General features: G+C 65.2%; 55 protein-coding genes and 4 tRNA genes (2 of these 59 cut by a window edge). 33 read left to right on the top strand and 26 right to left on the bottom strand.

Features of this window, described 5'->3' with window-relative positions:
* Nucleotides 1-326 carry the 5' portion of a YeiH family protein gene (locus ACVOMH_RS09710; RefSeq protein WP_481524302.1) on the bottom strand. It extends 709 nt beyond the left edge of the window, so 326 of the gene's 1,035 nt are visible here — the first part of the coding sequence; its start codon is at nt 324-326; its stop codon lies off the left edge, out of view.
* Nucleotides 327-423: 97 nt separating this feature from the next.
* On the opposite strand from ACVOMH_RS09710, the gene ACVOMH_RS09705 reads away from it, so the two are divergent.
* The 3 genes from ACVOMH_RS09705 (at nt 424) to ACVOMH_RS09695 (ending at nt 3,854) form a co-directional block, all read left to right on the top strand.
* The gene (locus ACVOMH_RS09705) at nt 424-1,329 is read left to right on the top strand and encodes a LysR family transcriptional regulator (RefSeq protein WP_481551806.1); all 906 of its coding nucleotides are present in this window, start codon (nt 424-426) and stop codon (nt 1,327-1,329) included.
* A 37-nt stretch (nt 1,330-1,366) separates the two neighbouring features.
* The gene (locus tag ACVOMH_RS09700) at nt 1,367-3,262 is read left to right on the top strand and encodes an ATP-binding cassette domain-containing protein (protein WP_481551805.1); all 1,896 of its coding nucleotides are present in this window, start codon (nt 1,367-1,369) and stop codon (nt 3,260-3,262) included.
* Between the two features lie 64 nt (nt 3,263-3,326).
* The gene (locus ACVOMH_RS09695; protein ID WP_481551804.1) at nt 3,327-3,854 is read left to right on the top strand and encodes an SRPBCC family protein; all 528 of its coding nucleotides are present in this window, start codon (nt 3,327-3,329) and stop codon (nt 3,852-3,854) included.
* A gap of 6 nt (nt 3,855-3,860) precedes the next feature.
* Here ACVOMH_RS09695 and ACVOMH_RS09690 read toward each other — a convergent pair whose 3' ends face one another.
* Both ACVOMH_RS09690 and ACVOMH_RS09685 read right to left on the bottom strand, forming a co-directional pair.
* A complete protein-coding gene (locus ACVOMH_RS09690; protein WP_481551803.1) occupies nt 3,861-4,307 on the bottom strand; it encodes a barstar family protein in 447 nt (148 codons plus the stop codon).
* Nucleotides 4,304-4,768: a guanyl-specific ribonuclease gene (locus tag ACVOMH_RS09685; RefSeq protein WP_481551802.1), complete on the bottom strand. Its 465-nt coding sequence runs from the start codon at nt 4,766-4,768 to the stop codon at nt 4,304-4,306. Before ACVOMH_RS09685 ends, ACVOMH_RS09690 begins: the two co-directional genes overlap by 4 nt.
* Before the next feature lie 269 nt (nt 4,769-5,037).
* On the opposite strand from ACVOMH_RS09685, the gene ACVOMH_RS09680 reads away from it, so the two are divergent.
* Complete coding sequence (locus tag ACVOMH_RS09680) at nt 5,038-5,649, top strand: superoxide dismutase (protein WP_054659749.1); 612 nt, start codon at nt 5,038-5,040, stop codon at nt 5,647-5,649.
* A gap of 74 nt (nt 5,650-5,723) precedes the next feature.
* On the opposite strand, the gene ACVOMH_RS09675 is transcribed toward ACVOMH_RS09680, so the two are convergent.
* Nucleotides 5,724-6,536 carry an endonuclease/exonuclease/phosphatase family protein gene (locus tag ACVOMH_RS09675; protein WP_481551801.1) on the bottom strand — a complete coding sequence of 271 codons (813 nt, stop codon included), beginning with the start codon at nt 6,534-6,536 and terminating at the stop codon, nt 5,724-5,726.
* 64 nt (nt 6,537-6,600) lie between these two features.
* Nucleotides 6,601-8,370, bottom strand: coding sequence for a M14 family metallopeptidase (locus ACVOMH_RS09670; protein WP_481551800.1), 1,770 nt, complete (start codon nt 8,368-8,370; stop codon nt 6,601-6,603).
* Nucleotides 8,371-8,529: 159 nt separating this feature from the next.
* Here ACVOMH_RS09670 and ACVOMH_RS09665 point away from each other — a divergent pair, with 159 nt between their 5' ends.
* Nucleotides 8,530-10,098 (top strand): POT-type proton-dependent oligopeptide transporter, encoded by a 1,569-nt coding sequence (locus ACVOMH_RS09665; RefSeq protein ID WP_481551799.1) that lies wholly within the window; start codon nt 8,530-8,532, stop codon nt 10,096-10,098.
* 2 nt (nt 10,099-10,100) lie between these two features.
* The gene (locus ACVOMH_RS09660) at nt 10,101-10,718 is read left to right on the top strand and encodes a rhomboid family intramembrane serine protease (protein ID WP_481551835.1); all 618 of its coding nucleotides are present in this window, start codon (nt 10,101-10,103) and stop codon (nt 10,716-10,718) included.
* A 143-nt stretch (nt 10,719-10,861) separates the two neighbouring features.
* Here ACVOMH_RS09660 and ACVOMH_RS09655 read toward each other — a convergent pair whose 3' ends face one another.
* Nucleotides 10,862-11,020 (bottom strand): hypothetical protein, encoded by a 159-nt coding sequence (locus ACVOMH_RS09655; protein WP_172675043.1) that lies wholly within the window; start codon nt 11,018-11,020, stop codon nt 10,862-10,864.
* Between the two features lie 206 nt (nt 11,021-11,226).
* On the opposite strand from ACVOMH_RS09655, the gene ACVOMH_RS09650 reads away from it, so the two are divergent.
* The 3 genes from ACVOMH_RS09650 to cfa are packed head-to-tail and all read left to right on the top strand — an operon-like array spanning nt 11,227 to nt 13,544.
* Complete coding sequence (locus ACVOMH_RS09650; protein WP_481551798.1) at nt 11,227-11,520, top strand: GNAT family N-acetyltransferase; 294 nt, start codon at nt 11,227-11,229, stop codon at nt 11,518-11,520.
* 56 nt (nt 11,521-11,576) lie between these two features.
* A complete protein-coding gene (locus ACVOMH_RS09645) occupies nt 11,577-12,410 on the top strand; it encodes a DUF3298 and DUF4163 domain-containing protein (RefSeq protein WP_481551797.1) in 834 nt (277 codons plus the stop codon).
* Nucleotides 12,411-12,428: 18 nt separating this feature from the next.
* Nucleotides 12,429-13,544 (top strand): cyclopropane fatty acyl phospholipid synthase, encoded by a 1,116-nt coding sequence (gene cfa, locus ACVOMH_RS09640; protein WP_054657920.1) that lies wholly within the window; start codon nt 12,429-12,431, stop codon nt 13,542-13,544.
* A gap of 71 nt (nt 13,545-13,615) precedes the next feature.
* Here the strand turns inward: cfa and ACVOMH_RS09635 are convergent, their stop codons facing one another.
* Nucleotides 13,616-15,787 (bottom strand): M3 family metallopeptidase, encoded by a 2,172-nt coding sequence (locus ACVOMH_RS09635; protein WP_481551796.1) that lies wholly within the window; start codon nt 15,785-15,787, stop codon nt 13,616-13,618.
* A gap of 150 nt (nt 15,788-15,937) precedes the next feature.
* Here ACVOMH_RS09635 and ACVOMH_RS09630 point away from each other — a divergent pair, with 150 nt between their 5' ends.
* The gene (locus ACVOMH_RS09630; protein ID WP_481551795.1) at nt 15,938-16,423 is read left to right on the top strand and encodes a glutathione peroxidase; all 486 of its coding nucleotides are present in this window, start codon (nt 15,938-15,940) and stop codon (nt 16,421-16,423) included.
* A 565-nt stretch (nt 16,424-16,988) separates the two neighbouring features.
* Here the strand turns inward: ACVOMH_RS09630 and ACVOMH_RS09625 are convergent.
* From ACVOMH_RS09625 to ACVOMH_RS09610, 4 genes are all read right to left on the bottom strand, one after another.
* Nucleotides 16,989-17,771 (bottom strand): ferredoxin--NADP reductase, encoded by a 783-nt coding sequence (locus ACVOMH_RS09625; RefSeq protein WP_057506008.1) that lies wholly within the window; start codon nt 17,769-17,771, stop codon nt 16,989-16,991.
* Nucleotides 17,772-17,855: 84 nt separating this feature from the next.
* On the bottom strand, nt 17,856-19,715 hold the full coding sequence (locus tag ACVOMH_RS09620) for an ABC transporter ATP-binding protein (RefSeq protein ID WP_481551794.1): 1,860 nt from the start codon (nt 19,713-19,715) through the stop codon (nt 17,856-17,858).
* Between the two features lie 81 nt (nt 19,716-19,796).
* Nucleotides 19,797-20,126 carry a BON domain-containing protein gene (locus ACVOMH_RS09615; RefSeq protein ID WP_054657926.1) on the bottom strand — a complete coding sequence of 110 codons (330 nt, stop codon included), beginning with the start codon at nt 20,124-20,126 and terminating at the stop codon, nt 19,797-19,799.
* A gap of 70 nt (nt 20,127-20,196) precedes the next feature.
* On the bottom strand, nt 20,197-20,841 hold the full coding sequence (locus ACVOMH_RS09610; RefSeq protein WP_481551793.1) for a trimeric intracellular cation channel family protein: 645 nt from the start codon (nt 20,839-20,841) through the stop codon (nt 20,197-20,199).
* A 239-nt stretch (nt 20,842-21,080) separates the two neighbouring features.
* On the opposite strand from ACVOMH_RS09610, the gene ACVOMH_RS09605 reads away from it, so the two are divergent.
* Entirely contained in the window at nt 21,081-22,598 is a 1,518-nt protein-coding gene (locus ACVOMH_RS09605) for a fumarate hydratase (RefSeq protein WP_481551792.1), read from the top strand.
* A 139-nt stretch (nt 22,599-22,737) separates the two neighbouring features.
* Nucleotides 22,738-23,373, top strand: coding sequence for a glutathione S-transferase family protein (locus ACVOMH_RS09600; protein ID WP_481551791.1), 636 nt, complete (start codon nt 22,738-22,740; stop codon nt 23,371-23,373).
* 23 nt (nt 23,374-23,396) lie between these two features.
* On the opposite strand, the gene ACVOMH_RS09595 is transcribed toward ACVOMH_RS09600, so the two are convergent.
* Complete coding sequence (locus ACVOMH_RS09595) at nt 23,397-24,506, bottom strand: sterol desaturase family protein (protein ID WP_481524285.1); 1,110 nt, start codon at nt 24,504-24,506, stop codon at nt 23,397-23,399.
* Between the two features lie 203 nt (nt 24,507-24,709).
* On the opposite strand from ACVOMH_RS09595, the gene ACVOMH_RS09590 reads away from it, so the two are divergent.
* On the top strand, nt 24,710-25,243 hold the full coding sequence (locus ACVOMH_RS09590) for a DsbA family protein (RefSeq protein ID WP_481524284.1): 534 nt from the start codon (nt 24,710-24,712) through the stop codon (nt 25,241-25,243).
* A gap of 43 nt (nt 25,244-25,286) precedes the next feature.
* Here ACVOMH_RS09590 and arsC read toward each other — a convergent pair whose 3' ends face one another.
* The 3 genes from arsC to ACVOMH_RS09575 form a co-directional block, all read right to left on the bottom strand.
* Nucleotides 25,287-25,634: an arsenate reductase (glutaredoxin) gene (gene arsC / locus ACVOMH_RS09585; RefSeq protein WP_481551790.1), complete on the bottom strand. Its 348-nt coding sequence runs from the start codon at nt 25,632-25,634 to the stop codon at nt 25,287-25,289.
* A gap of 4 nt (nt 25,635-25,638) precedes the next feature.
* Nucleotides 25,639-26,778: a phospholipase A gene (locus tag ACVOMH_RS09580; RefSeq protein WP_083468479.1), complete on the bottom strand. Its 1,140-nt coding sequence runs from the start codon at nt 26,776-26,778 to the stop codon at nt 25,639-25,641.
* A gap of 144 nt (nt 26,779-26,922) precedes the next feature.
* Nucleotides 26,923-27,408 (bottom strand): DUF456 domain-containing protein, encoded by a 486-nt coding sequence (locus ACVOMH_RS09575; RefSeq protein ID WP_054659173.1) that lies wholly within the window; start codon nt 27,406-27,408, stop codon nt 26,923-26,925.
* Nucleotides 27,409-27,640: 232 nt separating this feature from the next.
* Here ACVOMH_RS09575 and ACVOMH_RS09570 point away from each other — a divergent pair, with 232 nt between their 5' ends.
* Nucleotides 27,641-27,850, top strand: coding sequence for a cold-shock protein (locus ACVOMH_RS09570; RefSeq protein ID WP_054658958.1), 210 nt, complete (start codon nt 27,641-27,643; stop codon nt 27,848-27,850).
* Between the two features lie 69 nt (nt 27,851-27,919).
* Here the strand turns inward: ACVOMH_RS09570 and ACVOMH_RS09565 are convergent, their stop codons facing one another.
* Together ACVOMH_RS09565 and ACVOMH_RS09560 are read right to left on the bottom strand one after the other, a co-directional pair.
* On the bottom strand, nt 27,920-28,405 hold the full coding sequence (locus ACVOMH_RS09565) for a glycine zipper 2TM domain-containing protein (protein WP_481524282.1): 486 nt from the start codon (nt 28,403-28,405) through the stop codon (nt 27,920-27,922).
* 111 nt (nt 28,406-28,516) lie between these two features.
* Nucleotides 28,517-28,948 carry a cytochrome c gene (locus ACVOMH_RS09560; protein ID WP_054658960.1) on the bottom strand — a complete coding sequence of 144 codons (432 nt, stop codon included), beginning with the start codon at nt 28,946-28,948 and terminating at the stop codon, nt 28,517-28,519.
* Between the two features lie 73 nt (nt 28,949-29,021).
* On the opposite strand from ACVOMH_RS09560, the gene ACVOMH_RS09555 reads away from it, so the two are divergent.
* On the top strand, nt 29,022-29,855 hold the full coding sequence (locus ACVOMH_RS09555) for a tRNA threonylcarbamoyladenosine dehydratase (protein ID WP_481551789.1): 834 nt from the start codon (nt 29,022-29,024) through the stop codon (nt 29,853-29,855).
* A gap of 13 nt (nt 29,856-29,868) precedes the next feature.
* On the opposite strand, the gene ACVOMH_RS09550 is transcribed toward ACVOMH_RS09555, so the two are convergent.
* On the bottom strand, nt 29,869-30,639 hold the full coding sequence (locus tag ACVOMH_RS09550) for a TatD family hydrolase (protein ID WP_481551788.1): 771 nt from the start codon (nt 30,637-30,639) through the stop codon (nt 29,869-29,871).
* A 3-nt stretch (nt 30,640-30,642) separates the two neighbouring features.
* Nucleotides 30,643-30,867 carry a DUF6116 family protein gene (locus tag ACVOMH_RS09545; RefSeq protein ID WP_054658963.1) on the bottom strand — a complete coding sequence of 75 codons (225 nt, stop codon included), beginning with the start codon at nt 30,865-30,867 and terminating at the stop codon, nt 30,643-30,645.
* Between the two features lie 153 nt (nt 30,868-31,020).
* On the opposite strand from ACVOMH_RS09545, the gene ACVOMH_RS09540 reads away from it, so the two are divergent.
* From ACVOMH_RS09540 to ACVOMH_RS09520, 5 genes are all read left to right on the top strand, one after another.
* Nucleotides 31,021-31,848: a glycine zipper 2TM domain-containing protein gene (locus tag ACVOMH_RS09540; RefSeq protein WP_481551787.1), complete on the top strand. Its 828-nt coding sequence runs from the start codon at nt 31,021-31,023 to the stop codon at nt 31,846-31,848.
* Nucleotides 31,849-32,008: 160 nt separating this feature from the next.
* Nucleotides 32,009-32,668: a glutathione S-transferase family protein gene (locus ACVOMH_RS09535; protein WP_054658964.1), complete on the top strand. Its 660-nt coding sequence runs from the start codon at nt 32,009-32,011 to the stop codon at nt 32,666-32,668.
* Nucleotides 32,669-32,714: 46 nt separating this feature from the next.
* The gene (locus ACVOMH_RS09530; RefSeq protein ID WP_481551786.1) at nt 32,715-34,985 is read left to right on the top strand and encodes a thiamine pyrophosphate-dependent enzyme; all 2,271 of its coding nucleotides are present in this window, start codon (nt 32,715-32,717) and stop codon (nt 34,983-34,985) included.
* Between the two features lie 161 nt (nt 34,986-35,146).
* Nucleotides 35,147-35,704, top strand: a complete 558-nt coding sequence (locus tag ACVOMH_RS09525) for an NADPH-dependent FMN reductase (protein WP_054658701.1) — start codon at nt 35,147-35,149, stop codon at nt 35,702-35,704.
* 249 nt (nt 35,705-35,953) lie between these two features.
* Nucleotides 35,954-37,378: a replicative DNA helicase gene (locus ACVOMH_RS09520; RefSeq protein WP_481524275.1), complete on the top strand. Its 1,425-nt coding sequence runs from the start codon at nt 35,954-35,956 to the stop codon at nt 37,376-37,378.
* 9 nt (nt 37,379-37,387) lie between these two features.
* Here ACVOMH_RS09520 and ACVOMH_RS09515 read toward each other — a convergent pair whose 3' ends face one another.
* Nucleotides 37,388-38,251, bottom strand: coding sequence for a hypothetical protein (locus ACVOMH_RS09515; RefSeq protein ID WP_481551785.1), 864 nt, complete (start codon nt 38,249-38,251; stop codon nt 37,388-37,390).
* Between the two features lie 151 nt (nt 38,252-38,402).
* Here ACVOMH_RS09515 and ACVOMH_RS09510 point away from each other — a divergent pair, with 151 nt between their 5' ends.
* Nucleotides 38,403-39,812 (top strand): cryptochrome/photolyase family protein, encoded by a 1,410-nt coding sequence (locus ACVOMH_RS09510; protein WP_481551784.1) that lies wholly within the window; start codon nt 38,403-38,405, stop codon nt 39,810-39,812.
* 136 nt (nt 39,813-39,948) lie between these two features.
* Complete coding sequence (locus ACVOMH_RS09505; RefSeq protein ID WP_054658707.1) at nt 39,949-40,647, top strand: YiaD family glycine zipper/OmpA-like lipoprotein; 699 nt, start codon at nt 39,949-39,951, stop codon at nt 40,645-40,647.
* A 62-nt stretch (nt 40,648-40,709) separates the two neighbouring features.
* Here the strand turns inward: ACVOMH_RS09505 and ACVOMH_RS09500 are convergent, their stop codons facing one another.
* A complete protein-coding gene (locus tag ACVOMH_RS09500) occupies nt 40,710-41,723 on the bottom strand; it encodes a GGDEF domain-containing protein (RefSeq protein WP_481551783.1) in 1,014 nt (337 codons plus the stop codon).
* Between the two features lie 103 nt (nt 41,724-41,826).
* Here ACVOMH_RS09500 and lexA point away from each other — a divergent pair, with 103 nt between their 5' ends.
* Genes lexA through ACVOMH_RS09480 form a run of 4 tightly spaced genes read left to right on the top strand, consistent with a single transcriptional unit; the run spans nt 41,827 to nt 47,554 of the window.
* Nucleotides 41,827-42,435 carry a transcriptional repressor LexA gene (gene lexA / locus ACVOMH_RS09495; protein ID WP_481551782.1) on the top strand — a complete coding sequence of 203 codons (609 nt, stop codon included), beginning with the start codon at nt 41,827-41,829 and terminating at the stop codon, nt 42,433-42,435.
* Entirely contained in the window at nt 42,435-43,055 is a 621-nt protein-coding gene (gene imuA / locus ACVOMH_RS09490) for a translesion DNA synthesis-associated protein ImuA (protein WP_481551781.1), read from the top strand. The genes lexA and imuA overlap by 1 nt, the downstream gene beginning before the upstream one ends.
* Before the next feature lie 6 nt (nt 43,056-43,061).
* Nucleotides 43,062-44,468, top strand: a complete 1,407-nt coding sequence (locus ACVOMH_RS09485) for a Y-family DNA polymerase (protein WP_481551780.1) — start codon at nt 43,062-43,064, stop codon at nt 44,466-44,468.
* Nucleotides 44,465-47,554, top strand: coding sequence for an error-prone DNA polymerase (locus ACVOMH_RS09480; RefSeq protein WP_481551779.1), 3,090 nt, complete (start codon nt 44,465-44,467; stop codon nt 47,552-47,554). The genes ACVOMH_RS09485 and ACVOMH_RS09480 overlap by 4 nt, the downstream gene beginning before the upstream one ends.
* A gap of 215 nt (nt 47,555-47,769) precedes the next feature.
* Here ACVOMH_RS09480 and ACVOMH_RS09475 read toward each other — a convergent pair.
* The 4 genes from ACVOMH_RS09475 to ACVOMH_RS09460 all read right to left on the bottom strand — a co-directional run bounded on the left by ACVOMH_RS09475 (nt 47,770) and on the right by ACVOMH_RS09460 (nt 48,317).
* Nucleotides 47,770-47,845 (bottom strand) — tRNA-Glu (locus ACVOMH_RS09475).
* Nucleotides 47,846-47,897: 52 nt separating this feature from the next.
* Nucleotides 47,898-47,973 (bottom strand) — tRNA-Ala (locus ACVOMH_RS09470).
* A gap of 140 nt (nt 47,974-48,113) precedes the next feature.
* Nucleotides 48,114-48,189 (bottom strand) — tRNA-Glu (locus tag ACVOMH_RS09465).
* A 52-nt stretch (nt 48,190-48,241) separates the two neighbouring features.
* Nucleotides 48,242-48,317, bottom strand: a tRNA-Ala gene (locus ACVOMH_RS09460).
* Between the two features lie 211 nt (nt 48,318-48,528).
* Between ACVOMH_RS09460 and ACVOMH_RS09455 the strand changes: the two genes are divergently transcribed.
* Nucleotides 48,529-48,933 carry a hypothetical protein gene (locus tag ACVOMH_RS09455; RefSeq protein WP_481551778.1) on the top strand — a complete coding sequence of 135 codons (405 nt, stop codon included), beginning with the start codon at nt 48,529-48,531 and terminating at the stop codon, nt 48,931-48,933.
* Between the two features lie 356 nt (nt 48,934-49,289).
* Nucleotides 49,290-49,619 carry a hypothetical protein gene (locus ACVOMH_RS09450; RefSeq protein ID WP_054656878.1) on the top strand — a complete coding sequence of 110 codons (330 nt, stop codon included), beginning with the start codon at nt 49,290-49,292 and terminating at the stop codon, nt 49,617-49,619.
* Here the strand turns inward: ACVOMH_RS09450 and ACVOMH_RS09445 are convergent.
* A complete protein-coding gene (locus ACVOMH_RS09445; protein WP_481551834.1) occupies nt 49,613-50,017 on the bottom strand; it encodes a ribonucleotide reductase subunit alpha in 405 nt (134 codons plus the stop codon). The two genes, ACVOMH_RS09450 and ACVOMH_RS09445, sit on opposite strands and share 7 nt — an antisense overlap.
* A gap of 191 nt (nt 50,018-50,208) precedes the next feature.
* Between ACVOMH_RS09445 and moaA the strand changes: the two genes are divergently transcribed.
* The 5 genes in view from moaA to ACVOMH_RS09420 are tightly spaced (at most 7 nt apart) and all read left to right on the top strand, a layout consistent with a single transcriptional unit that may run on beyond the window.
* Entirely contained in the window at nt 50,209-51,189 is a 981-nt protein-coding gene (gene moaA, locus ACVOMH_RS09440; RefSeq protein WP_481551777.1) for a GTP 3',8-cyclase MoaA, read from the top strand.
* Nucleotides 51,190-51,196: 7 nt separating this feature from the next.
* Nucleotides 51,197-52,210 (top strand): bifunctional molybdenum cofactor biosynthesis protein MoaC/MoaB, encoded by a 1,014-nt coding sequence (gene moaCB / locus ACVOMH_RS09435; protein WP_481551776.1) that lies wholly within the window; start codon nt 51,197-51,199, stop codon nt 52,208-52,210.
* On the top strand, nt 52,207-53,463 hold the full coding sequence (locus ACVOMH_RS09430; RefSeq protein WP_481551775.1) for a molybdopterin molybdotransferase MoeA: 1,257 nt from the start codon (nt 52,207-52,209) through the stop codon (nt 53,461-53,463). The genes moaCB and ACVOMH_RS09430 overlap by 4 nt, the downstream gene beginning before the upstream one ends.
* Nucleotides 53,460-53,720, top strand: coding sequence for a MoaD/ThiS family protein (locus ACVOMH_RS09425; RefSeq protein WP_054656886.1), 261 nt, complete (start codon nt 53,460-53,462; stop codon nt 53,718-53,720). The genes ACVOMH_RS09430 and ACVOMH_RS09425 overlap by 4 nt, the downstream gene beginning before the upstream one ends.
* 3 nt (nt 53,721-53,723) lie before the next feature.
* Nucleotides 53,724-54,175 carry the 5' portion of a molybdenum cofactor biosynthesis protein MoaE gene (locus ACVOMH_RS09420; RefSeq protein WP_054656889.1) on the top strand. It continues 46 nt past the right edge of the window, so the window shows 452 of its 498 coding nt (coding positions 1-452); the start codon lies at nt 53,724-53,726; its stop codon lies off the right edge, out of view.

The raw sequence follows: 54,175 nt of genomic DNA, 5'->3' as shown, positions 1-54,175 counted from the left end.
GCGAAGGTCGAGCACAGCACCAGCGCATCGATCAGCACGCCGGCGGTACCGACCTGGCCGATGTCCTGCAAGGTCAGGCGCAGGCCGTAGAGGATGATGCCGGCGCGCAGCAGGGTGGACTTGGAAAAGCCCACGCCGGTGGCGGTGCGCGGCGCGATGCGCCCGTAGATCGAGTTGCCCAGCACGATGCCGATCACGATGGCCAGGGTCAGGGCGCTGATGCCGTGGCTCTGTATCCACGGCAATGTGCCCAGCCAGATCGACAACGCGGCCACGGCCGCTGTCAGTACCAGGCCGGGGATACGTGAAGAGGCGGGAGTGTTCATAACGGTCGGTTATCAGGAGATGGCTCATCTTGATCCGATGAAACCAATCCGTAAAACGGATTATATTTGTAATATCGACCTGTTTTTCGGGTAATTAATGCATCTCTCACTGCGCCAGCTGCAGATCTTCACCGCCATCGCCGAGAACGGCACCACCACGGCCGCCGGTGAGAGCATCGGTCTGTCGCAATCCGCCGTGAGCGCCGCCTTGAGTGAGCTGGAGAGCCTGCTGGGGCTGGCATTGTTCGACCGGATCGGCCGCCGGCTGGTGCTCAACGGCCATGGCCGGGCGCTGCTGCCGCAGGCGCATGCCGTGCTCGCCTCGGTGGCCGATATCGAACGGCGCTTCCGCGCCGGGCGTGAAGCCGGAGCGCCGGTACGCTGGCGGCTGGGGGCCAGCACCACGATCGGCAACTACCTCATGCCGGGGCTGATCGCCGATCTGCAGGATGCCAATGAGCAGGCCCATGTCGATCTGAGCATCGGCAACACCCGCGAGGTGGCCGCGGCCGTGCAGCAGCTGCAGGTGGACATCGGCCTGATCGAGGGGCCCTGCCATGAGCCGGGGCTGGAGCTGGTGCGCTGGCGTGAGGATGAGCTGGTGATTGTCTACGGCCCGCGGCACCCGCAGGCCGCGGAATGGGCGCAGGGGGCCGGGGAGGTCGCGCTGCGCCAGGCCACCTGGCTGATGCGCGAACCCGGCTCCGGCACCCGGGAGGCCGCCGAGCAGGCCTTGCTGCCCTATCTGCATGGGTTTGCCGACGTGCTGCAGCTGGGCGGGACCGAGGCCATCAAGCAGGGCGCGGTCGCAGGACTGGGGCTGGCCTGCCTGTCGCGGCACACTGTGGCCGACCTGGTCGCGCTGGGCAAGCTGCAGGTGCTGGCTACGCCATTGCCGCCGCTGACCCGCCAGCTGTGGGCGGTACGCCACCCCGGCAAGCGTGTGCCGGACAGCCTGCGCAGGTTGCTGGCCCTGCCGGATGACGTGTTCAGCGACAGCTGACCGCCTGCAACCCCGGCACTGGCCTTACAATACGCGCATGCCTTTGATTACTTTGCAGAACGTCGACTACAGCGTCGGCGGCCCGTTGTTGCTGGAAAAAGTCGAATTGTCGATCGAGCCGGGTGAGCGCATCGCCCTGATCGGCCGCAACGGCGCCGGCAAATCCACATTGATGAAATTGATTGCCGGCGAGATCAAGCCCGACGACGGCGAGGTGCGCGTGCAACAGGGCGTACGCATCACGCGACTGGAGCAGGAAGTGCCGCACGGCGCGGCCGGCAGCGTGTTCGACGTGGTCGCCGATGGCCTGGGTGAGCTGGGACACTGGCTGGCCGAGTTCCACCGCCTGAGCCATGCCGAGGTGTTCGACGGCGACGCCATGGGCGATGTGCAGGCCAAGATCGATGCCGCCGACGGCTGGGGGCTGGACCAGCGCGTGGCCGAAACCCTGACCAAGCTGGATCTGGATGGCGACGCCGAATTCGCGCGGCTGTCCGGAGGCATGAAGCGCCGGGTGCTGCTGGCGCGTGCGCTGGTGTCTTCCCCGGACCTGCTTTTGCTGGACGAGCCGACCAACCACCTGGACATTGAAGCCATCGACTGGCTGGAAATGTTCCTCAAGGGCTGGAGCGGCAGCGTGCTGTTCGTCACCCATGACCGTCGCTTCCTGCGCGCGTTGGCCACCCGCATCGTCGAGATCGACCGCGGCCAGGTCACCAGCTGGCCCGGCGACTGGGCCAACTACGAGCGTCGTCGCGAGGAGCGGCTCAACGCGCAGGCGGCCGAGAACGCCCGCTTCGACAAGCTGCTGGCACAGGAGGAAGTGTGGATCCGCCAGGGCATCAAGGCCCGTCGTACCCGTGATGAAGGCCGCGTGCGGCGGCTGAAGGCGATGCGCAACGAGCGCAGCGTGCGGCGCGAGCTGGGCGGCAACGTTCGCATGGAGGCCGCACAGGCCGAGAACTCCGGCAAGAAGGTGATGGAGGCCAAGGATGTGTCCTTCGCCTTCGGCAGCCGCACCATGGTGCGTGATTTCTCCACGGTGATCCTGCGTGGCGACCGGATCGGCCTGATCGGCCCCAACGGCAGCGGCAAGACCACGCTGCTGAAGCTGCTGCTGGGCGAACTGCAGCCGCAGCAGGGCGAGATCCGCCCGGGTACCAACCTGCAGATCGCCTATTTCGACCAGTACCGCGCCACCTTGCGCGAGGACTGGAGCGCGATCGAGAACGTGGCCGAAGGCACTGATTTCGTCGAGTTCAACGGCAAGCGCAAGCACGTTCATGCCTATCTGCAGGATTTCCTGTTCACCCCGGAACGCGCGCGTGCGCCGATCACCCGCCTGTCCGGGGGCGAGCGCAACCGGCTGCTGCTGGCCAAGCTGTTCGCGCAGCCGTCCAACCTGCTGGTGATGGACGAACCGACCAACGATCTGGACGTGGAAACCCTGGAGCTGCTGGAAGAGCTGCTGGGCGACTACACCGGCACGCTGCTGCTGGTCAGCCATGACCGTGATTTCATCGACAACGTGGTGACTTCCACGATGGTGATGGAAGGCGATGGCGTGATCGGCGAATACGTTGGCGGTTACAGCGACTGGGTGCGCCAGCGTCCGGCACCGCCGCCCAGTGCGATGGCGGTGGCCAAGGCCTCGGCGACCGCGGCACCGGCGGTGGTCGCCGCGCCCGTCGCCGCCGAAACGCCGGCCCCGGCCAAGCGCAAGCTCAGCTTCAAGGATGCGCGCGAGCTGGAGCAGCTGCCGGCCAGGATCGAGCAGCTGGAAATGGACGTGGAAGGCCTGACCGGTGCGATGAACGATCCGGCGTTCTATACCCGTTCCAGTGCCGAGGTGACCGCCCATACCCAGCAGCTGTCCAAGGTGCAGGCCGAGCTGGACGCGGCCTACGCGCGCTGGCAGGAACTGGACAGCTGAGCCGCTTGCCGGGGTTCGCCCCGGCCGCGCATGCTGGCGCCTTCCCTTACAGGCGGGCGCGGCCATGCGCTATGCGGCAACCGGTATTGCACTGATGGTGTCGGGCCTGATCGGCTCGGCGCAGGCGGCGGTCAAAGACAGCACGCTGACGGGTTTCACGGTCGAGAACCAGGTGCTGATCCAGGCATCGCCGGCGCAGGTATGGGAGGCGATGACCGCGCAGATCGACCACTGGTGGCCCAAGGACCACAGCTGGTGGGGTGCGGCCTCCACCCTGACGATCGACCCGCGCGCCGGCGGCTGCTTCTGCGAAATCGCCGGTGGCCGGCAGGCGCAGCATCTGCAGGTGGTGTTCGTCGACCCGGGCAAGACCCTGCGCATGAGTGGCGGTCTGGGGCCGATGCAGGCCATGGGCCTGCATGGTGTGGCCGAATGGACGCTGCAGGCCGAGGGCGCGGCGACCCGCGTAAGCTGGCGCTACCGTGCCGGCGGCTATACCCCGGATGACCTGGCGAAATTCGCGCCTGTCGTGGATACGGTGCAGGCGCAGCAGCTGGCCGGTCTGGCCAACTGGCTGCAGCAACCGCACTGAGCCGGCTCAGTTGGTGGTGGGTTCCGTGGATGCTGCGCCGCCATCGGCCAGTTCCAGAAACGCCCAGAACGGAATGTTGTCCTCGGCCCAGCTGGCCGAGGCTTCGGAGAGCACGTCCAGCAGCGTGTCGAAATCCCCGCTGCCGGCCTGACGCAGGTCCTCGGCATCGTTGAAGAGCAGCGCGTAGCCGTTGCCCGGCAGCCAGGACAGGTCGCGCAACGCATCTGACAGCGCATCCCAGTTGCGGCTCCAGCCGGTCGGGAAGTCCAGTTGCGTGCCGATGCGCATCAGCAGCGTGCGCTTGTCGGTACAGGCTTGCAGATCGATCCGGCATACGCGCAGCCCGGCATCACGCGCGGCGGCAGCCAATCCGCCCAGATCGCCGTCGCCCACGCCAAACACGCCGGCCTGGCTGGCATCGTCCAGCCCCATGTCGAAACCGCTGTCACTCATGGCGCACTCCGGGGGGCGGGGACTTCAAAACTGCGGAAACTGTCGTAGTGGTCATCGGTGTAATACCAGGCCTCGGGCGGGTCGCCGCCGGTGACGATCCGCCTGGCGCCGCGGTGCTGCAGGCCGGGCGTGTCCACGGTGTATTCGCGGTAATAGCCGCGCTGCCGCTGCGGCAGGCGCTGTTCGCGGTTGCCGAACACGCCGCCGTCCTGCCGGTGTGGATACGGACCGCCGCGCTGGATCAGCGCGATGGTGGCGTGCGCCTCGGATGGCAGGAAGGCGGGCAGGACGTCGCGCGCGCGAGGTGCTTGCGGTTCCCCACTGTCTCCGCCGGTAGCTGTGGCGGGATTGCTCAGTGAAGGGGCGAACTGCGGCGGCGCCGGACGCTGCACTTCGTGCATGCCCCACAGGCCGGCGACCAGCAGGGACAGGGCGATGAACAGAAGAACGGGCTTACGCATCGGCGGGGCGGATCAGGTTGCTGCGAAGGGCTTCGATTATCACGTGTGGCGCTGGCTTTTTTTGAACGGAAGCTGCGGCGGCATGCTTTCACCCGGGAATAACAACGGCAGCGTCGGTGCTCCCTATCGGTCGGAATGCTGCAACAGGACAAAGCTTCCTTTACACCGGTCTTGGTAAGTTGCCGCTACCTGCCTACCATTGACCTCGCATCTGCATCGCCCGGCATCGCCGGGCACAGACCCCAGGCACATACCCAAGGAGATTCCTGATGGCCTTTACCCTGCCCAAGCTGCCTTACGCCTACGACGCGCTGGAACCGTACATGGATGCGGCCACCGTGGAGATTCACCACTCCAAGCACCACCAGACCTACGTCAACAACCTCAACGCGCTGCTGGAAGGCACCGAGTACGCGGACCTGCCGATCGACGAGCTGCTGCGCAAGGTCAAGACCCTGCCGGAAAACCTGCAGCAGGGCGTGCGCAACCAGGGCGGCGGCCACGGCAACCACGCGCTGTTCTGGGACGTGATCGCCCCGAACGCCGGCGGCACCCCGGGGGGCGAGCTGGCCAAGGCGATCGACGAGCAGCTGGGCGGCTTTGCCAAGTTCAAGGAAGATTTCACCAAGGCCGCGCTGACCCAGTTCGGCTCGGGCTGGGCGTGGCTGAGTGTCACCGCGGACAAGAAGCTGGTCATCGAGAAGACCGGCAACCAGGAAAGCCCGCTGATGGAAGGCCGTACCCCGGTGCTGACCATCGACGTGTGGGAACACGCCTACTACCTGAAGTTCCAGAACCGCCGCGCCGAGTTCATTGAAACCTTCTACAGCCTGATCAACTGGCAGGAAGTGGAGCGTCGTTACGCCGCTGCGATGGCCTGAGGGCGATCGGCGCCGTCGTGATCGACGGCGCGCGGAGCAGAACGGCCGGGCAGTGATGCCCGGCCGTTTCCGTTTCAGGGAGGGTCCTGTGTAGCGGCGTCGTCAGGCTCGATCAGCCGGACGGTGACCATCAGCCCCAGCGGCCGCGGGTTGGCGGGGCCATCCTCCCCGGAAGTCAGCCGCACCATCTGCTGGGCCACATCCGCGAACCGTCGCACCTGGTAGAGCACATCCATGCCGTGGCCGGATGGCGCACCGGGGATCGCCTCGCTGCGGCGTGCGGCCGGATTCTTGCGTGCGGGCTGGAACCCGGGCAATTGCTCGACCAGCTCACCGGTGGAGGCCGAGAAGTCGCCGACCACCAGCGATGGATACCCGTCACCGGTAGCCGCGATCCAGGTGCGCAGGTCCGCAGCCTGGTGCTCGCGCGCGCTGGCGTCATCGTTTTCGGGCCGGATCCGTACCAGATAGACGTTCACCGTGTTCGATCCGCGCTGCAGGCGTTGCATGCCGGCGGCGCTGAACTGGTTGGCCCCATGCAGCAGGGTGATGCCATCTTCGACCACGCTGTCGCGACTGAGCAGCACATTGCCCTGGCGCAGCGGCTGGCTTGGCGGATCGGCGGTGATGAAGTCGCAGTTGTATTGCAGGCGGCTGGCCAGCCAGCAGGCGGGATTGGGGGCGTCAGGCGACTGCCGCACCTGCTGCACGGCGATCACATCCGGGTGCAGTTCCTGAAGCAGCGCGACAATCCGCTCGCGCTGTTCCGTCCACTGCACCGCCTCGGAAGGCAGGCGCAGAGTGGCCACTTTCAGCGCTGGCGCGGTCGGTTCGGCCGCGCCAGCGAAAGACAGGACAAGCAATCCGAGATAGCCCCAGCGCACCATTGCACAGATTCATTCGAGCGTATTTCATCCTAACGTGCACCGGCGTGGACGGGCTGTGCAGGCCTCAGAACGCGCTGACGTCGCTGCGCATCACCGGATAGAGCTGGTAACGCTCATCCCAGGCGCTGTGGCGGCGGTAGAAGAAGTCCAGTCGCGCGGCGGGATCGGCGGCGAACGCCGGCTCGTCGCGCAGACGGCGCTCGAACTCGCTGCGCAGTTCCGGATCGGCGTCGAGCATCTGCCGGGCGACCTGTTCGGCGACATAGTCCTCCATGTATTCCTTGCGCTCGAACTGGTTGTTGAACCAGCCCCATTGCAGCAGCGAGTCCGGCGCCTGCGGTTCGAGCAGCGTCATCGCCAGGCGCGCCCTGGGCTGGGCGATCGGCACGAACAGCGAGCCGGCCGGCACGGTGCGCTTTTCCTCCTGCCACTGTCCGCTGACCTGCAGCCGCTGGTGACCTTCCACCGGTTGTGCGGCCGGGGTCGATTTTCCGGCGCGGAAGGTCTGCAGCGGATGTTCCTTGCTGGAGGTGACCGTGCGGAAATCGATGCCGTGCTGGCGCAGCTTGGCGCCTACGGCCTCGGCATGGGCGGCCGGCACGATATAGCCGCCGCGTGGTGCGACCACCTGGACCGACGGGGTGATCGTGTCGCGCATCGGTACGCGCCAGACCTGCGGGGTGGTCTCGTCATAGCGCGTCATCAGCGCGCCGGACACCTCCGAGGGCGTGCGGGTATAGGCATAGCCGAGGAAATCGACGGGATGGGCCTCGGGGGCGGTGGCCCAGGCCAATGGCACCGCCGTACCGGCCAGCGCGCTGCTGCGGCGGTCGGCGGCCAGGGCCTCGGCACGCCAGCCGGCGCCATGACGGGCGCTCTGCTCGAGCACCGAGACGATGGTGTTGCGGGTCAGCCCGACGCGGACCGGGTAGGTCTTCCACGAATGGGTCTCCACCAGCACGCCGATGCGGTTGCGCAGCTGGAAATAGCCATGGGAAAAGCGCGGCGTCGGCACGCCGTCCTCGAAGCCCGAGGCCGGATCGTCGTTGACCACGAACGAGGGGTAGTACGGCAGCGGCAGCGCGCCCTGCGCGGCCAGATCGGCGATCACCCCGTCGCGCAACGCACGGCCGGTGGACCGCAACGGCGGATCGCCGGCGTGGACCGGCTCGACCTGGATGGAGATGTCGTGCTGGAACTGGGCGCCATTGGTGGCATGCAGGTCCACGTAGATGAGCGGGTCCCAGCGGTTGACCAGGGCCAGCATCGCCCGCATTTCCGGGGCGTCGGCTTTGACATAGTCGCGGTTGAGATTCAGATTCTGCGCGGTGGTGCGCCAGCCCATTTCCTCCGGGCCGCGCTGGTTGGGCCGGTTCCAGGCACCGAAGCGCTCATGGCCATCGACATTGAATACCGGCACGAACAGCAGCACCGACCTGTCCAGCGCGTGGTGGCCGGCCTCACCGTCGAGCAACTGGCGCAGGGCGAGGAAGCCGGCGTCCTTGCCATCGATTTCGCCGGCATGGATGCCGCCCTGGATCAGCACCACCGGCAGCTCGCGCGCGCTGGCGGTTTGCGGATCCAGCGCGCCGGCGGTCGAGGCGATCAGCACCTTCATCGGCCGTCCTTCGGGCGAGGTGCCGAAGTCCTCGCAGCGTACCTGCTGCGGATAGCGTTCTGCGAAGGCGGCGCACAGCGCCAGGACTTCGTCATAGCGGCCGGTGCGCTGGAAGCCGGACTGCTCGGCCAGCGTGCTCAACGGTGTCGCAGGGGCCGCCATTGCCGGCGAGGACAACAACAGGCAGGACAGCAGCAGGCGGGAGACAGTGGGCATGATGGAGCTTCAGGGCCGATGGAAGGGGCATGAAAGCATGCCGGGCGCGTAGGGGGTACCTGCCATCCGGCAGATGCCTTTGCGCCACCTCCGCTATGGACGCGCGGGTAACCGGTTGGGTTACGCTTGCAACCTTATGTATCGCAGGATCGCCCCTAGATGACGACCAGTACCGAGGCAGCAATGCCTGATTCCACGGCACGGATGCCCCGCCAGATCGGCTACATCATTGGCAACGAGGCGTGCGAGCGCTTCAGCTTTTACGGGATGCGCAACATCCTGGTGCAGTTCCTGATCACCTCGCTGCTGTTGCAGGAGGTCACCTCCGAGGCGCGCGCAGGCGAGGCCAAGGACATCATGCACAGCTTCATGATCGGCGTGTATTTCTTCCCGCTGCTCGGTGGCTGGTTGGCCGACAAGTTCTTCGGCAAGTACCACACCATCCTGTGGTTCAGCCTGATCTACTGTGCCGGCCACGCCTGTCTGGCGCTGTTCGAGGACAGCCGGCAGGGCTTCTTCGTGGGGCTGGGCCTCATCGCGCTCGGCGCCGGTGGCATCAAGCCGCTGGTGGCCTCGTTCATGGGCGACCAGTTCAACCAGAGCAACAAGCATCTTGCCAAGATCGTCTTTGATGCCTTCTACTGGATCATCAATTTCGGCTCGCTGTTCGCCTCGCTGCTGATTCCGCTGGCGCTGAAGAACCTCGGCCCGCAGTGGGCGTTCGGTATCCCGGGCATCCTGATGTTCGTGGCGACCTTCGTGTTCTGGCTGGGCCGCAAGAAATACGTGCTGGTGCCGCTGCCGCCGAAGGATCCGCATTCCTTCGGCAATGTGGTGCGCACTGCGCTGCTGGCGAAGGTGCCGGGCCATGGGCGCCCGGGGCTGGTCGTGGCGGTGCTGGGCGTGGTGCTGGCGGCGTCGTCGTTCGCGCTGGTGCCGAGTCTGGGCATCGTGATCTGCCTGTGTCTGGCGCTGGTGGCGGTGCTGGCCGGTATCGGCGGCGGCACCATGCTGCAGCTGGAGCGCGCCCGCGGCGTGCATCCGGAAATGGCGGTGGAGGGCGTGCGTTCGGTGCTCAAGGTGCTGGTGATCTTCGCCCTGACCACGCCGTTCTTCTCGCTGTTCGACCAGAAGGCCTCGACCTGGGTGCTGCAGGGCCAGCAGATGAGCATGCCCAGCTGGTTCACCGCCTCGCAGATGCAGGCGCTGAACCCGCTGCTGGTGATGATCCTGATCCCGTTCAACAACCTGGTGCTGTATCCGGCGCTGCGCCGCTTCGGCATCGAGCCGACCGCGCTGCGGCGGATGACCGCCGGTATCGCTTTCAGCGGCCTGGCGTGGATCGTGATCGGCGGTATCCAGGTGATGATGGACGGCGGCAGCGCGATGTCGATCTTCTGGCAGATCCTGCCCTATGCGCTGCTGACCTTCGGTGAGGTACTGGTTTCGGCCACCGGCCTGGAATTCGCCTACAGCCAGGCGCCGGCCTCGATGAAGGGGGTGGTGATGAGCTTCTGGAACCTGACCACCACCATCGGCAACCTGTGGGTGTTGCTGTCCAACGCGGCGGTGCGCAATGCGGCGGTGACCGACCGCATCGCCACCACCGGGTTGAGCGAGACGGCGTTCCTGATGTTCTTCTTCGCTGGTTTCGCCTTCATCGCGGCGCTGGCCTTCGGCCTGTACGCGCGGCGTTACAGGATGGTCGACAACTACCGGGCGGCATGAGCATGCAAGGACCGATAACCCTGCTTCTGATCGCCATCACCGGCCTGGTGTCGTGGATCGCGTTTTCCAACCGCAAGCTGGCCGACCGGCTGATCCTGTGGCCGCCGGCCATCGACAGGCACAAACAGTACGACCGGCTGGTGACCTACGGCTTCATCCATGCCGATTTCGCCCATCTGATCTTCAACATGGTCACGCTGTTCTTCTTCGGCCGGATGATCGAAGGGCTGATGCTGCGGATCACCGGGCAATGGTGGGTGTATCTGGTGTTCTATCTGCTGGCGCTGGTGGTTTCGATCCTGCCCAGCTACCTGAAGAACCAGAAGAATCCGAACTACCTGAGCCTGGGGGCGTCCGGCGCGGTGTCGGCGGTGCTGTTCGCCTTCATCCTGGTCTCGCCGTGGTCGCTGATCTTCGTGTTCTTCATCCCCGCGCCGGCGATCCTCTATGCCGTGTTCTACGTCGGCTACAGCCTCTGGATGGACAGGAAGGGCGGTGACCGCATCAACCACAGCGCGCATCTGTCCGGCGCCGCGTTCGGGGTGCTGTTCATGCTGTGCATGGAGCCGCGGCTGCTGCAGGTGTTCCTGCAGGAGCTGATGAACCCGCGCTTCGGCTGAGTAGCTGAAAACGTCGCCGCGCCGGATGGCCGGGGGCGCAGGGAAACGGAAAGGCCGCCCTGGGGCGGCCTTTTCTGTTTGCCTTCTCGCCGGTGGAGTCGTCCTGGTCTGGGCGATTCCGGCGGCAGGAGCGCCTTGGGCGATCAGGCGTTATAGGTGGTGAGCAGGCGCGAATACACTTCGGTATCGATCCTGTCGAACTGCCATCCTTCGGTTTCGCCGGCGACGGCCAGTTGGAACAGGCCTTCCAGCAGGGTGGCGTCGTGGTCGTTGGCCGGGATGGAGCGGTCGAGGTCGTACATGGCGGGCATCTCCGGTTGGGTATGTCGTTGCCTGGACAGCTGCAAACGCCATGCCAACTGTTGGAGGGCCGAAATGGCCCCCGGTGCCTCGCGTTTTGCGAAGATTGGGGCAGAAAGTGACGCGGTGCGCCCGCACCGCCCCGGCCTTTCACGTCACACCGGTGTTTTTACCGGGCAGAATGGGCCAGCCCTCAAGAGCCTCGCCCATGTCCGATCTCTCCCCGTGCCCGCAGGACGTTGTCCTGGATGCCGCCAACCACCGCTTCGAACTGCTCGTGGACGGCCACGTGGCGGTGCTGGAGTACCGGCTGGAGGAGGGCGGCATGGTCATCACCCATACCGGTGTGCCGGAGGCGATCGGTGGCCGCGGCATCGCCGGGGCGCTGACCCGGGCGGCGTTGGATTACGCCCGTGCGCAGGGGTGGAAGGTGATCCCCGCCTGCACCTATGCAGCGGCTTTCATGCGGCGTCATGGAGAATATGCCGACCTGCGCGGATAATCCGCACAGCACGGAGCCCGGCCCCACGTCGCGGCATTTTTGAGGACAGAGAAACGATGAACAGGTTTGGACAGGGAACGTATGCCGCAGCGTTGATGCTGCTGTTACTTGCCGGATGCAAGAACGATGAGCCGGCCACCGCCACGCCCGACACGGCCGGCGCCGAGGTTGCCGATGCAGCTTCCCCGCAGGCGCCTGCCCCGGTGGAGATGCGCGATGTCATCGAGAACACCCCCAGCCATGTCATCGGAATCAGCTACCCGCCGGCCGCGGCCAAGTACCCGGGGCTGGCGGCAGCGCTGGTGGAGTATGCCGAGCATGCCCGTGCCGAGCTGCTGAAGGCGGTGGGCGCGCTGGGCAACGACAAGCCGACGGCGCCGTACGAACTGTCGCTGGCCTTCGACATGCTGGTCGATACACCGGCGGTGGTGGCCGTGTCGGCCGAGGGCAGCAGCTATACCGGTGGCGCCCATGGCCAGCCGCTGGTCGCGCGCTTCGTGTGGCTGCCGGAAAAGCAGCAGGCCCTTGCCGCCGAGCAGCTGATCACCGGCGCCAAAGGGTGGCAGGCGATCAGCGAGTACAGTCGGGAAAAGCTGCTGGAGCAGGCCATGGCCCGCGTGCCGGGCGAGGATCTGGACCCGGACGAGCAACAGCGGCAGATCCGTGTCCTTTCCAAGATGATCGATGACGGCACCGGCGCTGAGGCGGTCAATTTCAGCCAGTTCCAGCCGGTGCTCGATGGCGCCGGCAAGATCGGCGCCCTGCGTTTCGTGTTTCCCCCGTATCAGGTAGGACCGTATTCGGACGGTACCCAGAGCGTGGATGTGCCGGCGGCGGTGTTGCTGCCACACGTGGCGGCCGAGTACCGGGGGCTTTTCGCACAGCCGTAAAACCGTGGAGTGCCAGCGATGGATGCAGGGCTGCAACGACGTGTCGAGGCATTGCTGCAGGAGGCGGACGTTATTCCCGGCGGGGATCGGCCGCAGGACATCGATATCCTTGACCCGCGCTTCCACGCGCGGGTGCTGGCCGATGGCTCGCTGGGGCTGGGCGAGAGCTACATGGACGGCTGGTGGGAAGCCCATTCGCTCGATGGCTTCCTGACCCATCTGCTGGACGCGCGTCTGGACGAGCGCGTCCACGGCAGCGGGGAGGTCTGGGACGCACTCAAAGCCAAGCTGTTCAACCTGCAGGTCGGGCAGGGCAGTTACGAAGTGGGCAAGCGCCACTATGACCTGGGCAATGACCTGTACCGGGCCATGCTCGGCAAGCGCCTGGTCTACAGCTGCGGCTACTGGCGCAATGTCGCCAGTCTGGACCAGGCGCAGGAAGCCAAGCTGGACCTGATCTGCCGCAAGCTCGGGCTGCGCCCGGGGATGCGCGTGCTGGATATCGGGTGTGGCTGGGGCGAGGCGCTCAAGTACGCGGCCGAGCGTTATGGCGTGGAGGGGGTGGGCATCACCATCTCGCAGGAGCAGGCCACCTTCGCGCGCGAGCTTTGCGCCGGGCTGCCGGTGGAGATCCGCCTGCAGGACTATCGCGCGCTGGACGAGCGCTTCGACGCGATCCTGTCGGTGGGCATGTTCGAGCACGTCGGCGTCAAGAACTACCGAGGCTATTTCGAAACGGTCCGGCGCTGCCTCGGCGATCAGGGGCTGTTCCTGCTGCACAGCATCGGTACCAACGTCAGTCGCGAGCGCACCGACCGCTGGATCGGCAAATACATCTTCCCCAATTCGATGCTGCCCTCGGCCGCACAGATCAGCACGGCCATGGAGGGGCTGTTCGTGCTGGAGGACTGGCACAATTTCGGTATCGATTACGACCGCACCCTGCAGGCGTGGCGCGACAACGTGGAAGCGGCATGGGTGCAGCTCGATCCCCGTTATGACGAGCGGTTCCGGCGCATGTGGCGCTTCTATCTGGCCGCCTCGATGGCGACCTTCCGCACCCGCCACTCACAGTTGTGGCAGCTGGTGCTGTCGCCGCGCGGTGTGCCCGGCGGCTATGTCGCGCCACGCTGACTGCCGCAGGTGGTCAGCAAATGAAAACGCCCGGCATGGCCGGGCGTTTTCATTGCAACAATCGCTGCCGCTTAGTTGGTCGCGGTGCCCGAGCTCAGGCCACGCTTTTCCAGCAGGGGTTCGATCTGCGGCTCATGGCCGGCGAAGTTGCGGAACAGTTCCATCGCATCCACGCTGCCGCCCTTGGACAGCAGGGTCTGGCGGAAACGGTCACCGTTGGCGCGGGTCAGGCCGCCATTCTCGCGGAACCACTTCTGGGTGTTGGCATCCAGCACTTCGGACCAGATGTAGGCGTAGTAGCCGGCCGAATAGCCGCCCATGATGTGGCTGAAGTAGGTGGTGCGGTAGCGCGGCGAGACCGGTGCGTAGTAGATGCCGTCCTTCTCCAGTGCGGCGCGTTCGAAAGCGAGCACATCCTTCGGTGCCGGCACGTCACCCACGCCGATCTGGTGCCAGCTCTGGTCCAGCATCGCCGCGCCCAGGTACTCGGTGGTGGCGAAGCCCTGGTTGAACTTGGCCGCGGCGATCACCTTGTCCAGCAACGCCTGCGGCATGGCTGCGCCGGTTTCATGGTGCTTGGCGTAGTTGGCCAGGATGGTCGGCTCGTCGGACCACATCTCGTTGACCTGCGAGGGGAACTCGACAAAGTCACGCGGCACCGCGGTGCCGGCGAAGTACGGGTACTTCACATTGGAGAACATGCCATGCAGGGCATGGCCGAACTCGTGGAAAGTGGTGGTCACTTCGTCCCAGGTCAGCAGGGTCGGCTTGCCCGCCGGCGGCTTGGGGATGTTGAGGTGGTTGGCCACCACCGGCAGGTCACCGCTCAGGCCCGACTGCGAGACGTAGGCGTTCATCCAGGCGCCGCCCCGCTTGGACTGGCGCGCATACGGGTCGAAGATGAAGATCGCCAGCTGGCTGCCGTCTTCGTTGAACACGTCATACACGGTCACATCCGGGTGGTAGACCGGCAGGTCGGTGCGCTGTTTGAAGCTCAGTCCGAACTCCTTGCCGGCGGCGAAGAACACGCCGTCCTCCAGCACCTTGGTCATTTCGAAGTACGGCTTGAGCTGCGATTCGTCGAAGTTGTACTTGGCCTGGCGCACCTTCTCGCTGTAGAACGCCCAGTCCCACGGCTGCAGTTCGAAGGTCGGCTTGCCGGCGGCCTTCTGCTCGGCGTCGATCATCGCCTGCAGGTCGGCGGCTTCGCGCTTGGCGTTGGCCACGGCGGCCGGGGCCAGCTGGCCCAGCATCGCGTTGACCGCTTCCGGGGTCTTGGCGGTCTGGTTGCCCAGCGAGTACGCGGCAAAGTTCGGGAAGCCCATCAGCGCGGCCTTCTCGGCGCGCAGGGTCATGATGCGCGAGACCAGCGCGGTGTTGTCGTACTCGCCGCCGCGGCTGCCGCGCGAGATCGAGGTTTCATAGATCTTCTGGCGCAGTTCGCGGTTGGTCAGGTTGGTCAGCGACGGCTGGCCGGTGGTGTTGAGCAGGGCGATGACGTACTTGCCCTCCAGCTTGCGGGCCTTGGCGGCTTCGGCGGCGGCGGCGATCTGCTCGGCCGACAGGCCGTCGAGCTGCTTGACGTCGTCAACCACGATGAACGAGGCGTTGACCTCGGCCAGCACGTTCTGGCTGAACTTGGTGCCCAGGTTGGCCAGCTCGGCATTCATGGCCTTGAGCTTTGCCTTGTCGGCCTCGGACAGCTTGGCGCCGGCGCGGACGAAGTTGTCATGGTATTTCTCGACCAGACGCACGCCTTCGGCATCCAGGTCCAGTTTGGCGCGGTTGTTGTAGAGGGTCTCGATACGCGAGAACAGCTTGCCATTGAGGTTGATGGCATCGCTGTGCGCGGCGAACCTGGCCGAGTAGTCGGCCTGCAGCTTCTTGCGGGTGTCGTTGGTGTCGGCACCGATCAGCGAGAAGAAGACGGTAGTGGCGCGGTCGAGGATGGCGCCGCTGTTCTCCAGCGCGATCAGGGTGTTTTCAAAGGTCGGAGCGGCCTTGTTGTTGGCGATCGCATCCACTTCCTTGAGCTGCGCGGCCATGCCGGCGTCGAAGGCGGGGGCGAAATCGCTGTCCTTGATCTTGTCGAACTGCGGGTAGTGCAGCGGCAGCGGGCTCTCGGCGAAGAACGGATTGGCCTGTTCGGCCGACTGGCTGGTCGCGGCGGCAGCGCTGACGCTGTAGGCCGGCAGGGCCAGTCCCAGGGTCGCGGCAAGGGCGAGGGCAAGGCGGGTGGTCAAGGTGATGCTCCGGGAAAATACGAAACCCCGAGGGTAACCCGAGGGGGAGATCGGGGGGAGGTGTCAAAGGGCATGGGGCTGGAAAAGGCCAGATTCGGCGCAGTTCGCCGCTGTCGGGCGTAGGCTTGTCCTCCAGACGCAGGAGTTGTCATGCCCAGTGCTTTTGATTTCCAGACCACCACGCTGGCCGGTGAACCGTTGGATCTGTCCCGCTTCCGCGGCAAGGTTCTGCTGGTGGTGAATGTGGCCTCGCAATGCGGCTTCACCCCGCAATACGCCGGGCTGGAGCAGCTCTGGCGCCAGTACCGCGAGCACGGATTGGTCGTGCTCGGGTTTCCCTGCGACCAGTTCGGCCATCAGGAGCCGGGCGATGCGGCGCAGATCCAGCGCTTCTGCAGCCTCGATTACGGTGTCAGCTTTCCCCTGTCGGCGAAGGTAAAGGTCAATGGTGCCCAGGCGCATCCGCTGTGGCGCTGGCTGCAGCGGGAAAAACGCGGTGCGCTGGGGATTGCCGCGATCAAGTGGAACTTCAGCAAATTCCTGATCGGTCGGGACGGACAGGTGTGGGCGCGCTATGCGCCCACGGTCCGTCCGGAATCGATCGAAGCCGATATCCGGTCGGCATTGGCCGGCTGAGGGTGCCGCCACAGCGACGGCTGCTCTTGAGCTCGTCCAGTCCCCTCTGCATGGCTTTGCCGGTCTTGCGCTTGCTCCCCACCGGACCAGGAAAGCATAGGACGGGCAACGCGCCAGGGATGGCGGGGCAACGCAAAAAAGGGGGATAGGCCCCTCGACCGCGAGGCCGTGTCGCCCCTTCGGAGCGCTGGAAAACCCCCTTGCCCCGCAAGCAGGCCGCGTCGGCAGACGCTCGGCAGCGACAAGCTGCTTGGCCGGGGAGCGTGTGAATGCCTTGCCCGCGTTTCCGCAGCGGGCATCTGCCAGGATCGCTTTGCGGTGTGCCGCGATGGCGGCATCCCGCGACTCACGCATCGCCGCCACGACCTTTTCCGGAATGCTTCCCCAAGACAGGCTCCTGCCGGGCATTCTCGATTTGCAGCGCCACCCACTGCTGTCCGATGAAGCGGATATGGGAACTGCTCGATCCCATGACCACCCATCCCTGAAAAAAAGGCCGGATCGTGATGACCCGGCCTATTCACCATAAGAGGTGCTGGCGTATCCGTTACGCCATGACGGCGCGCTATTTCTCGACGAACGCGCGCTCGAACACGTAGTGGCCCAGCTGGCCGATGCGCGGCGACACCTGGAAGCCACGGACATCGAGCACGCTGCGCAGGTCGGCCAGCATCTGCGGGCTGCCGCAGATCATGAAGCGGTCGTTGGCCGGGTCCATCGGCGGCAGGCCCAGCGTCTCCTGCATTTGGCCGCTTTCCATCAGCGCGGTCAGGCGGCCATGGTTGCGGAACGGTTCGCGGGTCACGGCGGGGTAGTACAGCAGCTTGTCACGGACGATATCGCCCAGGATCTCGTCTTCGAAGATGCCTTTCTCGAAGTACTCGCGGTAGGCCAGATCCTGCTCGAAGCGCACGCCGTGTGTGAGGATCACCTTGTCGAAACGCTCGTAGGTTTCCGGGTCCTTGATGATGCTCAGCCACGGCGCCAGGCCGGTGCCGGTGCCCAGCAGGTACAGGTGCTTGCCCGGGTGCAGATCGCTGATCAGCAGGGTGCCGGTGGGCTTCTTGCCGACCAGCACCTTGTCGCCGGGCTTGAGGTGCTGCAGGCGCGAGGTCAGCGGGCCGTCCTGGACCTTGATGCTGAAGAAATGCAGCTGTTCTTCCCAGTTCGCACTGGCGATGGAATAGGCGCGCATCAGCGGGCGGCCGCCTTCGTTTTCCAGGCCGATCATCACGAACTGGCCGTTCTCGAAGCGGAAACCGGCATCGCGGGTGGTGGAGAAGCTGAAATAGGCGTCCGTCCAGTGACGGACTTCAAGCACCGTTTCGGTGCCAAAAGCGGAAGACATACCGTTTCTTTATCTTGGATCGGAGTTAGCCGGCCCATTCTAGCAAAATGAGAGCGCCTCTCATTAACCGTGATTGTGCGGGCCTCAGCGGTAGCCGGCGGCCTGCAGCTCGAACAGTTCGGCGTAGCGGCCGCCTTCGGCCATCAGCTGCGCGTGGGTGCCGCTGGCCTCGATCCGGCCATCGGCCAGTACCAGGATGCGGTCGGCCATGCGCACGCTGGAAAAGCGGTGGGAGATCAGCACCGCGGTGCGGTTGTCGGACAGTTCCTTGAAACGCTGGAACACCTCGAACTCGGCCCGCGCATCCAGTGCCGCGGTCGGCTCGTCGAGGATCATCACCTGTGCATCGCGCATGTAGGCGCGGGCGATGGCGATCTTCTGCCACTGGCCGCCGGACAGGTCCACGCCGGTCTTGAAACGGCGTCCGATCAGTTGCGCGTAGCCTGCGGGCAGACTTTCGATGACTTCGTCGGCCAGTGCCCGGTGCGCGGCATCGCGGATCCGCGACTGGTCATCCATCGCCTCGACCAGGCCGACGCCGATGTTCTCGCCGGCACTGAGGTGGTAGCGCACGAAGTCCTGGAAGATCACCCCCATGTTGGCGCGCAGGTCATCCAGGTCGTAATCGCGCAGGTCGCGGCCGTCGAGCAGGATGCGCCCCTCGTCCGGGTCGTACAGCCGCGCCAGCAGCTTGACCAGGGTGGTTTTGCCGGCGCCGTTCTCGCCCACCAGCGCGATCACTTCGCCGGCGCGCAGATGGAAATCCAGATGCCGCACCGCCCAGCGCTCGGCGTCGGGATAGCGGAAGCCCACGTTCTCGAACACGAAGCCCTCGCGGATCGGCCGCGGTACCGCTATCGCATCCGGACAGGAACGGATCTCCGGCTCGATGGCGAAGAACGAGAACAGGTCATCCAGATACATGGCCTGGCTGGCCACCTGCGAGAAACCGATCAGCAAGCCTTCCAGCAACTGCCGCAGACGCTGGAAGCTGCCGGCCAGAAAGGTGAGATCGCCAATGGAGAAATCACCGCGCACCGTGCGCCAGGCGATGTAGCCGTAGGCGGCGTAGTAGCCCAGCGTGCCCAGCGCCGCCAGCAGCGTGCCCCAGATCGCGCGTCTGCGTGCCAGCCGCCGGTTGGCCAGATAGAACTTGTTGGCCAGCGTGCGATAGCGCTCGATCAGGAAGCGGTGCAGGTTGAAGATCTTCACCTCCTTGGCCGTGTCCACGCTGGCACCGGTCTGGCGCAGGTACTCCAGCTGGCGGCGTTCCGGCGTCCACTGGAAGTTCAGCGAATAGCCCATCGCATTGAAGTGCGATTCGCCGATGAACGCCGGTATCAGCGCCACCGCCAGCAGTGCGATCAGCCACGGCGCGTAGACCGCCAGGCCGACCGCCAGGCTGGTCACGGTGATGGCGTCCTGCAGCTGGCCGAACAGCTGGCTCATCAGGTTCATCCGGCCCATGGTCTGGCGCCGTGCACGGTCGAGCTTGTCCTGCACGTCGGGGTCTTCGAAATCCTCCAGGTCGAGTTCGGCGGCATGCTCCATCAGGCGGATGCTGCTGGCGTTGGTGAACAGTTCCGAGAGCAGGCCGTCGGCATAGCCCACCAGCCGGCCGAGCAGGTCCGAGCCGATCGCCAGCGCCAGTTCGATGCCCAGCAATACCAGCAGGTGGCCCAGCAAACCGCTCGCCAGCGCCTGGTCCAGCGGCGGGAACGTGCCCGGCAGACCGGCCAGCCTTACCGCCTCATCGATGATCAGTTTGCCGACATAGAGCATCGATACCGGCACCAGCGAGCGCACCAGCCGCAGCCCCAGGCTGGCCAGGGTCAGGCGCGGGCTGGTCTGCCAGATCATCCGCAGGAACGGCGGCAGGTTGCGCATGGCGCGGAACCGCTCGCGCAGTTTCAACGGGGCGGCGGTAGGTGTCGGGGGCGGCATGGGCGGCGTAGGGCGGCGGGATGACTCCGGGGTAGCTCATTGTGCCGGGCGCGATCGGGTACGCGGAGCCCGGCGCGCGGCTCAGCGCTCCGGATCCATATCCTGTTCCTGCTCAAGCCCGGCGAGCCTGCCGATCTCCTGCCCGTCCGGGTTGTCGCGCACGGCTTGGCCGGGCGCGCCGAAGGAGTGCTCGCCGGAGTCCACATGCAAGGTGCTGCGGACCTCGCGCACGCCGTCAATCGCGCCGACCAGCTGTTCCACCTCGTGTCTGGTCTGGTGGTCTGGGACATCGCCGCGGAGGGCGACGCACCCGTCCTGGACCTGGACCAGCACCTGTGAGGCACGGCCATGCTGGCCGAGGCTGCGGACGACATCATCACCAATCAGGGTGTCGGAGCGGGGAGCGGACATGAGCGGCTTCCTGTTGCGAGGGGGCTCCACCATGGCCCCGCATCCGTGAGCGTGCCGTGTCGTGACCGCGTTACCGGCGTGGACCTTCCGGGGGCGGCGGATCGGAGGATTGCAGGGCTACCGGCAGATGCCAGCCAAAATGCATGGCCATCATCCGCAGGCCGAAGCACAGGCCGGCACCGGCCAGGGCGCACGGCACCGGGGCCAGCTGCAGCCAGTAGCCGAGGGCGACCACCGCCGCGCCGGCGAGCGCGGCCACCGCATACAGCTCGGCCTGCAACACCAGCGGCACCTGGGCCAGCAGCACGTCACGGGCGATGCCGCCACCGATGCCGGTGAGCATGCCCAGCGCGGCGGCCATTGGGGGATCGATGCCATATGACAACGCCTTCTGCGTGCCCGCCACGGCGAACAGGGCCAGTCCCATCGCATCGAACATCCGCACCGGGAATTGCAGGCGTTCGATCATCGGTGCCCAGAAGAAGGTGACGGTGCCGGCGGCCAGGGTGATGGCCGGGTAGCGCCAGTCGCTGATGGCCGCCACCGGGGTGGCGCCGATCAGCAGGTCGCGGGTGATGCCGCCGGCCAGTGCGGCGGCAAAGGACAGCACCAGCACGCCGAAGATATCCAGGCGGCGGCGTACGCCCATCGTCGCCCCGGACAGGGCGAAGACGAAGGTGCCGATGAGGTCGAGGATCAGGACGAGCGTGTTCATGCGGCTATTGTGGGCGCTGCCCGTGGCCGCGGCCATCAATCTGGTCCGCCGGCGGAAATACGGGTCCGTCCGCCGGCGTGCGGCAATGCCGGACGCCGGCCGGCCCCAAGCCGTTGCGGAGGGGGGCGATCCCGCCACATGCCTCTTGGCCGGCGGGACGCCCGCAGGGCACGGGCCGGCGGCAGGGCGTAAAATGTGCGGCTGGAACCCCCCGCCAGCCCCAAGCAAGCGAGCACGCCGTGACATCGATCAAGCAGGAAGATTTCATCCAGTCCGTCGCCGACGCACTGCAGTACATCTCGTACTACCACCCGGTCGACTACATCAAGAACCTCGCTGCCGCCTATGAGCGCGAGGAGTCGCCGGCGGCCAAAGAGGCCATCGCGCAGATCCTGATCAACTCGCGCATGTGCGCCGAGGGCCACCGTCCGATCTGCCAGGACACCGGCATCGTCACCGTGTTCCTGGAAATCGGTATGAACGTGCGCTGGGACGACGCCACCATGGGCGTGGAGGACATGGCCAACGAGGGCATCCGCCGCGCCTACGCCTACCCGGACAACAAGCTGCGCGCCTCGGTGCTGGCCGACCCGGCCGGCAAACGCACCAACACCCGTGACAACACCCCGGGTGTGGTCAACATCAAGGTCGTGCCAGGTGACAAGGTCGAGGTGATCGTCGCCGCCAAGGGCGGTGGTTCGGAGGCCAAGAGCAAGTTCGCCATGCTCAACCCGTCCGACTCGATCGTGGACTGGGTGCTCAAGACCGTGCCGACCATGGGCGCCGGCTGGTGCCCGCCGGGCATGCTCGGCATCGGTATCGGTGGTACCGCCGAGAAGGCGATGCTGCTGGCCAAGGAGGCGCTGATGGAGCCGATCGACATCACCGATCTGCAGGCCCGTGGGCCGTCCAACCGTGCCGAAGAGCTGCGCCTGGAACTGTACGAGAAGGTCAACGCGCTGGGCATTGGCGCGCAGGGCCTGGGCGGCCTGACCACGGTGCTGGACATCAAGGTCAAGGACTTCCCGACCCACGCGGCCAACCTGCCGGTGGCGATGATCCCCAACTGTGCCGCCACCCGCCACGCCCACTTCACCCTGGACGGCAGTGGCCCGGTGATGCTGGACCCGCCATCGCTGGAAGACTGGCCGCAGATCACCTACGACGCCTCCAAGGGCACCCGCGTGGACCTGGATAGCATCACCCCGGAAGAAGTGGCCAGCTGGAAGCCGGGCCAGACCCTGCTGCTCAACGGCAAGCTGCTGACCGGCCGTGACGCCGCGCACAAGCGCATGGTCGACATGCTCAACAAGGGCGAGGCGCTGCCGGTGGACCTGAAGGGCCGCTTCATCTACTACGTCGGCCCGGTCGATCCGGTGCGTGACGAAGTGGTGGGCCCGGCCGGCCCGACCACCGCCACCCGCATGGACAAGTTCACCCGCCAAATCCTGGAACAGACCGGCCTGCTGGGTATGGTCGGCAAGGCCGAGCGTGGCCCGGCGGCGATCGATGCCATCCGTGACAACAAGTCGGCCTACCTGATGGCGGTCGGTGGCTCGGCCTACCTGGTGTCCAAGGCGATCAAGGCCTCCAAGGTGGTCGGTTTTGCCGACCTGGGCATGGAAGCGATCTACGAGTTCACCGTGCAGGACATGCCGGTGACCGTGGCGGTGGACTCCACCGGCGAGTCGGTGCACAAGACCGGCCCGCGCGAATGGCAGGCCCGCATAGGCAAGATTCCGGTGGTGGTCGAGTAAACCGCCGGCGTTGCTGACGAGACCGAAACGGCCCGGGTTCTGCCCGGGCCGTTTTGTTTTCCGGCGAAGGCTCAAGGCGCAGAGGCACCGGCGCCGGGGGTATCGATAGAATGCGGTTCCGCCTGCCAGAGAGAACGCCATGTCTGTCGTGCTGTATGGATCGCAAAGCAGTGCCTCGCTGGTGGTGCACTGGCTGCTGATCGAGCTGGGCATCGACCACGAGTTGCGCCAGCTGGACTTCGAGCGTGGCGAGCAGAAGTCGCCGGCGTACCTGGCGATCAATCCGGCCGGGCGCGTGCCGGCGTTGCTGCTCGACGGGCAGGTGCTGACCGAGTCGGCGGCCATCGTGATGCATCTGGCCGATCTGCATCCGCAGGCCGGGCTGGCACCGGCACCGGGAACCCCGGCGCGCGGCGATTACTACCGCTGGATGTGCTTCTGCGTGTACACCCTGATGCCGGCGTATCGCAGCTGGTTCTACCCGCACGAACCCGCCGGCGAAAACCACAGCGAGGCGGTCCGGGAACGGGCGCGCGTGCAGCTGGAGGCGGCGTGGCAGCAGGTCGCCGACCAGCTCACCTTCGCCGGTCCGTACCTGCTCGGTGAGCGGCTCAGCGCCGTGGATTTAATGCTGACCATGCTGATGCGCTGGAGCCGCAACCTGCCGCGTCCGAGTGACCGCTGGCCGGCGCTGGCCGCGCATGCCGCGCGCATGAAAGCCCGGCCGGCGTTTGCCGAGGTCTACCGGCGCGAGGGCATCAGCGACTGGCGCTGAGCCGGGGCGCTTGGCGGCAGCTTTCAGTCCACGTGGTCCTGGTACCTGCGCCCGCCCTGGAACGGCATCAGGTGCTGGCTGACGATGCCCTTGGGCACGGTTTCCAGCTTCATCACGCCGTATTCCTCCGGCCACTGCGCCTGGTCGCGCGGCAGTTTGAAAGTGCCCATCAGCATGTCCACCAGCGGCAGATGGATGGCGTAGTTCACATCCACATAGTCCTGCTGCCGGGCGTGGTGCCAATGGTGGTAGCGCGGTAGTACCAGCAGGTATTCCAGCCAGCCGAAACGGATGCCGAGGTTGGCGTGCGCCAGCACTGCCTGCAGCCCGACCAGGATCACGTAGGCGTTCACCGCCGGCGTGGAAAAGCCCAGGATCAGCAGCGGCAGCAGCACCGCGCTGCGGGTCAGCACGATCTCGACGAAATGGATGCGCGAGCCGGCCAGCCAGTCCATGTGCCGGCTGGAATGGTGCACCGCGTGGAAACGCCACAGCCAGGGAATGTTGTGATAGGCCCGATGCAGCAGCGCCTGCGCCATGTCGGCCACGAACACGGCGATCAGGAACTGCGCCCACACCGGCAGTGACTGGATCAGGTTCTTCAGCGCCGGGAAGGCGGCCAGTGCGGCAACCGTGGAGGTCGAGGCGGTGACCAGGATCAGGATGAACTGCACCAGCACGTGGCTCATGAAGAAGTAGGCCACGTCGGTGCGCCAGCCCGGCCGCAGCGGCGACAGGGCGCGCTTGCCCAGATAACGTTCCAGCGGCACGAACACCAGCGCCGAGAAGAACAGCGACAGCACGAACCAGTCCAGGCCGAGCGAGTAGGGCGTCTGGCCGATGGCGTCGAACTGCACATTGGTGCCGCCCAGCAGCACGGCCAAGGTGGCACTGCCCACGCCGAGTGTGGCGATGCGCTTGTTGCGGTCGCGCAGGATCGCCATCGTGCCTAGGATGAACGCGGCCACCAGCCCGACCAGCAGCAGGTGGCGCGCGAACTGCTCGTTGTAGACCGCGCGGAACTCGCGGCTGGTCAGCAGTTCGGGAAAGTGGAAGCAGGCCACCGCCAGCAGACTCAACAGGCCCAGCAGGGCCGAGGTGTAGGCGAAGAACGAACGGTACTTGCGGGGCATGCGCTGACTTCCTGTCGGTGTGGCGGGATTTTGCCTGCGGGATCGGCGCAGGGAAAGTGGAGCGGTGGCCAGACGGTGTGCCGTGGCAGTTGGAGCGTTGGCCGCGCTTCACGCCGATAGCTCGGTCGCCGGGGTAGGTTCTCCTGCAGCCCGCGCGTTGGCCGCGGCCGGCAGGTCCGCAACGATCATTGGGGAGGCCATGTATGAGTGTGCTGGGTGTTCCGGCGAGTGCGCAGGATCATGTGGCCGGCAACCTTGCCGCTCCGGTCGTGCTGGTGGAATACGGCGATTACCAATGCACGGCGTGCGGCGAAGCGTTTTCGCTGGTCAAACGTCTGCAACAGCGTTTCGGCAGCTCGCTGTGCGTGGTTTTCAGGCACTTCCCGTTGCAGCTGTCGCATCCGCAGGCCTGGGCAGCGGCGGTAACGGCCGAATATGCAAGCACATACGGGCGCTTCTGGCAGGCGCATGACGCGCTCTACAGCGCCCAGCCGCAGCTGGGTGAGGAATTCTATCGGGAGCTGACCCGGGAGCTGGGAATGTCCGAAGAGGGGCTGGTGGCGGCGCAGGAGGATCCGGCCTACCGACAGCGTATCCAAGCCGATATAGACAGCGGCATGCGCAGTGGTGTCACCGGCACGCCGTCATTCTTCATCAACGATCGCGCGTTCTTGCCACGACAGCATCTTGAGGAGTTGTACGAGGCGATCCTCGCCGTGGGTGGTAAGACGTTGTAGAGGGGCGGGGGCGGGAGCGCCAAGGTCCGTCGCCCCGTGGGGCTCAGAGCAGGGCGTTCACGGTTTCCGGTGGGCGGCACAGTGCGGTGCCTTTGGCCGTGCGCACGATCGGGCGGTTGATCAGCGCCGGGTGCGCGACCATGGCGTTGATCAGCGCCGCCTCGTCGTCCAGCTGCGCGGCCAGCCCCAGCTCGCTGTAGGCGGCCTCCTTGCTGCGCAGCAGGTCGCGGGCGGGCATGCCCATTTCGGCCAGCAGGGTCCGCAGTTCGGTCGCAGACGGTGGCGTATCCAGGTAGTGGATGACCTCCACCTGCACACCGGCCTCCTGCAGCAGCGCGAGCGCACCACGTGAATTGGAACAGCGGTTGTTGTGCCAGATTGTCGCTTTCATTGCCTCAGAACCACTCCAGTAGCGAGACACCGACGCCGACATAGGTCGCGCGGTGGTTGTAGTCGATCATGCTTTCGCCGTAACCGTCGAACACCTGCACATGACCACGCAGCAGGTTGTTGATCGGAAAGCCGTAGTCCAGCTGCAGCGAGCCGTGCGCGCGGTCGCCGCTGCGCAGCGAGTGGCGACCGGTCAGGGCCACTTCATGGCCGTTGCGGTTGTAGATGACGCTGGCATCGCCACGGCCCATGTAATCGTCGATATCCGGGTTGTTGTCGTCCTTGCGCCCTTCCGGAATGCGGTACCACGGGCGCAGCATCACTGCCCAGTTCTCGCGGTCCAGACCGACGTTGAGGATCACCCGGTTCCAGCTGCGCGAGAGCGGGTCGCTGCGGCCGTTGGACTGGTGGTTGAAGCTGACTGCGCTCATGCGGCCGTTCCAGCCGAACAGCGAATAGCCGTTGCGGAAGGCCAGCATCACTTCCGGCTCGTAGTTGGTTTCACGGAACGGGCGCGAGATTTCGCTGTTGTAGGCCTGCCAGCGCGAGCTCTGGGTGTAGCCGACCCAGAGGTCGCCGTTGTCGCCGAACAGGTTCTCGGCCACCTTGGTCTTGAAGCTGAGCTGGAACTTCAGCTCGGTGCTTTCCAGCTCCTCGGCCTGGGTCACCGAATTGGCCGGGTTGGGCGAGCGCGGCATCACGTTGGGCTTGCTGGTCCAGAATGCCGGCAACAGGTACACCGGCTTGTAGGCACGCAGCTGGAAACGGCCCAACTTCGAATCCCTGGCCAGTTCCCAGCGGCTGTCCCACAGCGAACCGCGCCCGGCGTTGGCCGCGGCAGCGGCCAGGTCGTCATGTGCGAACAGCTCGTTGCGTCGCGGCAGCGGCTCGTCCAGGGCCTTGGCGGTGGCTTTGGCTTCCTTGCGTGCCTGCTGTGCGGCAACGGCGGCGGCATCGGCGGCGCGGGTATCGGCCGGCGAGCGTCCCAGTGCCTTGTCGTAGCAGGCCAGCCGGCTGGCATCGGAGTCCAGCGCGAAACAGGCCTGTGGCGATGCCGGATCGGTGATCGATTCCTGTCCCAGCGCGTAGGCGCTGGGTCCGCTCAGAGCGAGCAGGATGGCGAGATGAAGCGGAAGGCTGCGCATGGGCATGATCCGGTCGCGGAAAGTTGAAGCCTGCTTCGGATGCGGGCCATGGAAGGATGTCCGCTGCGGAGCAAGTGGTCAGGTCAGGCGGGATTGTCGGTGATTGTCTCGTGCAGGGGGAGTCATGAGACACCGGCGGCCCGCTCAGAAGAACCACGCCACGGCGAAAACGCCGAGCATGGCCACCGCCAGGCCAAGTTTCAGCGCGACCCCGAGCACGATGCCCAGCCACGTGCCGAGTCCGACCTTGGTGGCCTGGCCGAGCTTGCGCCCGTTGATGTATTCGCCGGCCAGCGCACCGGCGAACGGTCCAACGAACAGGCCGATCGGCATGAAAAACAGGCCGGCCACGGTACCTATCGCCGATCCGACCAGGGCCAGCTTGCTGGCTCCGACCCGCTGTGCGCCGATCACCGTGGACAGCACGTCGATCACCACCGAAATCGCGGTCAGGACGCCCAGCAACAGCAAGGGGAGCCAGCCGACCCGGTCAAACCCGTCGGTCCACGCCGCGACCAGCAGCCCGGCGAACACCAGGGGCACCCCGGGCAGCGCCGGGAGAATGACGCCTGCGATCCCGGTCACAACCAGCAGTCCGGCCAATACGTACAAGATGAATGAATAGTCCATAGGGGTCCGGCTGATGGGTCAAAAGGGGGTTGACAGAGTGACTTTTACCCGATTGCAATTTCATTTGTCCCGGGTTAAGTTGCAGCCGCTGAGCTTGGCAAGGTCACCGTGAATCGTGGCCTGATGGGTAGATCGAACGATTTGCTGCATCGTTGCACCTCGCTTCCTCCTTGCAGTCAGCCGCCTTGCGGGGCGTATCCATCAAACTCAGAGCTACAGGGAGTTAGTCGAGATGTCTGATCGCGAAACCGGTACCGTCAAGTGGTTCAACGACGCCAAAGGCTTTGGCTTCATCAGTCGTGAGAATGGTGAAGACGTTTTTGTGCACTTCCGCGCCATCCAGACCCAGGGCTTCAAGAGCCTGAAGGAAGGCCAGCAGGTCACCTTCACCGTGGTCCAGGGCCAGAAGGGCCTGCAGGCCGACGCCGTACAGCCGGTCTGATACGCCGCTGGCGGCAGTAAAAAGGCCCGCGCGAGCGGGCCTTTTTGCTTGTCCGTGGAGCATTGCCAATCAACGCAGTACGACGCGCCCGTTGACCACGCGCACATAGGTGTTCTCGCGGATGCCGCCCAGATCCTTCTGGTTGACCACGATCACGCGCCCGTCATCCATGCGGACCTGGATGTCATACGAATTGCCGGTGACATTCTGCTGGATCTTGTTGCCGGCCAGAGCGCCGGCTGCGGCGCCGGCTACGGCGGCGATGTTCTTGTTGCCGCGGCTGCCGCCCGTGTGATCGGAGATCTCATGGCCAGCCACCGCGCCGACGATGCCACCCAGCACCGCGCCGGTCGCCGCCGGTGCGGTGCGGCCCGATGCCACGGTGTCGATGCGGGTCACGATCCCGCAATCACGGCACTGGTTCTGGTTGTAGCCATTGTTGCTGTTGCCGTAGCTGCCGCCATTGTTGTAGCCGCCACCGTAGCCGGGCGACGTGGCGCAACCGGCCAGAGCCAGACTGGCGATGGCGCCTGCAGCGATCAATTGAATCTTCATGGTGTTGCTCCTTGCCAGATGGGGATTACGGGCATGTGGTTTTGCCCGGCACCCGGATCGTGTCGTTTGGCACGTGAATGGAGCGCCAACCACGGGTGAATTGGGTGCGGCTTACTTGAAGTCCTGATGGCAGGCCTTGCAGTCACTGCCCAGCTTCTGCAGCGTGACGGCGAGCGCCGCACAGTCGCTTGGCACGCTGGCCAGCGCATCATTGAGTGTGGCGCGGAACTGGCTGGCATGCTGCTGGAAGCGCGCATCGTCCTTCAGGCCGGGGAATGCCAGATCCAGGTCGTTGGACAGGGCGCGCAGCGTCTGCAGGCGCGGGGCCACGTCGCTGGGCGCACAGCGGTTCTGCTTCTGGCTTTCGCCGAGCAGCTGCGATTGCTTGGCCAGTACGGTCATCAGGCTGTCGGGAAAATGGTCCTGGCGCTCCTGGATCGCACGCATCGCCATGACCGTTGCCACCACCCCGAGCAGCAGGCCGAGAACCAGGATGAACAGATAGCGGGAGGCCTTGGACTGGGTGCGGACGGGATCTGACATGCGGGTGTCTCCGGACAAGGAATGCCGATGGTACGACGCACGGACTGCTGCCGACCACGGTTAAAATGGGCGCATGAAAGAGTCATTGCGTGAACGCTTTGCCGGTATCGACCGGCTGTATGGTGCCGGGACCATCGAGCACCTGTCCGGCTGCCGGGTCGCGGTGATCGGCATGGGCGGGGTCGGATCGTGGATTGTCGAGGCGCTGGCGCGTTCGGCGGTCGGGCATCTGACCCTGATCGATGCCGACGATATCTGTGTCTCCAACACCAACCGCCAGCTGCCGGCACTGGCTGGCCAATATGGACGCAACAAGTCCGTGGCGATGGCCGAACGCTGCCGGGCGATCAATCCCGAGATCGAGGTCGAGGCCGTCGAGGCGTTTTTGACCGTCGCCAATATGGCCGAGCTGCTGGATCGCCGGTTCGATCTGGTGATCGACGCCTGTGACAGTTTCCGGGTCAAGGTCGAGGCCATCGCCTGGTGCCGGCGGCGCAAGCTGCCGATGATCACCGTGGGGGCGGCTGGCGGACGTACCGATCCAACCCTGGTGCGGGTGCGGGATGTCTCGCGTACCGAGCACGATGCGATGATGGCGTTGATCCGCAAGAAGCTGCGTGCCGAGTTCAATTTTCCGAAGAATCCGCAGCGGTATTTCGGGGTTTCGGCGATCTACTCGCTGGAGAACGTCAAGTATCCGCAGGCCGATGGCAGCGTCTGCGGGCTGCGCCCCAACCTGGGCGCGGATGCGGCGCTGAAGCTGGACTGCGGTGCCGGGCTGGGTGCGGCCACCCACATCACCGGGGCATTCGCCTTTGCCGCCGTCGGCCGGGCCCTGGAAATCCTGCTCAAGCCCCGCGACAGGGCCGCTGCCACTTCAACGGCGGCGATGGCCGTGGTCGAGTAACCGAGTTGCCCGGTCAAGGGCCGGGCAGAGCGAACAGGCGACGGGCGTTGGCGGTGGTCTGCGCGGCGATCTCGCCGGCCGGCTGCTGGCGTAGCTGTGCCATCACCTCGAGAATGGCCGGCAGCCGCGCCGGCTCGTTGCGCTGGCCGCGGATGGCGGCGTCCGGCTGGTCCGGGGCATCGGTCTCCAGCAGCAGGTACTCCAGGGGCATCTGTGTGAGCAGGCCGCGCAGGCGGTTGGCGCGGTCGTAGGTCACCGGGCCACCGAGGCCGATCAAAAAGTCCATCTCCCACAGCTGCCGGGCCTGTTCGGGGCTGCCGGAAAAACTGTGGACCACGCCGCGCAGCCCGCCGATCCGCCGCATCGTGTGGATCACCTCCTCGAGGGCGCGGCGTGCATGCACGATCAGTGGCAGGTCGAACTCGCGCGCCAGTACCAGCTGTCCGTTGAAATAGGCGCGTTGCGCATCCGGGTCGAGACTGTCGACGAAGAAGTCCAACCCGCATTCGCCGATGGCACACGGACGCTCCCGGGTGATCCAGTCGCGCAGCTGGTCTAGGTGTTCGGGCCGGTGCTCGGCCACAAACATCGGGTGCAGGCCGTAGGCTGGATACAGCCCGCTCTCCAGGGTGCAGACCGTGCGCAGCTTGGGCCAGCGGGCGGCGGTAATGGCCGGGACGATCTGTACCGTCACGCCCGCGGCGCGGGCACGTTCGATCACCGCGGCACGGTCTCCATCGAACTCGGGCGCGTCCAGATGGCAGTGGCTGTCGATCAGCTGCACGGTTCAGCGCTTGCGTGCAATGACCGCAGGCTCGATGGCTGGATCCTTGCGCCGCTTCCAGTTGGCCAGCAGCAAGGTGCCCAGCGCGAACAGGATCTCATCGATGAACGGGATGGGATCGGGCAGCAGCATGCTGATCACGAACAGTGCCGCGGTGATCTTGAACAGGGTCGGGTAGCGCAACTTGCGTGCCCAGGACATCAACGGCAGCAGTATCGGGCTGGACATTTGGGTGGCCTGCGGGAAGAGGAGGGGGACGCTCGCAATATTGCGACGAAGCCTGAATTTTGTAAGGGGCAGATGCGGAAATACCTGCCTCTGTTCAGCATTATCATGCTGGAATCCCCCCAGTCAGCGCGGATGGACCGCAAGGAGCCGACGATGAAGAGCAACACCACAACGATTCTGGTCGCCGCCGGCGCGCTGCTGGTGGGCGGTATTGCCACGGCGGCCTTCATGAGTGGGCGCGACAAGGCGCCGCTTGCCGCCGGCACCGAGGGGACGACTCCGGTGCTGGACAATTCCGCCTTCACCGACGATGCGGCGGTCAGCGATGCGCTGGCTGCCGGTGGCAAGCTCGACTACGCCGATGTGCTGAAGGTCGCTCCGATGACACAGAAAGAGCGCGCCTATGCCACGGTGATCGGTACCGAGCCGGTGCGCGAAACCTCCACCACCACCGTGCCGCACGAGGTGTGCGAGGATGTGGTGGTGCAGGAGCGCCTGCCCGAGCGTGATGGCAATGTCGGTGGTACGGTCGCCGGCGCGGTGATCGGTGGCCTGCTGGGCAGCCAGGTCGGTGGCGGCAACGGCAAGAAGGCCGCGACAGCCGCCGGTGCGGTCGCCGGTGGTGTGATCGGCAACCAGGTCGACAAACGTCACGTCGGTGGTCGCGTCGTCAGCCGCACCGAGCGCCAGTGCCGCACCGAGAACACCACCTCCGAATCCTCGCGGGTAACCGGCTACAACGTCACCTACCGCAATGCCGACGGCAGCACCGGCACCATGCGGATGGACAGCAAGCCGGGCAACCGCATTGCGATGGGCAACACCGATCAGACCATCGGCTACGACGTGACCTACCGTTACGACGGCGCTGAAAAGACCGTCCGTATGGAAAGCCGCCCGGCCAGCGACCGCCTGCCGGTCATCGATGGCCAGGTGGTGACACAGACTGCCAAAGTGGATGCAGGTAGCACCCGCCAGTAATCGCAGTACTGTCGCGCATATCAAAAGGGCCGGCTTTGCCGGCCCTTTTCTGTTGCCGGCCCCCCGGAAATTGCTGCAGGCGCACTTTCCAACGGCCAGTGATTGCGGTGTGATGAGGGCGCATACGTTGTACCGGCCGCCACCTTCTGGAACCGTATCAATGGTGAAACCTGACGCTCCGTTGACTGTGCATGGCATGTCGACTTCGGGCAATTGTTACAAGGTGCGCCTGCTGCTTGAGCAGCTTGGCGCGCGCTATCGATGGATCGAGGTGGACAGCGCCGGTGGTCAGACCCGCACGCCGCAGTTCCTGGCGCTCAATCCCAATGGAAAAGTGCCGGTCGTGGAACTGGGCGACGGGCGCGTGCTCACCGAATCCAACGCCATCCTGTTCTGGCTGGCCGAAGGCACGCCCTTGCTGCCGGTTGATGGCTGGCAGCGTGCGCAGGCGCTGTCGTGGATGTTCTTCGAGCAGTACAGCCATGAGCCGTATATCGCCGTGGCCCGTTTCATCAGTGGCTGGGCACGGGACGACTCCCCACGCCGCGATGATCTGCCGCGCCTGCGCGAACACGGTCATGCCGCACTGGCGGTGATGGAGCGGCACTTGTCGCTCGCTACCTGGTTTACCGGGCCCGACTACGGCATCGCGGACATCGCCCTGTTCGCGTACACCGCCGTCGCCGAAGACGGGGGCATTGCGCTGTCCCCGTATCCGGCCATCCAGCAATGGCTGCAGCGGGTACGCGCGCAACCCGGCTTCGTGGCGATGCCCGCACCGGAGGCGCAGGTGCTTGCCCGTATCGCCACCCGCTGCTGAACCTTTTTTCCCCGCCCAACGCGACTGTCACGTGGAGTCTGTCTGCATGTTTGCCCGTGTACCGAATCCCCTTCCGGCCCGCATGAAGGGCCTGAACCGCGCCGAGATCTGCGATACCAATTTCATCGAATTCGTAACCGGGCTGGGCCAAGGGCCTGGCAAAGGGCCGCAGGACGGCGCGCCGGTGCTGCCGGGGAGCGCACTGGACGCCCGCGGCTTCCGCGAACTGTTCGAATCACAGCTGATCAGCCGTCATCTGGATCTGATGGCGCGGGTGTTGCGCGTCCAGAACAAGGTCTTCTACACGATCGGCTCCTCCGGGCACGAGGGCAATGCGATGGTCGCGCGTGCCGCGCGGCACACCGATCCGGCCTTCCTGCACTACCGTTCCGGCGGCTTCATGGCCGAGCGTTTCCGCAAATTGCCGGGCCTGGACCCTGTAATGGATTCGGCCCTGTCCTTCGCCGCCAGCAAGGATGATCCGGCCAGCGGCGGCCGCCACAAGGTGTGGGGCAGCAAGCCGTTGTGGGTGTTGCCGCAGACCTCGACCATCGCCTCGCACCTGCCCAAGGCGCTGGGCACGGCGATGGCGATCGAAGCCGGCAGGCGCGTGGGACATGCGCTGCCGATTCCCGACGACAGCATCACCATCTGTTCCTTCGGCGATGCATCGGCCAACCACGCCACCGCGCAGACCGCGTTCAATGCCGCCGCGTGGAGCAGTTTCCAGAAACTGCCGGCGCCGGTGCTGTTTGTCTGCGAGGACAACGGCATCGGCATCTCGGTCAAGACGCCGGAAGGCTGGATCGCCGAGAGCTTCCGCCATCGCCCGGGTCTGGACTATTTCCATGCCGATGGGCTGGATCTGGCCAGTGGCTATGCCGAGGTGCAGCGTGCGGTGGAGCATTGCCGCAAGACCCGGCGACCGACCTTCCTGCATCTGCGCACCACGCGGCTGATGGGCCACGCCGGTACCGATTTCGAGATCGAATGGCGCGCGCTGGAGGAGCTGTGCGCGGTGGAGGCGGGTGATCCGCTGCTGCGCTCGGCGCAGATCGCGGTCGAGTCGGGGCTGATGGACAAGGCCGAGGTGCTGGCGCTGTACGAACAGACCCGAAAGCGCTGCTTTGCCGCCGCCGAAGCGGCCGACCAGCGCCCGCGCCTGACCGGGCTGGCCGAGGTGATCGCTCCGCTGGCGCCTTACACGCCAGACAAAGTACAGGCGGAGGCCAGGCGGGGTGACTACCGCGAGCGGCGCCTGCAGGTGTTCGGCAGCGATGCGGCCTTGCCGGAGAACCAGCCGCCGAAGCATCTGGCCGTGCAGATCAACCAGGCCTTGCACGACCTGTTCGCCAAATATCCGGAAACGATGCTGTTCGGCGAGGACGTGGCGCAGAAAGGCGGCGTCTACACGGTGACCAAGGGCCTGCAGAAAGCATTTGGGCCGCGCCGGGTGTTCAACACCCTGCTGGACGAGACAATGATCCTTGGTATGGCGCAGGGGTTTGCCAACATGGGCATGCTGCCGCTGCCGGAAATCCAGTACCTGGCCTACCTGCACAATGCCATCGACCAGGTGCGCGGCGAGGCTTGTTCGCTGCAGTTCTTCTCCAACGACCAGTATCGCAACCCGATGCTGATCCGCATCGCCGGGCTGGGCTACCAGAAGGGCTTCGGCGGCCACTTCCACAATGACAACTCGATCACGGCCCTGCGCGACATCCCCGGTTTGGTGGTGGGCTGCCCTTCGCGCGGCGACGATGCCGTGGCGATGCTGCGCACCTTGGCGGCGCTGGCCAAGGTGGACGGCCGCGTGTGCGTGTTCCTCGAGCCGATCGCGCTGTACATGGGCAAGGACCTGTACGAAGCGGGCGACGGGCAGTGGCTGTTCCCATATCCGGCCCCGGAACAGGCGCTTACCCTCGGTGAAGGACGTGTTTACGGTGCGGGAAGCGAGGATCTGGTCATCTTCACCTATGGCAACGGTGTGCCCATGAGCCTGCGTGCGGCCAAGTCCATCGAGCAGGCGCAAGGCTGGAAGGTGCGGGTGGTGGACCTGCGCTGGCTGGTGCCGCTCAATGATGCCTGGATCGCCGCGCAGGCCAAGGGTGCCAAGCGGATTGTCGTGGTCGATGAGGGGCGGCATAGCGCCGGTGTCGGTGAAGGGGTGATCACCGCGCTGGTCGAGGCCGGTTACGGGGACATTCCGCTGCGGCGGGTGACCGGTGTGGACACCTATACACCACTGGCCGGCGCCGCGTTGCTGGTGTTGCCGGGGGAGAACGACGTGGTGGCCGCAGCGGCGCAGCTTGCGTGAGACACCGCGGGCACATGAACTCGGCTTCACGCGCGCCGGCGACAGGCAGTGGCGGTTTCAGGGGAGTGAAAACAGCCATCTTCCTTGGGTGGGCACGCTCCTTCATCCACCGCGAAGGCGTGCCCGGCTAGTGTCTATCCACTTTTCATGACGAGGTCGCCATGAGCCCTTACAAGATCGCGGTTTTCGTTGGCAGTCTGCGCAAGGAGTCCATCAACCGGCGTCTGGCCCATGCCTTGGAAAAGCTGGCTGGCGACCGCGCCAGCTTCGATTACATCCAGCTCGATGACATCCCGCTGTACAACCAGGATCACGACAGCCGGTTTCCGGCCCAGGGCACACGGCTGAAGAACCAGGTGCGCTCGGCCGATGCGGTACTGTTCATCACGCCCGAGTACAACCGCTCCATTCCCGGGGTGCTCAAAAACGCCATCGATACCGGTTCCAGGCCACAGGGGGACAATGCGTTCCAAGGCAAGCCGGCAGCGCTGATCGGCGCCTCCTTCGGCAGTGCCGGTACCGCCATGGCGCAGCAGCACCTGCGCAACGTGCTGGTGGCGGTGGGCTTGGCCGCAATGGCGCGGCCGGAGGCCTTCGTGCAGTTCAAGGAGGGGCTGATCGAGGCGGACGGCACCGTTGCCAGCGAAGGCACGCGCAAATTCCTGCAAGGCTTTCTGGATGCCTTCTTCGACTGGATCCAGACCCAGCAGCCCAGGTGACGGCCTGGCGCGGCCCCGGTAGCCCCATTCACGGTCGGTACGTGCCCGGGCGTCGGGTTTTGCGATAATCATGTCCCCGACATTGCAATGGTGCCGGGGACTTTTCTGTATGGCCACCCACGTCCGGTACGCCAGCGCCCCCGCGCGGGGTTGGTTTGTGGACAGGTTGTCCACAGAGTTGTCCGTATCCCGGTGGCCGATGCCCACCTAACATGGCCGCACGGCCTTACTGCAGGAAATACGCTTTTCATGTCCGCCCGCACTGGTTTCCGTTCCGACCGTAAAGACCGCGCTGATCGTGCCGATCGCAGCGAGCAGCGCATCGACGCCTTGCGTGTGCCCCCGCATTCGGTGGAAGCCGAGCAGGCTGTGCTCGGTGGCCTGATGCTGGCGCCGGAAGCCTACGATCGGGTCAACGAGGCGCTGACCGACAAGGATTTCTACCGGCGTGACCACCAGCTGATCTACCGGGCGATCTGCGAATTGTCCGAGCGCGATCGTCCGTTCGATGCGGTGACGCTGGGTGAGTGGTTCGAATCGCAGGGCAAGATGGAGCTGATTGGCGATGGCGCCTACCTGATCGAGCTGGCCAGCACCACGCCATCGGCCGCCAACATCAGCGCCTATGCCGAGATCGTGCGTGACAAGGCCGTGCTCCGGCAGTTGATCCAGGTCGGTACCGACATCGTCAACGACGGCTTCCAGCCGGAAGGGCGGGACAGTGCGGAACTGCTTTCGGCGGCGGAGAAGCAGGTGTTCGCCATTGCCGAGCAGGGCGCCCGCGGCCGTACCGACTTTGTGGCCATGCCCGGCGCACTGAAGGACGCGTTCGAAGAGCTGCGCAACCGTTTCGAGAACGGCGGCAACATCACCGGACTGCCGACCGGCTACAACGATTTCGACGCGATGACCGCCGGCCTGCAGCCGACCGATCTGATCATCCTGGCCGCACGTCCGGCAATGGGCAAGACCACTTTTGCGCTGAACATCGCCGAATATGCGGCGATCAAGTCCAAGAAGGGCGTGGCGGTGTTCTCGATGGAAATGTCGGCATCGCAGCTGGCGATGCGCCTGATTTCCTCCAACGGCCGCATCAACGCCCAGCGGCTGCGCACCGGCCAGCTGGAGGACGAGGACTGGAGTCGCGTCACCGGCGCGATCCGCATGCTGAAGGAAACCAAGATCTTCATCGACGACACGCCGGGCGTGTCGCCGGAGATCCTGAGATCCAAGTGCCGACGTCTGAAGCGCGAGCACGATCTGGGCCTGATCGTGATCGACTACCTGCAGCTGATGAGCGTGCCGGGTAACAGCGAAAACCGCGCGACCGAAATTTCGGAGATATCGCGCTCGTTGAAGGGTCTGGCCAAGGAGCTGAACGTGCCAGTGATCGCCCTGTCCCAGCTCAACCGCTCGCTGGAAACGCGTACCGACAAGCGCCCGGTGATGGCCGATCTTCGCGAATCCGGCGCTATCGAGCAGGACGCGGACATGATCGTTTTCATCTACCGCGACGACTACTACAACAAAGAAAATTCGCCGGACAAGGGCCTGGCCGAGATCATCATCGGCAAGCACCGTGGTGGCCCGACCGGCTCGTGCAAGTTGAAGTTCTTCGGTGAATACACCCGCTTTGACAACCTTTCGCACGACTCGGTGGGATCGTTCGAGTAAGTGGCCCGCTCAGGGGCGTCCTTGGCGCTCCTGGGTCAGTTTTCCCAGCACCTTGACCGCGAATCCCCCGCCGGGCACGGCGGCCGAAGCCATTTCCGCGCCCAGTTCGAACAGCATCTCGCGCGACATCACGGTATCGAGCTTGTCGCGGAACCACTGGCCGTCCTCGACCACCTCGCCGGTCAGGCCGTCGATTTCGATCACGCCGATCTTGCCGGCGCCGGTCCACAGATATTCGAAGGCGAATACCGGGCGGAAGTACAGGTTGGCGCTGACGAATTCGAGCAGGTCATTGTCGATGCGATGCGCGTCGATGGCTTCGGCGGCCAGTTGCGACTTGATCACCTGCACCACCGAGGCGAACGGCATCTGCGGCGCGATACCGCCGGGCAGATCCAGTTGCTGCTGCTCGATCGCGCGGTAGCGCTCCACGTAGCCCTGCAGCTTGGCCTGGCGGATCGGCCGCTTCAGTCCGTCCTGGTACAGGCTGGTATCGATCTTGCGGTGGCAGCGTTCGTTGACGGTCAGCTCCACCCGGGGCTTGTTGCCATTGGCGAGCACTTCGAACGTCTGCCCGGCGATTTCCAGCTGGCGCGCGTAGGGATTGGCGATCTGCAGCGGATACACCGCCTCGTGCAGGTAATCGATCTCGCGCCGCGCGGCCACATACCAGAACGGCTCATAGCGCAACTCCGACTTGGACAGGTTCACGGTCTCGGTCTTGGGCCGGTTCAGCGGATTGAGCCGGGCCAGCGTGCCAAAAGCGGACAGCTTGCTCTTCTCGGCTTGTTCCTCGGCCGCGCGCGCTGAGTACACTTCATCGAAAACCAGAATCCGGTAGACCGATGCGGCCGGATTGAGCTGCGTTTCCATCGAGTATTCCTCTCTCTGGCGGCGGCCGGTAAGGGCGTCCGGGCCGCGTGGCCGGGTTGTCCCGGAGATGATGGCACAGCATCCCGGGCGCTCTTTTCACGGTGCGACGACCTATCATGAGCGCCTTCAAATCGACTGGTTCTGACTGAAGATGTCCGTTGCGTTGGTATGGTTCAGGCGTGATCTGCGCCTGCAGGACAATCCTGCATTGCAGACGGCGCTGGCTGCCGGGCACGACCCGGTGCCGGTGTATGTGCATGCGCCGGAGGAGGAGGGGACGTGGGCGCCCGGCGCGGCTTCCGACGCCTGGCTGCATCGCTCACTCGCCGCGCTGGATGCCGATCTGCGTGCGCGTGGTTCGCATCTGGTGATCCGCCGCGGCCCCAGTGCCGGGGCCTTGCAGCAGTTGATCGCCGAAACCGGCGCCCAGGCGGTGTACTGGAACCGCAAGTACGAGCCTGTCACCCAGCCGCGTGATGCAGCGATCAAGCGCGATCTGCGCCAGCAGGGACTGCAGGTGGAAAGCCACAACGGCTATCTGCTGTTCGAACCCTGGGAGCTGACGACCCAGCAGGGCGGCCCCTACAAGGTATTCACGCCGTTCTGGCGCAATGCGCTGAGCCGCTGGCGTCTGGCGGAGCTTTGCGCTGCGCCGGATATGCTGGCCGCGCATGGGATCGATGGATTGCCCCTGGAGGCACTGGGCCTGGCGCCGCGATTGGCTTGGGATGCCGGTTTCTGGGAGCGCTGGCAGCCCGGCGAGGCCGGTGCGCAGCAAACGCTGGAGGTGTTCACCGACGGTGCGCTCAACGGTTACTGCGAACAGCGCGACCTGCCGGACCGTGTCGGTACCTCCCTGATCTCGCCCCACCTGCATTTTGGCGAGATCGCACCGTGGCGCATCGCCCATGTGCTGGAGGGAATGCGTAGTGCCGGTCGCAATGCCGATATCGACGGCTACCTGCGCCAGCTGGGCTGGCGCGAATTTTCCTGGCATCTGCTGCATCACTTCCCGCAGACCTCGGATGCCAACCTCAATCCGCGTTTTGATGGCTTTGCCTGGGCGCCGCCGCAGCAAGCATTGCTGGAGGCCTGGCGGCAAGGACGTACCGGCATCCCCATCATCGATGCCGGCATGCGCGAGCTGTGGGCAACGGGCTACATGCACAACCGGGTGCGGATGCTGGTGGGCAGCTTCCTGTGCAAGCACTTGCGCATCCACTGGCTGCAAGGCGCGCGCTGGTTCTGGGACACGCTGGTGGATGCCGATCTGGCCAACAACAGCATGGGCTGGCAATGGATCGCCGGCACCGGCGCCGATGCGGCGCCGTACTTCCGCGTGTTCAATCCGGTCACGCAGGCGCAGAAGTTCGACCCGCAGGCGCGCTACATCACGCGCTGGGTGCCGGAACTGGCGAAGTTGCCGGTGAAAGCGCGCTTTGCGCCGTGGCTGTCGCCCGGATTGCTGGCGGAAATGGCCCCGTCGTATCCGGCACAGCCGCTGGTGGATCTGGCAGAAGGCCGGGAGGCGGCGCTGGCGGCCTATCACCTCTGCCGTTAGCCGCTTTCGTTCCCGTGGCAGCTTTATGAATGGATGCCATGGGTAGGCGATTTTCATCATGTCCGGATTGCGCAGTGCTGTTTATGCTGCGCGGGCAAATCCCCGCTGGCCCGGCCGGCTCATGAAGGAGACTCAGATGATCCCACTTACCGTTGTTCGCAATCTTTCCATTGGTCTGGTGGCCGCTGCCGTCCTTTCGGCCTGTGCCACCGGTGGTTCGTACGTGCAGAGCGACCAGTACGGCAACCCTTCGCAGCAGCAGAACCGTACCGGCAAGGGCGCGCTGATCGGTACCGCCATCGGCGTAGCCGCCGGCCTGTTGAGCGGTGACAGCGCCACCGAGCGCCGTCAGCGCGCGATGGTGGGCGCCGGTATCGGTGCACTGGGAGGCGCCGCGGTAGGCAACTACCAGGACCGCCAGGAGCGCGCATTGCGTGAGCGCACCGCCAACACCGGTATCGATGTTCAGCGCCAGGGCGACAACATCACCCTGAGCCTGCCCGATGGCATCACCTTCGATTTCAACAAGACCTCGCTCAAACCTCAGTTCTACGGGGCGCTCAACGGCGTGGCCAGCACCCTGCGCGAATACAACCAGACCATGATCGAGGTGGTCGGGCATACCGACAGCATCGGCACCGATGCGGTGAACAACCGCATCTCCAAGGAGCGCGCCGATGCCGTGGCCGCCTATCTCACCGCCCAAGGTGTGCAGCGTGAACGCATCGAGACGCTGGGCGCTGGCAAGGCCTATCCGATTGCCGACAACAGCACTGAAGCCGGTCGTGCGCAGAACCGCCGCGTCGAGATCCGTGTGATCCCGCTGCGTTCGTGATCCATCGGTAGTTGATCCAGGGGAAGGGCCGCGCGAGCGGCCCTTTTTCGTGAACAGCAGCGCTAGGGAAGATCGTCGGCGATGGCAAAGCTGTTGCGGCCTTCGCTCTTGGCCCGGTACAACGCCGCATCGGCACGCGAGAACCAGTCCTGCCAGTGCTGTTCGCCGCCATACATTGCCGCGCCCAGCGAGATGGTGATGCGTCCGTCAGGCCCGTTCAGCGCCTGGAAGACCGCATTGCGTATGCGTTCGCTGAAGCAGGCCAGCGCTTCGCGCGAGCCGGTTTCGGCCAGTATCACGAACTCCTCGCCACCGAAGCGGAATACCTTGTCGTTGTCGCGAAGCTCGGCGTGCAGGATGGCGGCAAGATCGGACAATGCCGCATCACCTGCAGCATGGCCATGACGGTCATTGACCTCTTTGAAATGGTCGATATCCAGCACCACCAGCGCCTGCCGGAAGCGGTTTTCGCGCGCACCGTTGATCTGTTGTTGCAGGGCTTTTTCCAGCGCGCGGCGATTGGGCAGGCCGGTCAGTGCGTCGAGCGAGGCCAGAAGCTCCAGCCGGGTGTGATCGCCCTGGAGGCGTCGTGAAAAGCGATAGCCGAAGCCGAAGATCAGGATGATGACCACCATCGCCTGCAGATCCGGAGGCGGTCCGCGCAGCAGCGGGGGCATGGCGATCAGGCCGGCGACCAGCAGCAGGTTGGCGGGCGTTGCAATGCTCTGACGCACGAGGAAGAAATTGGCCATCAAGGCCAGGTACGACCAGGGCAGCGCGCTCCTGCCGAGCAGCCCTGCGGCGAGCAGGCAGCCGGTGATATGCGCGATGCACAGCAACAGACCCGCCGCGCCCATCTTTGGAGCGCGCCTGTAGATCAGAGTGCAGGCGATGACCGCAGGGGTCGCGACGGCTGCGCTGCACAGTGCCCATCCCCATTGGCGGTTGAGCGCCAGCCAGACACTGAAGAACAGCAGCAGCAGGCTGGTGGTCGGGGCAATGGTGCGCAATGGCACCCTGCGCAACTCGTGCGGCAGGTTGGGAGAAGAGGGGGAAGGACCGCTGGCGGGTTCCATGGTTCGCGAACGATAGCAGGCTGTGGGGCGATGTTGGATTTCGCCTGAATTGGACCTTTCAAGCGCTGGCAGGTTCCCTTGTGATGGAGTACAAATGTACTCCATGAGTGACCTTAGTCTCCGCCGTGCCGCGATCCTCGCCTTCATCCATGACCGTATCGACGGGCAAGGACAGCCACCGACGCTGGCCGAAATCGCCCAGGCCTGCGGTCTGGCCTCGCGCGGGGCGGCCCGCAAGCATGTTTTGGCGCTCTCCGAAGCCGGATTGATCGATGTCACCGCTGGACAGGCCCGCGGTATCCGGCCGGCTGATTTCCGCGCTCGCGCCGACCGGTTGCAGGTTCCCATCCTGGGGCGGGTGGCGGCCGGCCTCCCTATCGGTGCCGATGCCGGACTGGTGGATACGTTGGAGCTGGATGCGCGGCTGTTTGCGGCCCGGCCGGATTATCTGCTGCGGGTGCAGGGCGATTCGATGATCGAAGACGGCATCCTGGATGGCGACCTGGTCGCCGTACGTCGCGCGGATGACGCGTACGACGGACAGACGGTGGTGGCACGGCTGGAGGGCGAGTTGACCATCAAGCGTCTGTCGCGCGGTGGCGGCCACGTGCGCCTGCTGCCACGGAATCCGGCCTATGCGCCGATAGAGATACAGCCGGATCAGGAGTTCGCCATCGAGGGCGTGTTCTGTGGGCTGGTGCGACGCGGCTGATGGGCGCGGTCGTTGCCCTCGACAGCCTGTTGCAGGAACGCCGTGTCTGGCGTGGACGGCCGGCTGCGCTGCCGGCCAGCCGGCAACCTACCGGGCATCCGCTGTTGGACGAAGTCTTGCCGAGCGGTGGCTGGCCGGAGGCGGCACTGAGCGAAATCCTGCTGCCTGCCGAGGGGGTGGGGGAGTTGCGCCTGCTGTGGCCCACCCTGACGCGGTTGACCCGTGCCGGAGAACGGGTGGTGCTGGTGGCGCCGCCGCATATTCCCTATGCGCCGGCCTGGCAGGCGGCGGGAGTGGATCTTCGCCAGGTGCAGGTGGTGCAGGCCGACGGGTTGCGCGATGCATTGTGGGCCAGTGAGCAGTGTCTGCGCTCGGGTAGTTGTGGCGCGGTGCTGTGCTGGCCCCAGTTGACCGAAGACAAGGCGCTGCGGCGCTTGCAGGTGGCGGCCGAATCCGGGCGGACACTGGGGTTTGCGTGCCGGCCGTTGCAGGCGGTGTGCAATCCGTCGCCCGCGGCGTTGCGTATTGCCATCGATGCGCAGCCGGCGCAGCTGCGGGTGCTCAAGTGCCGGGGCGGGATGCCTTCGTCCCGGCCGCTGCCGTTTGCACGGATGCAGTGAGGCACCATGCGCTGGGCCTGCATTCTGCTGCCACATCTGGCCATGGACGGCGTGCTGCGTGGTTGCGCCGAACCGGCGCTGCCGCGCGTGCTGGTCAGTGGTCCGGCCCAACGGCGGGTGCTGCATTCGGTGAGCCCGGCCGCCGCAGCGCTGGGATTGAAGGCGGGTCAGTCGCTGGTGACCGCACAGGCATTGGTTGCCGGTTTCCAGGTGCAGCCCTATGCACCGCAGATGCAGACGCATTGGCAGGAATTTCTGGCGGCATGGGCCTACCGCTTCAGTTCGCAGGTAAGTCTGCAATACGCACAGGCATTGGTCATCGAGGTCGAACACAGCCTGGGTCTGTTTGGTCCATGGCCACAATTCGAGGCGCGCTTGCGACGTGAGCTGGACGCGCTGGGTTTCCGCCATCGCATCGCTCTGGCACCCAATCCGGTGGCGGCGCGGGCGCTGGCCAATGCCGGCGACGGCCTGGTTGTGGATGAGGCCGGACTGGCCGCGCTGCTGGGCCAGTTGCCGATGGCGCGGGCAGGTTTCGGGGCTGCGGCCGCTGCGGCGTTGGCGCGCATGGGCGTGCGCAAGGTCCGGCAGTTGCAGGCGCTGCCGCGTGCCAGCATAAACCGCCGGTTTGCTCCGGAAGTGTTGCAGCATCTGGATGCATTGCTCGGTGAGCGTGCTTTCGTATTGCACCCTTATCAGCCGCCGGAGGTGTTCGAACTGCGCATCGAACTGGGCTATGAAGTGGAATCCTCGCAGGCGTTGCTGTTCCCGTTGCGGCGGCTGACCTCCGACCTGGCTGCGTTTCTGGACGGGCGCGATGGCAGTGTGCAACGGTTTTCACTGTTGCTGGAGCATGAAGACCGGCCGGTGACCTGCATCGATATCGGCCTGCTTTCAGCCGAACGCGATGCCGGGTTGCTGTTCGATATCGCGCGCAGCCGCTTGGAGCAGGCGGAAATTCCCGCCCCGGTGCGCCAGTTCGGGCTGCGTGCTGACCAGCTGCCTGTATTTGTGCCGGAATATCGGGAGCTGTTTGATGCCCGGCCCCAGCAGAGCATGCCGTGGGAGCAGCTGCGCGAACGTCTGCGCGCACGCTTGGGCGACCAGGCGGTGCACGGGCTGCGTGTGCATGCCGACCATCGCCCGGAACAGGCGTGGCGGAGCGACATGGCAGGCCTGGCGGGTGATGTCCCGGCCCTGTTGCGCCCCGGTTGGCTGCTGCGCGAACCCCGGCCGTGGCCAGGGGCGGCGCCGGAGCTGCTGTCCGGGCCGGAGCGGATTGAAAGTGGCTGGTGGGAGGCGGATATACGGCGGGACTACTACCGGGTCGCTACTCGCTTCGGCCAGCAGGCCTGGGCCTGGCGCGACGTGGGCGGCGAAGGCGGGTTCATGCTGCATGGCTGGTTTGCATGAGTGAGGGATATGCCGAGCTGCATTGCCTGTCGGCCTTCAGTTTCCAGCGCGGCGCCTCGACTGCGGATGAGCTGTTTGCCCGCGCCAGGCAGCACGCCTACCGCGCGCTGGCGATCACCGACGAATGCTCGCTGGCCGGCATCGTGCGCGCACTGCGGGCATCGGAAGCCAGTGGCGTGCCGTTGATTGTCGGCAGTGAAATACAGCTGGAGGCTGGCCCTCGGCTGGTGTTTCTGGTGGAGGATGACAACGGCTACCGCAGCCTGTGCTGGCTGATCACCCAGGCCCGGCGACGTGCCGACAAGGGCCAATACCGGCTGCTGGCCGAGGATCTCGAGCAGGTGGATCGCAGCGGTCTGCTGGCGCTGTGGCTGCCGCCGGCGGTGCCGGAGCCGGCGCACGGGTGTCGCCTGCGGGAATGGTTTCCTGATCGTTGCTGGATCGCGGTCGAGCTGCATCACGGGGTGGATGATCCAGGGCGCCTTCAGTTATTGCAGCGCCTGGGCGCGGAACTGGGGATGCCGCTGGTGGCGTCCGGTGATGTGCACATGCACGCGCGGGGGCGGCGGGCCCTGCAGGACGTGATGACGGCTATCCGCCATCGTGTCACCGTGGCCGACGCCGGTCATCTGCTGTTTCCCAACGGCGAGCGGCATCTGCGGCCGCTGTCTGCCCTGCGGTCGATCTATCCGTCCGCGCTGCTGCGCGAAACGCTGCGGATAGCAGCGCGTTGTACCGGCTTCGATCTGAGAAAAGCCGTGGACTACCTGTATCCCAGTGAGCTGGTGCCTGCCGGCCATACGCCGCAAAGCTGGCTGGCTGAGCTGGTGAGGCAGGGCGCCTGCAGACGTTGGCCGCAAGGGACGAGCCCCCAGGCGCAGGCACTCATCGACAAGGAGCTGGCGTTGATCGCCCGCAAGCGCTATGCCTCCTATTTCCTCACCGTGCATGACCTGGTGGCCCACGCCCGCAGCCTCGGCATCCTCTGCCAGGGGCGCGGTTCGGCGGCCAACTCGGTGGTGTGCTTCGTACTGGGAATCACCGAGCTGGATCCTTCGCACAGCCACCTGCTGTTCGAGCGTTTCATTTCAGAAGATCGCGACGAACCGCCGGATATCGACGTCGATTTCGAGCACGAGCGGCGGGAGGAAGTCATCCAGTATGTGTTTGCACGTTACGGACGCGAGCGGGCCGCGTTGGCTGCGGTAGCCACCCAGTACGGCGGACGCGGGGCGATCCGCGATGTGGCGCGGGTGCTGGGGATGCCCGGTGACGCGATCAGCCGGCTGACCAGCTGTATCGGTCAGTGGTCGGACCGCCTGCCCGACGGGGAGCGATTGCGCGAGCACGGGTTCGACCCGGACAGCCCGCTGCTGCATCGCATCCTGGTGCTGGCTGGCGAACTGATCGACTTTCCGCACTACCTGTCGCAGCACCCCGGCGGGTTCGTCATTTCCGAGCGGCCATTGCACAGCATGGTGCCGGTGGAGAACGCCGCGATGGCCGTACGCACGGTGATTCAGTGGGACAAGGATGACCTGGAGTTCCTAGGCCTGATGAAGGTCGACGTGCTGGCTCTGGGCATGCTTACCGCAGTGCGGCGCTGCTTCGATCTGATACGGCACCATCGCGGGCGTCAGCTCACACTGGCCACGATTCCACAGGAGGACGCGGACACCTACGCCATGATCAGCCGTGCCGACACGGTGGGTGTATTCCAGATCGAATCACGCGCACAGATGGCGATGCTGCCGCGATTGCGGCCACAGACGTTCTACGACCTGGTGATTGAAGTGGCGATCGTGCGCCCGGGGCCGATCCAGGGGGATATGGTGCATCCCTATCTGCGGCGTCGAACCGGTGAGGAGCAGGTCAGCTATCCCTCACCGGCGTTGGAGCAGGTGCTGGAGCGCACCTTGGGAGTGCCGCTGTTCCAGGAGCAGGTGATGCAGATCGCGATGGTCGCGGCCGGTTACAACGCCAGCGAGGCCGATGCGCTGCGGCGCTCGATGGCGGCATGGAAACGCCATGGCGGCCTGGAGCATCATCGCGAGCGTCTGACTGCGGGGATGTTGGCGCGCGGCTATCCCTTGGAATTTGCAGAACGTATCTTCGAGCAGATCAAAGGCTTCGGCAGCTACGGTTTTCCGGAAAGCCATGCCGCCAGCTTCGCGCTGATCGCCTATGCCAGCAGCTGGCTCAAATGCCACTACCCGGCCGAGTTCGCCTGCGCCTTGCTCAACAGCCAACCGATGGGCTTTTACAGCCCGGACCAGCTGCTGCAGGATGTGCGTCGACATGGCGTCGCAACGCGGCCGCTGGACGTGCGCTACAGCGGCTGGGACTGCTCGCTGGAACCCGAGCGCGATGGCCGGCGCCTGGCGATCCGTCTGGGGTTCTGCCTGGTGCGCGGCTTCAATCAGGCAGATGCGCTGCGTATCGAGCAGGCGAGGGCACAGCGGGCGTTCGCCGATGTCGCCGATCTGTGCCAGCGAGCGGCGCTGGATGGTCGCACCCGCGCGCTGCTGGCTGATTCCGGCGCTTTGCGCGGAATGGCGGGGCATCGCCACCGCGCGCGCTGGGTGGTCGCCGGCGTGGAAGCGATGCGGCCGTTGTTCCAGGGCCTGGCCGAGACCGACGAGGCGGCGGTGGCCTTGCCGATGCCAAGCGCGGGGGAGGATCTGGTGGCCGACTATGCCCTGCTGGGCACCACCCTGTCCGCCCATCCGCTGTCACGCCTGCGGGCGCAGTTGCGGGCCCGGCGCTGCCGCAGCTCCAACGATCTGGCAACGATGCCGGCTGCAGGCCACGTGGTGGTTGCCGGACTGGTGCGTGGTCGCCAGCGCCCGCAGACCGCCAGTGGCGTTACCTTCCTGACGCTGGAGGATGAGTTTGGCCAGATCAACGTTGTGGTCTGGCGGCAGCTTGCCGAGCGCCAGCGCCAGGTCTTCCTTGAATCCCGCTTGATGCAGGTCAGCGGACGCCTCGAAGTCGAAAATGACGTACGGCATCTTGTCGCCCGCCGCCTGGAGGATCTGACTCCGCTGCTGGGGGGGCTGGATGTGCAAAGCCGGGATTTTCATTGAATGACGCCGGCTCGGTGACTCGCCTGGGGAGCCCGGACGCCCCGGTTTCGAGCAGCGCAACAACCTGGAGGGCAATCCTCGCGCATTGCGAAGGGATTGCCTCAAAGAAACCCGCATGGGAGTGGCTTGTCTGGCAGAAGGACTCGCCGGATCGCGGTTGTAGTGGATCATTTCAGGCAAGAAAAAAGCCCCGATTTCTCGGAGCTTTTTAGAAATGGCGTCCCCACGGGGATTCGAACCCCGGTCGCCACCGTGAAAGGGTGATGTCCTAGGCCTCTAGACGATGGGGACGCGTATTCTGAAAATCTCAAGTTGTAAGTCCGAACGGCCTAAAGTCCGGATTTGGTGGAGCCAAGCGGGATCGAACCGCTGACCTCCTGCATGCCATGCAGGCGCTCTCCCAGCTGAGCTATGGCCCCACATTGTTTTTCGAGCTCGCCATTATAGCGGGCTTTTGCTGGAATGGAAGAGGTGGGCTTCCTTTTTGGGACCGCTTGGGAGTGCGGTTCCTCCAACAAAAAAGACCCGGTTTCTTGGGTCTTAAGTTTTACTTGATGAATGGCGTCCCCACGGGGATTCGAACCCCGGTCGCCACCGTGAAAGGGTGATGTCCTAGGCCTCTAGACGATGGGGACGCGTAAACTTCATCAAATTTTTCGACAATCCAGACGGCCTAATGTCCGGATGTGGTGGAGCCAAGCGGGATCGAACCGCTGACCTCCTGCATGCCATGCAGGCGCTCTCCCAGCTGAGCTATGGCCCCGACGTTGCCGAGGAGGAAATAGTAACGGGGCTTTGTTTTTCCCGCAAGCAATTTGTTAAAAAATTTCACGACTGTTTATGCGGATGCGGGCTGCGTGCTCTGTCACCCACACAGCAGGCATTTGCCTGACATCCGCCTATGGATATTTCCGGCATCCACAGTTGGTCTGCCCGGGTAGCGTCAATGCTGTCGCTGTCCCTACGGAGGGGAGATGCCTATCTGGATGATGTCTTCGATTCTGGCGTTGCAGCTCGCCGGTGGGCAATCCGCATTGCGCGTCTTCAAGTGCATGGATGCAGGAATCACGGCCTATCAATCCACGCCGTGCACAAGCCGCCAAGTGACCTCCTGGGAGGTGGCTTCCGAACGCGTAGATCCCGAGATCGAGCGGAAGCTGGAGCAACTGCGCGTGGAGCTGCGCAGCCGGAATAGCACGGAGGTAGCCGTCGCCCGTGGCGGGAGCCGATCACGCTTGCGCCGGCAGAGCGTCCCATCCCCCGATGCCTGTGAGCGCGCCAGGTCGGGGAGACAGGCCGCCTTCAAGAAGGCCGGCCACAAGCGGAGTTTTCACCTGTCAAGCCGCTGGGACAACGCAGTCCATGATGCATGTCGATGAGCGGATCTGCATTCTGGCAGAGCATGCGGTTTTTGAAGTTGGAACGCGTTGGCAGGGGTAGTGAAAAATGCGGCGGCCCCGACCGGGTGGCAGCCGAGGGCGCACGGCGCATCACTTCAGCAATCCCTGTATGGGTGTTTGACATGCTGCTCGACACCGCAGGTGCGTTTACTGCGGTTCTTTCCTGCAGCTTCTTTCCCGGGCACGGCACCTGGAATTCGGGTACATCCACAGGCGCGGTAGAAGCCGGGGCTCCCCCGGATGGGGGCGGCGCAGATCGGGCTGCCTCGATTTGACCCGGGTGCCTAACCGGCGCAAGCTCAAGCCCTGCGTTGCACAACCCAGGACCGGAGATCATGACTGCTGTCACTTCGATGAGTGCCCCGGGCGACAAGCTGCCCTCTTCGCGCCTTTGGCGGGTGTTCTGGCTGCAGGGCGTGCTTCCCAGCAACCTTTTATGGGCAGGAGCGATGTGGGCTCTGGCGCAGGGCAAGTTGCCGCTGCTGCTGGGGCTGTTCGTGGTACTGCTGCTGTACACCGGCTGGATCATCCCGGCGGTATGGCGCGCTTCGGCCAATGCTCGAACGCCCGGGTATGGATTGGCCGCGCGTGGCTTGACCGTTGCATGGGGATTGAACACGGTGCTGGTGGTGTTCTTTCTGACCCTGCAACTGTTGGCTCAATAAAATTGAATGGGATCACCCTCCCGGTCGAAGGCCGCGAAACGGCTGATTTGTCCATTGTTGATGGCATTGACCATCAGCCGTAGCGGTTGAGCGGCTTCATCACTGGAAGGAGGTATCCCGGCGCGACCTTCCATGGCGGCGACAAACACCAGATCCCAGGTCAGGCCAGTGTTGCCGGACTCGCTGGCCAGTGCGCGGAATGAGGCGATTTCCTGCGGTGCCTTGTCCACGCATAGCACTGGCGTCAGGGTGCCGCCTTCTCCCTGGGCATGGCGCTCATGCTGGTCGCGGGTAGGGGATTCGGGAAGTTCGGTGCGGACAAATACGAACAGCAGGCGCTGGGGTTGCCCCTGTTCGCCGGCAGCACGCAGCAGATCATCGAAGTTGCTCAGCATCATGATGGAGTTCACGGGAAGCAGGTCCGGGAACAGGCATGCTGCCATAACCATCACGCAACTGGCGGGGATGAAGACTTGATTTAAGTCATGTCACTGCAGCATCTCGCCACGTAGGCTGGCGCCGGGCCGCTGCTGAAAGGGCTGGTACCCCGGGCGAGCATGGAAATCTCGAGTCAGGAGGTGATACAGCCATGAATCAACTTGCTGACGGCTTCGGTCGCCGCTTTCCCTATCTGCGGCTGTCGCTCACCGAGGCCTGCAACTTCCGTTGCCGCTATTGTCTGCCTGAGGGCTATCAGGTAGATGGTCGACCGAAATTCCTGACGGTCGAAGAAATCGCCCGGCTGGTGCGAGCATTTGCGATCCTGGGTATGCACAAGATCCGCCTGACCGGTGGCGAGCCCAGCCTGCGCAAGGATCTGGAGCAGATCATCGCCACCGTGGCGCAGGTGCCGGGCATCCGCAAGGTCGCCATCACCACCAATGGCACCTTGTTGCCACGACATCTGCCGGGGTGGTGCCGCGCCGGTCTCAACGCGTTGAACGTGAGCATGGACAGCCTGCAGCGCGAGCGCTTCCGTGCCATCACCGGGCACGACCGGTTACCGCAAATCATGGAAGGCATCGCCCTGGCACAGGCCTTGGGCATTCCATCGATCAAGCTCAATGCGGTACTGCTGCGTGGCGTCAATGACGATGAGCTTCCGCAATGGATGGAGTTCCTGCGCCAGCGTTCGCTGAGCATCCGCTTCATCGAATTGATGCGCACCGGTGACAACGCCGATTATTTCGAGCGCTATCACCTGCGTGCCGAGGTGTTGGTCGAGCAACTGCTGGCCGCCGGATGGAGTGAGCGTGCGCGCGCCGCCGATGCCGGCCCGGCCCGTGAGTTCGCCCATCCCGACTACTGCGGGCGTGTGGGCATCATCGCGCCGTATTCGCGCGATTTCTGTCGAGGCTGCAACCGTTTGCGCGTGACCGCGCGCGGCGACTTGCGTCTATGCCTGTTTGGCGACTTCGGGGTGCCGTTGCGACCGCTGCTGCAATCAGATGATGACAGTGATGCGCTGTTGGCGCGCATCACCACCCAGTTGGGCTTGAAGGCGGCCGGGCACGGGCTGCATCAGGGCCTGACCGGCTTGACCCCGCACTTGGCCTCGATTGGAGGATGAAAGAACGATGAGCGTTGGAATGAGTGCGGCCTTCCATATGGCCGATGTCCGTGACAAACGCGTGACCCGGCGTCGTGCGGTGGCGGTGGGTGAGCTGATTGCCGGACCCGCGGCGTATCCGATGATCGTCGAGCGCCGGCTGCCCAAAGGCGATGCCTTGGTCATGGCGGAGATCGCCGGGCTGCAGGGGGCCAAGTCGGCCTCGACACTGATGCCGTTGTGCCATCCACTGCCGCTGGAACTGGTACGCGTGTACTGCGCGCCGGTGCCCGAACGGCAGGCGATCCGGGTGTGGTGCGAATGCGCCAGTGAAGCGCGTACCGGCGTGGAGATGGAGGCACTGGCCGGTGTCAATGCCGCCCTACTCACGCTGTATGACCTGAGCAAGCCGGTTGAGCCGGCGCTGGAAATCAGTGGTATCCGCCTGCTGTTCAAGGAAGGTGGCAAGAGTGGGGTGTGGATGCATCCACAGGGCATGGCGACCGACGAGCTGGCACGCTTCCAGCCGCGTTCGCCCAAAGGACTGCACGGCACGCGCTGCGCGGTGATCACCCTCAGTGACCGTGCGAGCGATGGCCGCTATATCGACGAGTCCGGCCCAGGCCTGGTGCAGGGGCTGCAGACACTCGGTGGCGATGTGGAAGCGGTGGAAGTGCTGCCGGACGGTATCGAGCCACTGGCGGGGCGCCTGCAGGCGCTGGCAGCTGACGGGGTGCGACTGTGCATCTGCACCGGCGGCACCGGACTGGGGCCGCGTGATCTCACCCCCGAAGCCTTGCAGTCGCTGGGGGGACGTCGTGTCGAAGGGCTGGCCGAGATGGTGCGCAGCCTCAGCGCGCAGCATACCCAGCACGCCTGGTTGAGTCGCGCTGAAGTGGTTCAGCTGGGCACGATGCTGGTGATCGCATTGCCGGGAAGCCCACGTGCGGCAAAGCAGTGTCTGGATATCCTGGCACCGCTGCTGGGCCATGCGCTGGCCATGATCGGCGGTGGCAGCCATGACGAAGGCGGGCATGCATGATCAGTTATGCCGAGGCGCTGCACCATCTGATGGCGGCGGCCCAGCCGTTGCCGGCTGAAACATTGCCGCTGGAACGGGCGGAAGGACGTACGCTGGCAGTGGCCGTGACTAGCATGCAAGCACTGCCGCCGTTCAACAACGCGGCGATGGATGGGTTCGCGCTGCGTGCCGCCGGTGCGGTGGTTGCCGCCGGCAGCACGTTCGAGGTGCAGGGCTGGCAGGCTGCCGGCGATGCCGCAGCCCGAGGCGGGGCCGGCGCCTGGGAAATCATGACCGGTGCGCGGATGCCCGAAGGTCTGGACAGCGTCGTGCCGGTGGAGCAGGTCGAGGTCCTGGAGGCCGATGCCGGGCGACCGCTGCGTATCCGCCTGCGGGAGGCGCTCAAGCCCGGGCAGCATGTACGCCTTCGCGGGCAGGACGTGGAACTCGGCGAGGTGGTGCTTGCCGCAGGCACGTTGCTCGACATCAATGCCTTGACCCTGTTGCAGGCGATCGGCACGGTCAGCGTGCCGGTCCGCCAGCAGCCGCGCGTGGCAGTCATCGCCACCGGCAAGGAGCTGGTCAGCGACGCCGGACAGGCGCTGGAATCGGGACAGATCCGCGACAGCAATCGACCATATCTGGTCCGCCGGCTGAAAGCAGCGGGGGCCGAGGTGGTGTGGCAGGGTGGGGTGGCCGATGAGATGGCGGATTTCACCCGGGCGCTGGAGGACGCACTGCGCGCAGGGGCGCGGCTGCTGGTCAGTACCGGTGCGGTGTCGCAAGGGCGCTACGACTTCATTCCCGATGCCTTGCGTGCACGTGGCGCGCAGATCATTTTCCACAAAGTCGCGATCCGCCCGGGCAAGCCATTGCTGTTCGCGCGGCTGCCGGACGGCGCGTTGTATTTCGGCCTGCCCGGCAATCCGGTCTCGGCGGCGGTGGGCCAGCGCTTTTTTGTCGAGCCGGTCTTGCGTCGACTGTTGGGACTGGAGGATGAACCGGTTTTGCAGCTGCCGCTGCAGGCCGACGTGCGCAAGCCACCGGGGCTGCGCGCGTATGTCCGCGCCCGGGTGGAAGTGGATGCGGCAGGACGCTTGAGTGTCCGCGTGCTGGGTGGGCAGGAATCGTTCCGTTTGAAGACCACGCTGCAGGCCAATGCCTGGGCGGTACTGGAGGAAGAGGGCGGTCTCGCCGTTGCCGGCACGCCGGTTCGTGTACAGGGCTGGGGTCACTGCGAACCGGTGCAACTGGTTGCACAGGAGATGTCATGAAACAGATGCAGGTTCAGCTGTTCGGCGCGTTTTCGGATCTGGATCCGCAGCGCGAGATCGAGGTGGTCACGCATGGCGAGCACATCGCGGATCTGCGCCAGGCATTGCGTGAATTGATCGTGCAGCGCTGGCCACAGTTCCGCGCGGGGCTTATCGACTACTCCGTTTTTGCCGACGAGCAGCGGGTGTTGCGTGACGATGATCCGCTGCCGGACGATGGTCGTGTTGCCATCCTGCCTCCCGTCAGCGGAGGCTGAACCATGCGCACAGGCAGCCTCTGGAAAATTGTTGAACGGGCGAACGGCAGGGTTGATCCAGCCGAAGCCATCGACTTCGTTTCCGATCCCGCATTCGGCGGCATCGATGTGTTTATCGGCAAAGTGCGTGATCTCAACCAGGGACGTGGTGTGCAGGGCATCACCTATGACCTGTTCGAGCCGCTGGTCATGAACGAGTTCCAGCGCCTTGTCGCCGAGGTCGAGGCGGACTTCGGTCCGCGCATCAAGCTGTATGTGGCACATGCCAAAGGCCGGTTGGCGGTGGGCGATGTCGCCGTGGTGGTGGCTGCCGGAACGCCCCATCGCGATGAGGCGTTCCGGGCGTGCCGGCAGCTGATCGAGGCGGTGAAGCACCGTTCGCCGATCTGGAAACAGGAGCACTATCTGGACGGTGACAGCCAGTGGAGTGAGGGCTGCGCGTTGTGTGAGCCGGT

Source organism: Stenotrophomonas sp. STEN013 (genome assembly GCF_056760355.1).
Note: the sequence above shows the minus strand (reverse complement) of the source record. Positions and strands in the feature narration are given on the sequence as shown.

Excerpts from the sequence above, each read along its gene's own strand:
- ACVOMH_RS09620 (WP_481551794.1), bottom strand. The coding sequence starts at position 19,715 with ATGCCGCCCCCGACACCTACCGCCGCCCCGTTGAAACTGCGCGAGCGG.
- ACVOMH_RS09680 (WP_054659749.1), top strand. The coding sequence starts at position 5,038 with ATGGCCTTTACCCTGCCCAAGCTGCCTTACGCCTACGACGCGCTGGAA.
- ACVOMH_RS09500 (WP_481551783.1), bottom strand. The coding sequence starts at position 41,723 with ATGGAACCCGCCAGCGGTCCTTCCCCCTCTTCTCCCAACCTGCCGCAC.
- ACVOMH_RS09695 (WP_481551804.1), top strand. The coding sequence starts at position 3,327 with ATGCGCTATGCGGCAACCGGTATTGCACTGATGGTGTCGGGCCTGATC.
- ACVOMH_RS09690 (WP_481551803.1), bottom strand. The coding sequence starts at position 4,307 with ATGAGTGACAGCGGTTTCGACATGGGGCTGGACGATGCCAGCCAGGCC.
- cfa (WP_054657920.1), top strand. The coding sequence starts at position 12,429 with ATGGATGCAGGGCTGCAACGACGTGTCGAGGCATTGCTGCAGGAGGCG.
- lexA (WP_481551782.1), top strand. The coding sequence starts at position 41,827 with ATGAGTGACCTTAGTCTCCGCCGTGCCGCGATCCTCGCCTTCATCCAT.
- ACVOMH_RS09570 (WP_054658958.1), top strand. The coding sequence starts at position 27,641 with ATGTCTGATCGCGAAACCGGTACCGTCAAGTGGTTCAACGACGCCAAA.
- ACVOMH_RS09650 (WP_481551798.1), top strand. The coding sequence starts at position 11,227 with ATGTCCGATCTCTCCCCGTGCCCGCAGGACGTTGTCCTGGATGCCGCC.
- ACVOMH_RS09580 (WP_083468479.1), bottom strand. The coding sequence starts at position 26,778 with ATGCGCAGCCTTCCGCTTCATCTCGCCATCCTGCTCGCTCTGAGCGGA.
- moaA (WP_481551777.1), top strand. The coding sequence starts at position 50,209 with ATGAATCAACTTGCTGACGGCTTCGGTCGCCGCTTTCCCTATCTGCGG.
- ACVOMH_RS09450 (WP_054656878.1), top strand. The coding sequence starts at position 49,290 with ATGACTGCTGTCACTTCGATGAGTGCCCCGGGCGACAAGCTGCCCTCT.
- ACVOMH_RS09510 (WP_481551784.1), top strand. The coding sequence starts at position 38,403 with ATGTCCGTTGCGTTGGTATGGTTCAGGCGTGATCTGCGCCTGCAGGAC.
- ACVOMH_RS09655 (WP_172675043.1), bottom strand. The coding sequence starts at position 11,020 with ATGTACGACCTCGACCGCTCCATCCCGGCCAACGACCACGACGCCACC.
- ACVOMH_RS09515 (WP_481551785.1), bottom strand. The coding sequence starts at position 38,251 with ATGGAAACGCAGCTCAATCCGGCCGCATCGGTCTACCGGATTCTGGTT.
- ACVOMH_RS09560 (WP_054658960.1), bottom strand. The coding sequence starts at position 28,948 with ATGTCAGATCCCGTCCGCACCCAGTCCAAGGCCTCCCGCTATCTGTTC.
- ACVOMH_RS09675 (WP_481551801.1), bottom strand. The coding sequence starts at position 6,536 with ATGGTGCGCTGGGGCTATCTCGGATTGCTTGTCCTGTCTTTCGCTGGC.
- ACVOMH_RS09665 (WP_481551799.1), top strand. The coding sequence starts at position 8,530 with ATGACGACCAGTACCGAGGCAGCAATGCCTGATTCCACGGCACGGATG.
- ACVOMH_RS09645 (WP_481551797.1), top strand. The coding sequence starts at position 11,577 with ATGAACAGGTTTGGACAGGGAACGTATGCCGCAGCGTTGATGCTGCTG.
- ACVOMH_RS09555 (WP_481551789.1), top strand. The coding sequence starts at position 29,022 with ATGAAAGAGTCATTGCGTGAACGCTTTGCCGGTATCGACCGGCTGTAT.
- ACVOMH_RS09625 (WP_057506008.1), bottom strand. The coding sequence starts at position 17,771 with ATGTCTTCCGCTTTTGGCACCGAAACGGTGCTTGAAGTCCGTCACTGG.
- ACVOMH_RS09615 (WP_054657926.1), bottom strand. The coding sequence starts at position 20,126 with ATGTCCGCTCCCCGCTCCGACACCCTGATTGGTGATGATGTCGTCCGC.
- ACVOMH_RS09660 (WP_481551835.1), top strand. The coding sequence starts at position 10,101 with ATGCAAGGACCGATAACCCTGCTTCTGATCGCCATCACCGGCCTGGTG.
- arsC (WP_481551790.1), bottom strand. The coding sequence starts at position 25,634 with ATGAAAGCGACAATCTGGCACAACAACCGCTGTTCCAATTCACGTGGT.
- ACVOMH_RS09520 (WP_481524275.1), top strand. The coding sequence starts at position 35,954 with ATGTCCGCCCGCACTGGTTTCCGTTCCGACCGTAAAGACCGCGCTGAT.
- ACVOMH_RS09590 (WP_481524284.1), top strand. The coding sequence starts at position 24,710 with ATGAGTGTGCTGGGTGTTCCGGCGAGTGCGCAGGATCATGTGGCCGGC.
- ACVOMH_RS09525 (WP_054658701.1), top strand. The coding sequence starts at position 35,147 with ATGAGCCCTTACAAGATCGCGGTTTTCGTTGGCAGTCTGCGCAAGGAG.
- ACVOMH_RS09530 (WP_481551786.1), top strand. The coding sequence starts at position 32,715 with ATGTTTGCCCGTGTACCGAATCCCCTTCCGGCCCGCATGAAGGGCCTG.
- ACVOMH_RS09670 (WP_481551800.1), bottom strand. The coding sequence starts at position 8,370 with ATGCCCACTGTCTCCCGCCTGCTGCTGTCCTGCCTGTTGTTGTCCTCG.
- ACVOMH_RS09705 (WP_481551806.1), top strand. The coding sequence starts at position 424 with ATGCATCTCTCACTGCGCCAGCTGCAGATCTTCACCGCCATCGCCGAG.
- ACVOMH_RS09565 (WP_481524282.1), bottom strand. The coding sequence starts at position 28,405 with ATGAAGATTCAATTGATCGCTGCAGGCGCCATCGCCAGTCTGGCTCTG.
- ACVOMH_RS09505 (WP_054658707.1), top strand. The coding sequence starts at position 39,949 with ATGATCCCACTTACCGTTGTTCGCAATCTTTCCATTGGTCTGGTGGCC.
- moaCB (WP_481551776.1), top strand. The coding sequence starts at position 51,197 with ATGAGCGTTGGAATGAGTGCGGCCTTCCATATGGCCGATGTCCGTGAC.
- ACVOMH_RS09610 (WP_481551793.1), bottom strand. The coding sequence starts at position 20,841 with ATGAACACGCTCGTCCTGATCCTCGACCTCATCGGCACCTTCGTCTTC.
- ACVOMH_RS09630 (WP_481551795.1), top strand. The coding sequence starts at position 15,938 with ATGCCCAGTGCTTTTGATTTCCAGACCACCACGCTGGCCGGTGAACCG.
- ACVOMH_RS09595 (WP_481524285.1), bottom strand. The coding sequence starts at position 24,506 with ATGCCCCGCAAGTACCGTTCGTTCTTCGCCTACACCTCGGCCCTGCTG.
- ACVOMH_RS09575 (WP_054659173.1), bottom strand. The coding sequence starts at position 27,408 with ATGGACTATTCATTCATCTTGTACGTATTGGCCGGACTGCTGGTTGTG.
- ACVOMH_RS09455 (WP_481551778.1), top strand. The coding sequence starts at position 48,529 with ATGCCTATCTGGATGATGTCTTCGATTCTGGCGTTGCAGCTCGCCGGT.
- ACVOMH_RS09430 (WP_481551775.1), top strand. The coding sequence starts at position 52,207 with ATGATCAGTTATGCCGAGGCGCTGCACCATCTGATGGCGGCGGCCCAG.
- ACVOMH_RS09685 (WP_481551802.1), bottom strand. The coding sequence starts at position 4,768 with ATGCGTAAGCCCGTTCTTCTGTTCATCGCCCTGTCCCTGCTGGTCGCC.
- ACVOMH_RS09445 (WP_481551834.1), bottom strand. The coding sequence starts at position 50,017 with ATGATGCTGAGCAACTTCGATGATCTGCTGCGTGCTGCCGGCGAACAG.
- ACVOMH_RS09485 (WP_481551780.1), top strand. The coding sequence starts at position 43,062 with ATGCGCTGGGCCTGCATTCTGCTGCCACATCTGGCCATGGACGGCGTG.
- ACVOMH_RS09535 (WP_054658964.1), top strand. The coding sequence starts at position 32,009 with ATGGTGAAACCTGACGCTCCGTTGACTGTGCATGGCATGTCGACTTCG.
- ACVOMH_RS09700 (WP_481551805.1), top strand. The coding sequence starts at position 1,367 with ATGCCTTTGATTACTTTGCAGAACGTCGACTACAGCGTCGGCGGCCCG.
- ACVOMH_RS09480 (WP_481551779.1), top strand. The coding sequence starts at position 44,465 with ATGAGTGAGGGATATGCCGAGCTGCATTGCCTGTCGGCCTTCAGTTTC.
- ACVOMH_RS09540 (WP_481551787.1), top strand. The coding sequence starts at position 31,021 with ATGAAGAGCAACACCACAACGATTCTGGTCGCCGCCGGCGCGCTGCTG.
- ACVOMH_RS09425 (WP_054656886.1), top strand. The coding sequence starts at position 53,460 with ATGAAACAGATGCAGGTTCAGCTGTTCGGCGCGTTTTCGGATCTGGAT.
- ACVOMH_RS09545 (WP_054658963.1), bottom strand. The coding sequence starts at position 30,867 with ATGTCCAGCCCGATACTGCTGCCGTTGATGTCCTGGGCACGCAAGTTG.
- ACVOMH_RS09600 (WP_481551791.1), top strand. The coding sequence starts at position 22,738 with ATGTCTGTCGTGCTGTATGGATCGCAAAGCAGTGCCTCGCTGGTGGTG.
- imuA (WP_481551781.1), top strand. The coding sequence starts at position 42,435 with ATGGGCGCGGTCGTTGCCCTCGACAGCCTGTTGCAGGAACGCCGTGTC.